Source organism: Arthrobacter sp. 2MCAF14 (assembly GCF_052115645.1).
GTDB lineage: Bacteria > Actinomycetota > Actinomycetes > Actinomycetales > Micrococcaceae > Arthrobacter.
Genome location: NZ_JBFRHB010000044.1, coordinates 1 through 46,702, shown reverse-complemented (window position 1 = coordinate 46,702; position 46,702 = coordinate 1). Strand labels below are relative to the sequence as shown.

The window sequence follows — 46,702 nt, the reverse complement described above, 5'->3', positions numbered from 1 at the left end:
ACATCCTCGTGGTCCCCGAACTGCCCAAGACCCGCTCGGGCAAGATCATGCGCCGCCTCCTCAAAGACGTCGCCGAAGGCCGCGAACCCGGCGACGCCACCACCCTCTCCGATCCCACCATCATGGCCCAGATCGCGCAGTCGCTGAAGAAGTAGGCTCACGCCCAAACCACGCGGCGCCACGCCACCACGCAAGGGCGGCGGTTCTCTGCAAAGAGGACCGCCGCTTTTGTCTTAAAACCCGCCGTCGCAAGAATGTTATATTTAGTTCTTTCATGTTCTCTTTTGAGCGGTTATAGTCGAGTTCTACGTGAGAAAACTCACAAGCACCACGCTTTCAAGGGAGAGAACATGGCAGCGAATCTTGACCCGTTCCAGTCGGCCTACAATGCTGGCCCTGGACGCCGCACCATCCTGAAAACGCTCGGTATCGGCGCCGCCGGACTCGCCGGTATCCCGCTGCTGGCTGCCTGCACCGGTGGCTCCGGGCCCGCTCCCGGAGCCTCGTCGAACAGCCTGACCTTCGGCTCGGGCTCCTCGGACGATGTTCCCAAGGCAGCCTACAAAGCCGTCACCGATGCCTTCACCAAGAAGTCCGGCGTCACGGTGGCCACCAACGTCGTCCCGCACAACGACTTCCAGAACAAGATCAACTCCTACCTCCAGGGCAGCCCGGACGATGCCTTCACGTGGTTCGCCGGCTACCGCATGCAGTACTACGCGGGCAAGGGCCTCCTGGCTCCCGTAGACGACGTGTGGGCAACGATCGGCAGCAACTTCTCCGATGCCATGAAGAAGGCCTCCACCGGGCCGGACGGCAAGATGTACCTGGTCCCCAACTACAACTACCCTTGGGGCTTCTTCTACCGGAAGAGCTTCTGGGCGGAAAAGGGCTACGCAGTCCCCAAGACGTTCGATGAGCTGAAGACCTTGGCCACCAAGATGAAGTCCGACGGCATCATCCCCATCGGCTTCGCGGACAAGGACGGCTGGCCCGCGATGGGAACCTTCGACTACATCAACATGCGCCTCAACGGCTACCAATTCCACGTGGACCTGACCGCCCACAAGGAAAGCTGGGACCAGAAGAAGGTCAGCGATGTCTTCGACACCTGGAAGGCCCTCCTGCCGTTCCAAGACCCCAATGCCCTCGGCCAGACCTGGCAGGACGCGGCCAAGGCCCTCGAAGCCAAGAAGACCGGTATGTACCTGCTGGGTTCGTTCGTGACCCAGCAATTCACGGATCCCGCCGTGCTGGCGGACATCGACTTCTTCCCGTTCCCGGAAATCGCTGTGGAAGGCACCGACGCCGTCGAAGCCCCTATCGACGGACTGCTCCTGTCCAAGAAAGGCGGCGACAACAAGGCGGCGCACGACTTCCTGGCGTTCATGGGATCAGCCGAAGGCCAGAATGCCTACTCAGCCGTGGATGGCTCCAACATCGCTACCGTCAAGGGCGCCGACACCTCGAAGTTCACCCCGCTGAACAAGAAGTGCGCGGACACCATCGCCAATGCCAAGTACATCAGCCAGTTCCTGGACCGGGACGCCCTCCCGGCCATGGCCAACAACGTAATGATCCCCGCACTCCAGTCCTTCATCAAGGACGGCACCGTGGACGTCAAGAACCTTGAAGCGCAGGCCAAGACCCTTTACGCAGCCCAGTAGCTGAAGGAATCCCCATGAGTACTACCGCCGAGAAACCGGCAGCACCGGACAGCGAGCCCGGTGCTGTTGGGCGAACCATTGCCGGCAAGAGCCGGCCCGGCACCGGCAGGCGGAGCGGCAAAGCAGGCAGGGTCCGCCGCCTCACCCGCCGCGACAAATTCATCCTCGCGATCATGGTGGGCGTGCCCACCCTGATCCAGCTCCTGCTGGTCTGGCTGCCCACGCTCTTCTCCATTGCGCTGAGCTTCACCCGCTGGAACGGCCTGGACCTGAAGGACATCAAGGCCGCCGGGACGGACAACTACCGCTATGTGGTCCAGGACTACCCCCCGTTCTGGCCCGCCATCCAACACAACGTCCTGTGGCTCGTCTTCCTGGCCCTCATCGCGACACCCCTCGGACTGCTGCTGGCCGTGCTCCTGGACCAGAAGATCCGCGGCAGCAAGATCTACCAGAGCATCTTCTTCACGCCCGTCATGTTGTCGCTGGCCCTCATCGGCATCATCTGGCAGCTGTTCTACAACCGGGACAGCGGGCTGCTGAACTATCTCCTGGGCACGGCGGGCACACCTCAAGCCGTGGACTGGTTCGGGAATTCCAACGTCAACATCTGGGCGGCCATGGTCGCAGCTACCTGGCGTCACGCGGGCTACGTCATGATCCTGTACTTGGCCGGGCTCAAGGGAGTGGACCCCTCGCTGAAGGAAGCGGCGTCGATCGACGGCGCCAATGCGGCGCAGACGTTCTTCCGCATCGTTTTCCCGGCAATGCGCCCCGTGAACATCGTGATCGTGGTGATCACCATCATCGAGTCGCTGCGTGCCTTTGACATCGTGTACGTCATTAACCGAGGGACCAACGGCCTTGAATTGATCAGCGCCCTGGTGATCCAGAACCTGATCGGCGAAGGCCAGGTGATCGGAGTGGGCTCGTCCCTCGCGGTGATTCTCCTGGTCATCTCGCTGATTCCCATCGTCTTCTACCTCATCCGCACCTTCGGCAAGGAGAGCAAGGCATGAGCACCCTCGCCAACCCCATCCCGCGCACGGCAGCCGCAGGCGGAACCCGGACCTCCGGGAAGCGCCACTACGGGACCCATATTTTCCTGACCGTCATGGCAATCATGTGGCTGATTCCGCTCGGTTGGTCCTTGTTCACGGCTTTGCGTCCCAAGGCGGATACGGACAAATTCGGCTACTTCAGCCTTGGCGGCACTTTCAATCTCGACAACTTCATCACGGCCTGGACCCAAGGCGGATTCTCGAAGTATCTGTTGAACTCGGTGATCATCACCGTCCCCTCGGTGCTTTTGACCCTGTTCTTTGCCTCGATGATGGCATTTGCCGTCTCCAGGGTGAGCTGGAAGTTCAACATCACGCTGCTGATCATGTTCACGGCCGGCAACCTCCTGCCCCCGCAGGTCCTGGCAGCCCCGTTGTTCGAGATGTTCAAACACGTCACGCTGCCCTACTCGTTCAGCGATTCCGGCAACCTGCTCAACACCTATATCTCGGTGATCGCCGTGGACACGGCATTCCAGATCGGTTTCTGCACCTTCGTGCTCTCCAACTACATGAAGGCCCTCTCGTCCGACTTGACAGAGGCCGCGCTGGTGGACGGTGCCGGGATCTGGCGGCAGTACTGGAACATCATCCTGCCGCTGTGCAGGCCCGCCCTCGCGGCGCTCGGAACCCTGGAAGTCATCTTCATCTACAACGACTTCTTCTGGCCGCTGCTCTTCATCCAAAGCGGTAACCGGCTGCCGATCACTACAGCAATCAATAACCTGCAGGGCGAGTTCCTCAGCAATTACAACCTGCTCGCAGCGGGCGCCACCATCACTGTGATACCCACCCTGATCATCTACCTCGTGCTGCAGCGCCAATTCGTGGCCGGTCTCACGCTCGGTTCCAGCAAAGGATAAAACGCATGGCAATGGATTACATCGTGGACAAGCTGGGCGGCCGGATCGCGTTCGGCGGCGACTACAACCCAGAACAATGGCCCGAAGAGGTCTGGAAACACGACGTCGCCCTGATGAAGGAAGCCGGGGTGAACCTGGTCAGTGTCGGCATCTTCAGTTGGGCCCTTCTGGAGCCCGAAGAAGGCCGGTACGAATTCGGTTGGCTCGACAGGATCCTCGACCTGCTCCACAGCAACGGCATCAGCGTGGATCTGGCGAACGCGAGTGCTTCTCCCCCGCCGTGGTTCAGCCGCAAGTACCCCGATTCACTCCCGGTGGATGCCGACGGCGTCCGGCAAAGTTACGGTTCGCGGCAGGCCTTCGCGGCGTGCTCGCCCGACTATCGCCGGGCGGCAGCAGCCCTGACGACGGCGATCGTGCAGCGCTACGCGGGGCACCCCGCCGTCGTGATGTGGCATGTCCACAACGAGTATGGCTGCCACAACCAGCCGGACTTCGGCCCCCACGCGGAGCGTGGCTTCCAGGAATGGCTCCAGGCCAGGTACGGGAGCCTGGACGCGCTCAACGAGGCTTGGGGCACGGCCTTCTGGTCCCAGCATTACTACGACTGGGCCGAGATCCTGCCGCCGCGCCGCTCGGGAACGTGGGTGAACCCCACGCAGCAACTGGATTTCGCGAGGTTCTCCTCCGATGCCCTTCTTGAGTGCTTCAACGCAGAGGCAGACATCATCAAGGCACATTCGAAGCACCCGGTGACCACCAATTTCATGGGCTTCAACATGGGCCTGAACGCCCCTGTTGACTATTGGCGCTGGTCAGGACACATGGATGTCGTGTCCAACGACCACTATCTGATCGCCTCCGACGAACGGAACTTCCAGGATCTGGCCATGACGGCGGACCTCACCCGCGGCTGGGCACAGGGCAAACCATGGCTCCTGATGGAACACTCCACCTCGGCAGTCAACTGGCAACCCCGCAATGTGGCGAAAGCGCCGGGCGAAATGCTGCGCAACTCCCTGCAACACGTGGCCCGCGGAACCGACGGAGTGTTGTTCTTCCAATGGCGCGCCTCCCGCGCCGGGGCCGAAAAGTACCACTCCGGACTGGTCCCTCACACCGGCCGCGAGAGCAAAGTGTGGCGCGAAGTGGTGGAGCTCGGCCGTGCGCTCGAGAGCATTTCGGAGGTGGCCGGCTCCACGGTCCAAGCCGAAGCCTGCATCATCCACGACACCGACGCCCGCTGGGGCACCGAACTGGACTCGCACCCCAGTGAGGACGCACGGAACCTCCCGGAAACGCGGCGTTGGCACGATGCCCTCTACCGGGCCGGCGTCACCACGGACATCCGGCAAAGCACCGATGACCTTTCCGGCTACAAATTAGTGATTGCGCCCATGCTGTACCTGGTCACGGATGAAGGCGCGGCAAAACTCCACGAGTATGTCGAAGCCGGCGGAACCCTGGTGATCACCTATTTCTCCGGAATCGTCGACCAGAACGACCACATCCGCATGGACCCGGTCAACGGCGGCGGCTATCCAGGGGCGTTCTCCGAACTGCTCGGCGTGAGCATGGAGGAATTCTTCCCCCTGCGATCCGGGGATGCCGTCGGTTTGAGCCGCTTCGGCTCCGGGACGGTCTGGAGCGAGCTGGGTAAGGCAACCGCGGCGGAGGTTCTTGCCACGTTCGACGGCGGTGCAGCCACGGGCGGGTCCGGCGTCGACGGCTCGCCGGCAGTGACCCGTAGGGCCGGGTCCGCCGGACGCGGCTCCGCCTACTACGTGGCCACGAGCCTGGGCCGCGAGGGGCTTGCCGAACTGGTGCAGCTCCTCTGCTCGGACGCCGGGGTGGAGCCGGTCCTGGGTGTCCAGCCTCCGGAAGATGTGGAAATCGTCCGCAGGAGCAACGGCACCAAGGCCTGGACCTTCGTCATCAACCACAGCGCGCAGGACGTGGAGGTGCCGCTCGACGGCGTCGAGCTCCTGAGCGGGTCACCCACCGGAGGTACGCTAAACCTTACTGCCGGAGGCGTCGCCGTCGTCGCCACTCCCGCTTAGCCACCCCCCCGTCGTCCAGAAAGGCTCCGATGCTTCAGGCAGCCCGCCACACCGCCATTGTCGACGCCGTCCAGCGTGAACGGGTTGTCCGTGTCTCGGACCTCGCGCAACTGCTGGGCGTCTCAGCGATGACCGTTCGGCGCGACATCGAGTCGCTTGAGGAGTCCGGACTCGTCGAACGTATCCATGGCGGGGCCAAGATACCCGGCGATGCCCGGACCCACGAACCCGGCTTCGAACTCAAGTCCACCCAGCTGATCGATGAAAAGCACGCGATCGCCGTCGAAGCCGCCACCCTGGTCCATGAGGGCATGGCCGTGGGACTGAGCGCCGGAACCACCACCTACGAGCTCGCCAAGGTACTCCTGGAAGGCCCGCGGATCACCGTAGTGACGAACTCCATCAGGATCGCGGATCTGTTCCACAATGCCTCGGGTTCCCGGCAGGGTTTCCCGGTCATCGTGACGGGCGGCGAGCGCACGCCGTCGGACGCCTTGGTGGGTCCCATCGCCACGGCCGCGCTGAAGCAACTGCACCTGGACACCCTTTTCCTGGGCGTCCACGGCATGGATGCCGACGCGGGATTCACCACGCCGAACCTGCAGGAAGCCGAGACCAACCGGGCCTTCATCAGTGCGGCCCGCAACGTGGTGGTCTTGGCGGATCACAGCAAGTGGGGAACGGTGGGCATCGCCTCGATTGCCCAGCTGGAGGAAGCCGACGTACTCGTGACGGACTCGCATCTCGGCGAGGATGCCCGGCGCATCCTCGCCGACGGCGTCGGGAAGCTCAAGATCGCCGCACCTTAGCGTGGGGAGGGGGAACGCGCTACGGGCACCCGCACGATTGCCGGATGCGGAGCTGCGTGGGGAAGACCCTGTGCTGCGGGGGTTCGTTCCGGTTCTCGCCTACCAGTGCGGACACTGCGGCCTCTGCCATCTCCCACACGGGCTGCTCCACCGTGGTCAGGGCCGGCCAGCTGTATTCGGCCTCGATCGAACCGTCGAAGGACGCCACGGCGATATCGTCCGGAACGGACAAGCCAGCCTCGCGGATTGCCCGGAGGAGTCCGATTGCCTGCATATCGGAGCTGGCGAAGATCGCCGTCGGGCGGTTGTCCGCGGCCAGGAGGCGCTGTCCGGCAGCATAGCCCCCGGGGCGGTCGAACCCACCGCGAGCGAGCGGCCCAACCGGGAGTCCGGCAGCTTCCAGCGCCCGCCGCCAACCCTCCTCGCGCCCGTCAGCCTCGTTATCGGCCGTGATGCCCATGGCGAGTCCGATGTTGGTGTGTCCGTGGCCGATCAAATGTTGCACGGCCAGGCGGGCTCCGGCTTCAAGGTCCACGCCCACGCTGTTGAAACCAGGGGCGACCGAGGCATGGTTCAGCAGGACCGATCGGATTTCCGTGCCGAAAAGCTCCAGTAGATCGGGTTCGAACATGACGCTGGCCAGGACCACTCCATCAACCTGCCGGTCAGCGAGGTTGCGTATGTGGCGGCGTTCGGAGTCCAGGTTGTTGTCGGAATTCGTCAACAGCAGGGCATATCCGCGCTCGGCGGCAGCCACTTCCACCGCGTGTCCCAGCAGCGCCCAGAACGGGTTGCTGGAGTCGGGAATCACGAGGCCGAGGGTTTGGTTGGACCCCATTTTGAGCGCACGCGCGGCGGCATTCGGCCGGTACCCCAGGATCCGGATGGCCTCCTGGACCTTCGCTTCCGTTGCCGGCGCCACCTTCTTAGGGCCGCCGTTCACCACATAGCTCACGACGGCGGTGCTCACCCCGGCGTACCGGGCCACGTCTTTGCGCGTCACCGGTCCGCGCGGGGTGTGCACTGCCGAAGTTGTCATTGGATCATGCTAGCTACAAAGCCTCGGGAGCATCGCCAAAATCGCGGATGGGAAGCCGCTCGCCGCCGCGGAGGGCGGACTCGTGCGCCACGACGCCGGGAAGCGTGAAGCGCGCCGCCACCCAGGCGTTGACCGGGGGAAGGCTTCCTTTGTTCACGGCCGTGACGAAGTCGTCCACCAGGAACTGGTGGCTGCCTTCGTGCCCGGTGGGGGCTCCCTCGAATTCAACGGGGAGCCGGCCGGCGTCGTGCACCGGAGCGAGGCCGGAGATGAACGCACCGCGAAGTTCGGGTGCGACGTCCGCCAACGAGGGGTCATCGGCCGACATGCTGGGCTTGGTCTCCACCTGGTCCGAGACGTCGAGTACTCCCTTTTTGTCCTGCCACAGCGTGGTGGTGGCCAGCTGTTCAAAGCTTGCCTCCGTGCCGAAGAAGCGGAAGCGCGATTCCCGGATGTGCGAGGGGTAGCCGACGCGGCGCATCTCGTTGGTGCGCATCACGCCGCCGTCGTTCATTTCGAACAGCGCAGTGGCGTTGGAGAAGTCATTGTCGAACATGCTGACTTCCTTGTCGAAGACGCCGTCGCCGCGGTCATCCTTGACGCCGATGCAGCTGACGCTCACGGCGTGCCCCGGTATGGCGCCCAGCACGCCTCCGATGGCGTGGGTCGGGTACAGCATGGGCGGGTAGCTTGCAGTTGCTTTCCAGTTTTCGCCGCCGCTGTACTGGTAGGCCTCGTAGAATCCGAGGTCCATGTCGTGGACATAGTCGCCTTCGGTGTAGAAGATGCGGCCGAACTTGCCGGCGGCGTGCTGCTTGCGGGCATAGACGGTGGCGGGGTTGTAGAAGCTGGTCTCTCCCATGGCATAGACAAGCTTGGTTTCACGCACGGCGTCGATGATTCCGGAGATCTGTTCCTCGGAGATTGCCATCGGAACAGCCGAATAGACGTGCTTCCCGGCGCGCAGCGCCTTGATCACCAACGGCCCGTGCGTCCAGCGCTGCGTGAAGATGGCGACGGCGTCGACGTCGGAGGCCAGCAACTCGTCGAAGCTGCCCATGGTGCCGTCGAGCCCCAGCTGTTCAACAGCTTTGGACGCGCGTTCAGGGAACTCGTCCACTGCGTAGACCGAGGAAACTCCGGGGTGGAGCTTGAAGAGGTGGGCAAATTGGCCGCCGAACTGGCCGAGGCCTACTACTCCCATTGAAAACGTCATTGTTAGCCCTTCGATTCATGTGGGTGGCTTCAGAATGTCCCCGCCGCGCCGGGAGGGGCTCGACGAGTGACTCAGGCCAGTGAATCACCGGGATCTACTCGAGTCAACAAAAAGCAATAAATCTAAAATAATCGAACAAAAGTTCACAAGATCACTTGACCCCTTCAGATCTACTCGTGTAGATTTCCATCAGTTGTAACCCATATCACAGTCAGGGAAGGGTCGAAGATGACCACGCTCACCAAACATCCTGATCCGGAGCTCTCCGCTGCCGGCCGGTCGCGGAAGTCACGGAAATCGCAAAAAAGGGGAAAGCCCGGTGCAGGTTTCCGCGGCATCGGCGATCTTAAGATCGCGCTCCTCTTCATCGCCCCGGCGATGGTCGGCTTCGTGCTCTTCTACCTGGTGCCGACCATCCGCGGCATCTACCTGAGCTTCACCGAGTACAGCATCCTCGGAGACCCGGAATGGATAGGCGTCAAGAATTACCAACAGATCGCCAAGGACCCGCTCTTCTGGAACGCCCTTGGGGTCACGTCGGAATACGTCGTCATCAATATCGTGCTTCAGACGCTCCTTGCCCTGGGCCTCGCAATCCTCATGCACCGGGTGGCCAAGTCAACCCTCATCCGCGGGGCGCTCCTGCTTCCGTACCTCATGGCGAACGTCATTGCCGCGCTGCTGTGGTTCTGGATGCTCGACTACCAGATCGGCATCGTCAACCAGTTCATTGAGTGGTTCGGGCTGCCCCGCGTGGCCTTCTTCGGCAGTGAGCAATGGGCTATCCCCACGCAGGCGCTCATCAACACCTGGCGGCATATGGGCTACACCGCGCTGCTGATCTTCGCAGGCCTGCAGGCCATCCCCAACACGGTGTACGAAGCAGCCAGCATTGACGGGTCCAAGGCGGTCAGCACCTTCTGGCGGATCACCCTCCCGCTGCTGCGTCCCGTTCTCGCCCTGGTGCTCGTGGTGACCGTTATCGGTTCGTTCCAGGTCTTTGACACCGTTGCCGTCACCACCCAGGGCGGCCCCGTCAACGCAACCCGCGTGTTGCAGTACTACATCTACCAGCGCGCCTTCAACGAGCAAGACTTCGGCTACGGCTCGGCCCTCGCCGTGATCCTCTTCCTCATCCTCGCGATCGTGGCCTTCATCCAGATGAAGTTCCTGCGCGGCAACCAGTCGGACCTGGACTAAGGACACAACATGACCACCGTTTCCTCCCTCAAGGCAGGCACCCGCCGTCGTCCGTTCAACTGGCGCCGCGCAAGCGCCTGGGTGCTGCTTGCCATCGCCATTGCAGTGAGCGTGCTGCCGTTCTATTGGGTTCTGCGCACGGCCTTCTCCACCAACGGATCGCTTGCCGCAAACTCGGCAAGCCTCCTCCCTGCCGATTTCAACCTTGGTGCCTTCAAGCGCGTCTTCGGCCTCCAGACCGCCTCCGAAGCCATCGCCGAGGGCGGCTCCGGTGCCTCCATCAACTTTTGGCAATACCTGTTGAACTCCCTGCTCTTCTCGAGCATCACCACCGCGGGCGCCGTGTTCTTCAGTTCAATGGCGGCCTACGCCTTCGCCCGGCTGCGTTGGAAGGGCCGCGACGGCGTCTTCACGCTTTTCCTCGGCACCATGCTGGTCCCACCGATCTTCACGGCCCTGCCGAACTTCCTCCTCGTGAAAAACCTGGGCCTGCTCAACTCGATGCTCGGATTGGTCCTGCCCTACCTGTTCATGACCCCGTTCGCGATCTTCTTCATGCGCCAGTTCTTCCTCAACATGTCCCGCGAGGTGGAGGAAGCCGCAATGCTCGACGGCGCGAAACACTGGCGGATCTTCTTCCAGATCGTCATGCCCAACGCGGCCGCCCCCATCGCGACCCTCGCCCTGCTCACCTTCATGGGCCAGTGGAACGAATACTTCTGGCCGCTCCTGGTCGGGACCTCCGAGGAATCGCGCGTGCTCACGGTGGGACTGGGCGTCTTCAAATCCCAGTCCCCGCAGGGCGCCCCGGACTGGTCCGGCCTTATGGCCGCAACCCTGATCTCCGCCCTTCCCGTCCTCATCCTGTTCGCGATCTTCGGCAAGAAGATCGTCAACTCGATCGGCTTCAGCGGCACGAAGTAGTCCTTCCTCCATCACGTCCCCAACGGGCCGGCTCATGCCGTGTGCCCAACCCTCCCCACCCGAAAGGTCCCACCATGAAAAAGAAACTACTCGGCGCCGTCGCCGCTGCCGCTGTGGCCACCCTCGCCCTCTCCGCCTGCGGGAGCGGAGGAGGCAGCAGCGCCGACTCTGCCAAGGGCGAGGTCAGCTATTGGCTCTGGGACGCGAACCAGCTTCCCGCCTACCAGCAGTGCGCGGATGACTTCCACAAGGCCAACCCGGACATCACGGTCAAGATCACCCAGACGGGCTGGGATGACTACTGGGGCAAGATCACCAACGGGATGGCCTCTGGAACCGCCCCCGATGTCTTCACCGACCACCTTTCCAAGTACCCGGAATTCATCAAGACCAAACAGCTCGTCGCACTCGACGACGCGGTGTCCAAGGACAAGGTGGACCTCGCCCAGTACAACGCTGGCCTCGCGGACCTCTGGGTGGGCCAAGACGGCAAGCGCTACGGCCTTCCGAAGGACTGGGACACCGTTGGCCTCTTCTACAACAAGAAGATGGCAGCCGACGCCGGCCTCTCGCCTGAGCAGATGGCCTCGCTGAGCTGGAACCCGCAGGACGGCGGAAGCTACGAGAAGGCGATCGCGCACCTCACCGTTGACAAGAACGGCAAGCGAGGCGACGAGCCCGGTTTCGACAAGAACAACGTCGCGGTGTTCGGACTTGGGCTCCCCGGTTCCGACGCCGAAAACGCCGGACAGACCCAGTGGAGCTTCCTCTCAGCCACCACGGGCTGGAGCGCCACGGACAAGACCCCCTGGGGCTCGCACTTCAACTACGATGACAAGCGCGTCCAGGACACCATCGCCTGGTGGGCTTCACTGGCCCAGAAGGGCTACATGCCCAAGCTTGAGACCACAGTTGGGGCCAACGCACCTGACGCCTTCGGCGCCGGCAAGGCCGCCATCAACGCTAACGGCGACTGGATGATCGGCCAGTACAGCGGCTATAAGGGCATCGACCTGGGCATCGCCCCCACCCCGAAGGGCGTTGACGGCAAGAACGCCTCAATGTTCAACGGCTTGGCCGACTCCATCTGGGCCGGGACCAAGAAGAAGGACGCCTCCATCAAGTGGGTAGAGTACCTCGGCTCCTCGGCCTGCCAGGACGTCGTAGCATCCAAGGCCGTTGTCTTCCCGGCAATCAAGACCTCCACCGACAAGGCCGCCGCCGCCTTCACGGCAAAGGGCATTGACGTCTCCGCCTTCACCCAGCACGTGAAGGACAAGTCCACCTTCCTGCTCCCTATTACCGACAACGCCGCCAAGGTATCGGGCATCATGAAGCCGGCCATGGACGCCGTTATCGCGGGCAAGGCACCGGCGAGCTCCCTCACGGCTGCCAACGACCAGGTCAACGCCCTCTTCTCGAAATAGTCCCTCGGCGAGAGCCCTTCAACGGCAGGGCTCCCGCTATCCTGATCAGCAACGCCGCAGCCCCGCCAAACCGGTCCGGGCGCCGCCGCTTCACTCCTTTGACGGCGGCGCCCGGACTCTCCACTCCCTCTTAACGCACTCCCCCGACTCTCTGAAAGGGAACCAGCACATGGACCCGCTCCACCTCCGTTCCGCCGGCACAAGCCTGGTGGTCAGTTTCGATAACGGAGAGGCCGAGGTCATCCACTGGGGTGCCGATCTTGGCAGCGCCCTCCCGGACCTCGCCATCCTGGGCGAACCCATCCCGCACTCCGCCGTCGACGCGAACGTACCGGCGGCGCTCCTCCCCCAAGGCTCCTCCGCCTGGCAGGGCCGCCCGGGCCTCCGCGGCCAGCGAATCGCCGACGGCGTCCCTGGACTGGACTTTTCGCTCCGGCTTCGCGTAGTGGATGTGCAGGCTGACGGCAGTTCCGCCGTCGCCTCTGCAGCGATTGTCCAGAAGGATCCCGACGCCGGAATCACCGTGACGTCCACGCTCACCCTTCACCCCGGCGGCCTCCTCGAGCTGCGCCACACTGCCGTCAACGACGGCACGTCCCCCTTCCAGCTCGACGAACTGGCCACCGTCCTCCCGGTGGGGCCGGACGCCGTCGAACTCCTCGACCTCACCGGGCGCTGGTGCCGCGAACGGCACCCACAGCGCCGGGCCGTCCAGCAAGGGACCTGGGTGCGGACGGGACGCCACGGGCGCACGGGGCACGATTCCTCGCTGCTTTTCGCGGCGGGTACCGCCGGATTCGGCAATCGCCACGGGAAGGTCTGGGCCACCCACCTGGCCTGGAGCGGCAACCACGAACAATTCGCCGACACCGTGGCCGATGGCCGTACCATGATCGGCGGCTCCGAGCTCCTGGGCCCGGCCGAAGTGGTGCTCCAGCCCGGCGAGGGCTACACCACGCCCGCACTGTTTGCCGCCTACTCGGACCGCGGCCTGGACGGCATCAGCGAAGCCTTCTACAGCTGGTTCCGGTCCCGCCCGCACCACGTCCTGCCCGCGGCTTCCACGGGGCTCCCCGCCGGCAAGGCCCGCCCGGTGGTCCTGAACACCTGGGAGGCCGTGTACTTCGACCACAAGCTGGACACCCTGATCGAGCTCGCGGAGTCCGCTGCGGAACTGGGCGTTGAGCGCTTCGTGCTCGACGACGGCTGGTTCCGCGGGCGCCGTGACGACCACGCCGGCCTGGGTGATTGGTACGTCGACGAAACCCTTTGGCCCGACGGCCTGACACCGCTCATCGAGGCCGTGAACTCCCACGGCATGGAATTCGGGCTCTGGGTGGAACCGGAAATGGTCAACCTGGATTCCGATGTTGCCCGGGGGCACCCCGACTGGATCGTGGGCCCCGCGGCGCTCTCCCACAAGAACGGCGGCCGCCTCCCCCTGGAATGGCGCCACCAGCACATCATCGACCTCGTCAACCCCGTGGCCTGGCAGTACGTGTTCGAACGGATCGACGCCCTGCTTGGGGAAAACAACATCAAGTATCTCAAATGGGACCAGAACCGGGACCTCAGCGAGCATGGCCATGCAGGCCGGGCATCCGTGCATGCGCAGACCCTTGCGGCCTACCGGCTCTTCGACGAGCTCCGCAAGGCACACCCCGGTGTCGAGATCGAAAGCTGCTCTTCGGGCGGGGCCCGGGTGGACCTCGGCATCCTCGAGCGGACCGATCGTATCTGGGGATCGGACTGCAACGACGCCCTCGAGAGGCAGACCATCCAGCGCTGGACCGGCGTCGTGGTTCCACCGGAACTGGTGGGCGGGCACATCGGACCCACCACCTCGCACACCACGGCCCGCACGCACGATCTCTCCTTCCGCGCCATCACTGCGATGTTCGGGCATTTCGGCATGGAATGGGATGTCCGCCAGGTGCACGGTGCCGAACGCGAGGAACTCAAGCGCTTCATCGAGCTCTACAAGGAGCACCGCGGGCTCATCCACAGCGGACGGATGGTCCGTGCGGACGTCCCGGACGACTCGCTGATGCTGCACGGCGTTGTGTCCGACGACGGCGACTCTGGCTTGTTCGCCGTCGTCAGCACCCGGACGTCGTTCGCGGAACAACCCGGACGGCTGGCTGTTCCGGGCCTCGACCCCGAGCGTTCCTACAGGGTGCAAGCCATTTTCCCGGCCCCCGGCGATGCCGACTATGCCCGCACGTTCACCCAGGTGCAGCCGCCGGTATGGTTGCCATCCGGGGCCCAGGCGAGCGGCCGATTCCTTGCGGAGGTGGGGCTTCCGATGCCGGTCCTGAACCCGGAGCACGCGCTGCTGCTCAGCTGCACCGCGGTGTAGCTGCTGTTTGGCGTTTCTTACGCTGTTGGGTGTTTCTTACGCTGTCCAGCGCCGCGGCGCAGCGGGCAGCGTAAGAAACGCCGGACCGGCTCGGCGCACCGATAGATTGGGAGTCATGACTGAAGCTCCCACCGCCACCGAAGCCGGTCGCGGCACCATCCTCGTCCTCAATGGCCCCAACCTGAACCTGCTGGGCACGCGCGAGCCGGAAAAGTACGGCACTTCCACGTTGGCCGACGTCGAACAGCTCGCCATGGCAGCCGCCGAGGCCAACGGCTTCACAGTGGACTGCGTCCAGTCCAACCATGAGGGCGACCTCCTGGACGCCATACACGGAGCCCGCGGAACCGCCGTCGGGATCGTCATCAACGCTGGTGCCTACACACATACTTCCGTGGCACTGCGGGACGCCCTTGCGGCAGTGCAGCTTCCCGCCGTCGAGGTCCACATCACCAATGTGCACCAGCGCGAGGAATTCCGGCACCACTCCTACCTGTCTCCGGTGTGCTCCGCAGTGATCGTCGGCGCAGGAGTCCAGGGCTACAAGCTGGCCATCGACTACCTCGCCACCGCGGTCTAGATCCTCGGACGGAGCAGGGTTCCCTCGGCACTCCCCTGGGGACATGCCCATTCTTAGAGGCCAGGGTTGGACATGTGCGCCCCACTTCTGGGGACATGCTCATTCTTAGAGGCCAGCGATGGACATATGGGCATTATGTCCAGTGCTTAGATCAAACGCTGAGCATGTCCCTTGGTCGGCAGGGCTATTTCTTGGTGCACTGGCCCGACGACACCGCGTCGCTCAGGGATGGCGCTTGCTGGGCCACTGGCGACAGCTCGTCCATGGTGAGGGCGTAGCCCACTGCCACATCCGAAGTGGTCTTGGCGAAGACCACGCCGGCAACCTGCCCCTGGGTCGTCAGCAGCGGACCGCCCGAATTGCCCGGCTGCACGTCTCCGGCCAGCTTGTAGACCTGCTCCGGGGACGGGTTGTTGCCATAAATGTCCGGGACCAGCAGGGTCGAGATGCCCTCCACCGCGGCCGGCTTGGACTGGAACGGACCACCGTGGGGGTAGCCTGCGAAGGCCGCCGGCGAACCAGCCGGAAGGTCGGCGCTCAATTGGAGCGCCGCCGTCGGGAGACCGTCGACGGCGACCACGGCCAGGTCGCGTTGGCTGTCGAAGTAGACCACTCGACCAGGCAACGCACCTCCGTCGGGGATTTCCACTACAGGCTGCGACACGCCCGCCACGACGTGCGCGTTGGTCACCACGCGGCCGGGGGAAACCACGAAGCCGGAACCCGTCTGGTTTTGGCCGCATTGGTAAGCGGTACCGGCGATCTTCAGCACGGATTGGGCCGCATTGTTGAGTGCGGGGGTGTCCGTGCTGGTGTTCGGAACGGGCACAGGAGCCACGGGGCCGATGCCCTCGATGAGCTGCGGAATGCCGTTGCCCATGACCGTGGAACGCAGTTGCGCCACGCTGGCCTTGACGGGCGTGGGCGTCATGGTGTCGATGAAGCGGATCACCTTGGAATCGGCGAGCTGCTGCGAAACGAAGGGCACACCCAGAGAGCCGATGCTGAACGCCAACATGGACATGACCAGTGCGGCGACTACCAAGCTAACGAAACCACCCAGCACGCGGTCAAGGGCGTGCAAGGGCTGGATGCGCACCGCTTTGCGGACCCTCTGGCCGATCCAGGTACCGAGCCCGTGCCCCAGGACAATGAGCACCACGGCCGAGCCGATAATGGCGGTCAGCCTCCAGCCACTGTCCTTCACCCAGTCGCCGACGAGCGGGACCGCAATAAAAGCAGCCGCTGCGCCTACTGCGAAGCCTGCGATTCCTCCGAGCGTCACGAAGAAGCCGTTGCGCAGTCCGTAGATCAGGTAGGAAAGAAGCGTCAAAATCAACGCCAGGTCCAAGATGGTCAAGCCGAACACCAAAGCTCCTCACAGCCGAGTAAGCCCCAATTGTAGTTGCACAGACTGACAGCTTCCCTTCAGGAGCAAGCTGTCGTCCAGATCGCGAAGCCGCCGCCCGGCAGGGCATTCCCGGCCGATTGGGGCGCGATTTTGGGCCTCTTCCGCGTGATTTAGGGCGTTTCAGCTGCCAACTACGTCACAGACGCGACAAAATTCTGAAACAATGGCTGAAGCGCCCCAGCCGAACTTTTACTCAGGAGATTTCATGGATATCGAGGTATTGCGCCGCGCACCCCTCTTCGCCACCCTTGACGACGACGCTTTCCGTCTGCTGACGGACGAACTCACAGAGGTGGACCTTTCACGCGGAGCGTCCGTTTTCCGCGAGGGCGATCAGGGTGACCAGCTCTACTTCATCGTGTCCGGCAAGGTTAAGCTCGGCCGCACCTCTCCGGACGGCCGCGAATCCCTGCTGGCCATCCTCGGCCCGGGCGAGCTCTTCGGCGAGATGGCCCTGTTCGACCCCAGCCCGCGCACCGCGACAGCCACGGCCGTTTCCGAGACCCGCTTGGCAGGCCTGAAGAACGAAAGCCTCAACGCCCTGCTGCGCACTCGGCCCGAGGTGTCGGCACAGTTGCTGCAGGCCCTCGCCCGCCGCCTGCGCCGCACCAACGATTCCCTGTCCGACCTCGTGTTCTCGGACGTCCCGGGCCGTGTCGCCAAGGCCCTGCTGGACCTCGCGGACCGCTTCGGCCGGCCCGCGACCGACGGCGTCCTGGTGGCCCACGAACTCACGCAGGAAGAACTGGCCCAGCTGGTCGGAGCCTCCCGCGAGACGGTCAACAAGGCCCTTGCCGAGTTCGTCCAGCGCGGTTGGCTCCGCCTGGAGGCCCGCGCAGTAGTCATCCTGGACATGCAGCGCCTCCGCCAGCGCTCCCGGTAACTATCCACCAAGACACACATGCACGAAGGTCGCCCCGGTTGAACCAGGGCGACCTTTTGCATGAGCGGGATGGGGACAATCTGGGGAAGGACAGAAGCCCGGCATCCGGCAGCGTGCGTCTAAGCGAGGCACGAGCGAGCACGCCGAGGATGTCGGGCTTCCGTCCGGGATTGTGGCAGCTCAGCGCTCCCGCTGCGGCTCCCCTGAAACCGTCCGGGCGGCCTCGACTTCGAGCATGAGTGCGCCATCCTCTTCGACGAGCCGCGGCTGGTACATGTGTGGCTTCCGTTTGTAACTGAGGTACGCAATGCAGCCCTGGGCAGCGGCCATCTTCTCGAGGATGATCTCCGAGCCCGGCACCAGCAATTGGCCCAGTGGCAAGCCACGCGTGTTTTCCTGGCCGATTTCGTCCCCAAGCGCAGTGGTTTCGCGATCGGCCATAAGTTTGGAAACGCACACCCAACGCCCCCAGACACCCTTGCTGGCCAGCAGCGAGGGCTGTTGGTTAACCGGAAGGGTTGCCGCGAAGTAGCGGGTGTTGAAGCGACGGTGCGCGAAGTCCGGGCTGAGCCAGTTGACGAGCGGCTTGAGCAGGTCCGTCCGCAGCGACAGGCCACGCTTGGCCAGGACATCCGTGAAGGACTTGTCCTGCGCTGCTACGGCCTCGCGGGCCTTCATCCACTCGGGAGTGGATGTCGCCTCCACTGTGGAGGACAGGTCAGGGCCGGCCAGAAGCACGCCGGTTTCCTCGAACAGTTCGCGGATGGCGCCCACCACGTGGCGGCGGGCAAGTCCGACGTCGGCGGTCCCTAGCGTCTCAGCCCAATGCTGAGGTGAGGGGCCCAGCCAGCCGAGGGCGTCCTCGTCGGTGGGTTCCAGCGATCCGCCGGGAAACGCGACAACGCCCAGCGGCGAGGAACCGGGACGGTAACCCATCCACGTTTCCAGGCCGGTAGGCGAATCGCGGAGCAGGACAACAGATGATGCAAAACGCGCGGCGCGGGGGGCCCGTTCGCCGAGCTCAAGCCAATTCCGTGCAGCCCCTTCTAGTTCAGGGGGTAACGCAAACAGGCGTCGGGCTAGTTGTGGCAATTGAGTGAACCGGTTCCTTAGCTGAATTCAGCGATCAACTCGACCTCGACGGGAGAGTCAAGCGGAAGGACTGCAACGCCGACGGCGGAACGCGCGTGCTGCCCTTTGTCGCCGAAGACACGCCCGAGGAGCTCGGATGCACCATTAATTACACCGGGCTGGCCGGTGAAGGAGGCATCGGAAGCCACGAAGCCGACGACCTTTACGATGCGCGTGATGCGATCGAGGTCCCCGATGACGCTCTTGACGGCAGCCAAGGCATTGACTGCACAGACGGCTGCATACATCTGCGCGTCTTCCGGAGACACCGTGGGCTCTTCCGAAAGACCCTCTTCACCGCTGGAGACTTTGCCCGTAGCTTCGAGTTTGCCGTTAATGAAGGGCAGCTGTCCGGAGGTGTAGACGTGGTTGCCGGAGACGATGGCCGGAACGTAGGCGGCCACCGGAGCGGCAACAGCCGGCAGGGTCAGTCCCAGTTCGGCAAGGCGCTGCTCGACGGCGGATGCCGGAGCTGTGGAATCCGCGCCAACGCTGGCTTCTGCGGGGGTTGTCATTGTTACTGCTTCTCCCTCTTCAAGTATGCAACAAGTCCGTTTCCATCGGGTCCGGGAACAACCTGGACGAGCTCCCAGCCGTCCTCTCCCCACTGGTCCAGAATCTGCTTTGTGGCGTGAATGATGAGCGGAATCGTCGCGTACTCCCATTTGGTCATGAAAGAAAGACTAGCCCTTGCCGGTAAAGTGGTGAACATGGTGACTCGTAGGAACCCGCTATTCGACACTGCCACCACTCTTGGAAAGATCCTCGGATTCCTCGGTGTGAGCGCTATTTGTGGTGTCCTGGTGGCGGGCTTGCTCGTCCCCGCGGCTGCCGTTTCAGGCAGTGCGGCGAGTGGGTCCATTCAGTTCTTTGACACGCTGCCGGCGGAGCTTCAGGTGAACCCGCCCAGCCAGGCGACCACTATCCTGGCCGCGGATGGCAGCCAGATCGCCTCCATCTACTCTGAGAACCGCACGCGGGTCTCGCTCGACCAGATGAGCCCTTTCATCAAGGACGCGATCGTCTCGGTTGAGGACAGCCGCTTCTATGAGCACGGCGGCATCGACGCCACCGGCATCATGCGCGCCATCGTCAGCACAGCGCGCGGAAAACAGCAGGGTGCGTCCACCATCACCCAGCAGTATGTGAACAACGTCATCAATGAGTCCCTCGTTTCCCAGAACAAGGCTTCCGACGTCAAGCTCAACGGCGTCAACAAAGGCGTCGGCGACAAACTCCGGGAAATGAAGCTGGCCATCGCACTGGAGAAGAAGTTCTCCAAGCAGCAGATCCTTGAGGGTTACCTCAACATCGTCTTCTTCAACAAGGACGCCTACGGCATCGAGGCCGCATCGAGGCTCTTCTTCAGCGCCAGCGCCAAGGACCTCACATTGCCGCAGGCCGCCTTGCTGGCCGGCGTCGTCAACAGCCCGTCCTACTACGATCCGGTGACAAATCCGGACCACGCTAAGCAGCGTCGCGACCTTGTACTCGGCCTCATGCTGGACCAGGGAAAGATCAAGAAGGCTGACTACGACGCCGCCATCGCGACGCCGGTGACCACCAAGGTCACGCAGCCTCGCCAAGGCTGCCCCTACTCCGCCACTGCTGCGTATTTCTGCGACTACGTGCTGCACCTGCTCTACAACAACCCGGCCTACGGCGCCACGCCGGACGAGCGCGTCAACCGCGTCTCACGGGGTGGCCTGACCATCCAAACCACACTGGACCCCAAGGCGCAGGCCGTGGCCCAAACCCAGGTTGACACTTCCGCCGGCGCCAATCCGGACAAATGGGGCGCTTCCTTGGTGTCGGTCCAACCGGGCACCGGCAAGATCATCTCGATGGCCCAAAATACCGTCTGGTTGCCAGCCGACGGGAAGTTCCAGGCCGAGCAGAACTTCAACGTAGACAAGCTGGATGCCAACGGCAATGACCTCAACGGTTTGGGCGGCTTCCAGCCCGGTTCCACCATGAAGCCCTTCACTTTTGCCGAATGGTTGAACGAGGGCAAGTCGATGAATACTGTGCTGGATGGTACCGTCCGGCGGTATCCCCAGAATTTCCCGTGGAAGAATACTTGCCCGACTCCGACGGTCGGCTGGTATGACAGCACCAATGGCACCCATGACCTCCAGAACGCCGAGGGTGGATATTACAAACCCATGACAGTGGTGGATGGTTTGGCCAACTCCATCAACACCATGACATTTGCCACGGCTGCAAGGGTTGACCTGTGTGGCATCCAGAAGGTCGTCGATGCTGTTGGCATCCACGGCGGCCTGCCGGACGCCAGCAATCCCAACCCTAAGGTTCCCATGACAACGTTGGGCAACCTGATTGGTTCCACCCAGACCGCGCCACTGACTATGGCCAGCGCCTTCGCCACCTTTGCCAACAATGGCACGTACTGCGAGCCGATCGCCATCACCTCAGTAACCGACCAGACGGGCGCCAAGCTGCCGGCCCAGTCCACGAGCTGCAGGAGCGCGGTCACCCCCGAGGTCGCTCACGGTGTTGCTTACGCCATGCAAGAGGTTCTGAACAAGGGTTCCGGCTCGCTGATCCAGCCTCGAATCTCCACCAAGACCAACTTCCCCATCGCGGGCAAGACCGGAACCAACGACTCAAACGGTTCCACCTGGGTTGCCGGCTACACTTCCGGCCTTGCAACGGCCACGTGGTTCGGCGATCCGCTGGGCAGCCAGAGCCGAGCGGGACAGAACGTCACCATCAATGGAAAGTTTTACCAAGGCATTGACGGTTACATGATCGCCGGTCCGCAGTTCTCCAACTACATGCTCCAGGTTGCTCCCGCCTATGGAACCAACCCGTTCCCGGCCCCGCCGTCGAACCTTCTGGATCCTCCGGGGTACAAGCCGTCGACGCCGAGCACCACCACTCCGGGCAACACCTCTCCGAGCACCCAGCCGAGCAGCAACGGGAACGGCAATGGAAATGGCAACGGAAACAAGAATGGCTAGCGGCTCCAAGCCCGTCATTGAATCGCTGGCAAGCCGCGTCCGAAGCATCGGACGCGGCTTTGCCGTCACCGCAGCGGCGGGCGCAACCGCCGGCGTTGCGGGCTTTGCTTATGGCCTCTGGGAAAAGAACCAGTTCGTGCTCCGGGAGGAGACCGTTCCCATCCTGCCCGAAGGCTCGGCTCCCCTCCGGGTGCTGCACATAAGCGACATCCATTTCGTACCTAGCCAACGCAGGAAGGCCGAATGGCTGCGTTCGCTCGCGGCGCTTGAGCCTGACCTCGTGGTGAACACTGGTGACAATCTCAGCCACCCCCACGCCGTCGTTCCGCTGCTGGATGCATTGCGGCCACTGTTGAAGTTCCCGGGCGTCTTCGTCCCGGGCTCCAACGACTACTACGCCCCGCGGTTCAAGAATCCGGCAGCGTATCTGCGCGGCCCGTCGCGCGTCAAGAACAATCCGGTCGAGCTCGATTGGCCTCGGCTGCGTTCCGGTTTCGGGATGTCGGGCTGGATCGACCTCACCAACAGGCACCAGTCCCTGCCCATCAACGGGATCCGTTTCGATTTCTCCGGAGTGGACGACCCCCATCTGAATCGGGAGCGCTACGCTGGCTGGCCACGCGGCACGCTCGGACAGGACTCCCGCCCGCACCTGCGCGTAGCCGTCATCCACGCCCCCTATCAACGGGTCCTGGACCATTTCACGAACGACTCCGCAGACCTCATCCTCGCCGGACACACCCATGGCGGCCAGATCTGCATACCTGGCTACGGCGCCTTGGTTGCCAACTGCGATCTCCCCACGTGGCGCGCAAAGGGCTTGCATGACTGGGAAAACAACGGACGTGCGACGCCGGTCAACGTCTCTGGCGGCATCGGCACCTCACGCTTCGCGCCAGTGCGGATCGCGTGCAAGCCGGAAGCGGTGCTGCTGACGCTGACAGCCCGCCAATAGCCAGCGCCACCACTGAGCATGTCCGTCCCGCCGCACCAAGGATGGACATGTCCACCCGCCCCAATGAGCATGCGCATCCCGCCAGACCAAGGCTGGACATAACAGCAATATGTCCATCCTTCCCTTCCAAAGCTGAGCATGTCCGGGGAGGGGCAGTACCGAATACCTCGTATCACGCAACGCAATGGTGCTGTGAATCCTGTTACGCGATGGCATAGGGTAGTTGCTACAGGAAACTACCTCCGCCCGCCGTACGAAAAGACTCGGAACGCCGGGACAAAGCTGTTGAGAAGCGGGCATGGCCAAACAGACTTCATTCTTCACCTCCGTCAAACGTCTCTATCCGCACGTTAAACCGATCCTCCCCCGGCTTTTCATGGGGCTGCTCAGCGCTTTGCTGGCCAGCATCATGGCGCTTGCCATTCCGCAGGTGCTGCGGGTTTTGATCAACGGTTCCCTCCACCCTGGCGGCCCGAGCAACGCCGTCTGGATTGCCGCCGTCGTGGTTCTGGGACTCGGCATCGCAGAAGCCGGGCTGGTGGCGCTGCGGCGCCAGTTCGTCATTAATCCCGCGACCACCGTGGAATCGAGGATGCGGGTGTCCCTCTACGGGCATCTGCAGGACCTCACCGTTTCCTTCCATGACCGTTGGGGTTCAGGACAGCTCTTGTCCCGCGCGATGACGGACTTGAACTTCCTGCGGCGTTGGATGGCCTTCGGCGCGATCATGCTGGTGGTGACCACGTTGACCGTGGTGATCGGCGTGGCGGTGATGTTCGCGATGAGCTGGCAGCTGGCGTTGATCTTCCTGGCCGCCGCGGTGCCCATCATGGTCTATTCCTTCCGTTTCCGCCGCCGCTTCAGCCTGGTGACCCGGCTGAGCCAGGACCAGGCCGGCGATCTCGCCACCACGGTGGAGGAGTCCGTTCACGGCATCCGCGTGCTCAAGGCCTTCGGTCGCAGCCGCGAAGCGCTGGAGAACTTCAACGAGCAGGCCGAGGAGCTGAGGCAGACCGAGATCGCCAAGGCCAAGCACCAAGCCACCTTCACTCTCGTTGTGACGCTGCTGCCCGAGCTGGCACTGGGCGTCGGGCTCGTGGCGGGCGTCCTGCTCGTCTCCACGGGCCAACTCAGCATCGGTTCCCTGGTTGCGTTCTTCGGCACCGCGGCTGTTGTGGCAGCACCAGTGGAGTTCTCGGGGACCCTCCTGGCCATGGCATTGACCGCCAAGACCGCGCTCGACCGCCACTTCGAGGTCATGGACACGCCCAACACCATCGCCAGTCCCGCGAACCCCAGAACACCCAAGGAACTGCGCGGGGCTTTGAGCTTCAAGGGCGTCGCCTTCGGTTTCGACGACGGCGCCCGGCTCCTGGACGACATCACCCTGGACATCAGGCCCGGCGAAACCATGGCCCTCGTGGGCATTACGGGCAGCGGAAAGAGCGCCTTGCTCCAGCTGGTCCCCCGGCTCTACGACGTGACCGAAGGATCCGTAACCATCGACGGCGTGGATGTCCGCGACTTCAGCGTCGAGCAGCTGAGGACCGTCGTAGCGGTCGCCTTCGAGGACACCACCCTCTTTTCCAGCTCGGTCCGGGACAACGTGCTGCTCGGCGCGCCGGACACGTCCGAGGAGGCCCTCGAGGAAGCGCTCGACGTCGCGCAGGCTCACTTCGCGTTTTCGCTGCCCGACGGCGTCGGGACCCTCATTGGAGAGGAAGGGCTGAGTCTTTCCGGCGGCCAGCGGCAGCGGATCGCGCTCGCCCGGGCCATCGCAGCCAAGCCCAGGGTCCTCGTGTTGGATGATCCGCTATCGGCCCTGGACGTGAACACGGAGGAACTCGTCGAAGCCAGGCTCCGCGAAGTCCTCCGGGACACCACCACGCTCATCGTCGCGCACAGACCCTCGACCGTTGCCCTGGCCGACCGGGTGGCGCTGCTCGAAAACGGAACCATCACCGCCGTCGGGACCCATACGGAACTGTTGGCCAACAACGCCCACTACCGCTACGTGATCGCAAGCCTCGACTCCGGTCCGAAGGACCTCGACCTCGAACTCGACGAGCTGGAACACGAGCTGGATTCGGAACAGCACATGGACCAAGCCGGGGAGGGCCGCCGATGAGCACGTTCGGAACCGCCAATGAAGACAACGCCCACCTGAGCCGCAGCGACAGCAAAGCACTACGACGGCGGTCGGTCGCCTTGCTGGGATCGCTCATCCGCCCGGTGCGGTTGCGGTTCTGGCTGACGCTGGGCATGGTGGTGCTCTCGCAGGCCACCCGGGTAGCCGGGCCGGCGATCATCGCTTTCGGCATCGACCACGCACTGCCCTCGCTGCTCGCAGGGAACAACATGCCGGTGGTCCAGGCCGGCGTCCTGTACCTGGCCGCGGCCCTCGCCACGGCGATTTTGACGGCCCTTTACGTCACTTCCACGGCGAAGCTGAGCCAGTCCATGCTTCTGGACCTGCGGCTGCGGGTCTTCCGGCACACCCAACGTCTCAGCTTGGAGTTCCACGAGAAGTACACCTCGGGCAGGATCATCGCGCGCCAGACCTCGGACCTTGAGGCGCTGCGTGAACTCCTCGATTCCGGCGTCAGCTCGTTGGCATCCGGGATCCTGTTCATGCTTTTCACGGCATTTACGGTATTTGCGCTCGACTGGCGCAGCGGGCTACTCATGCTGGCCACGGGCGTGCCCGCGTACTTCCTGGCCCGCTGGTATCAGAAGCACTCGCAGATCGCCTTCCGCGAATCGCGGGTGGTGTCCGCGAGACTGATTGTGCACTTCGTGGAGACCATGACCGGCATCCGGGCCATCAAGGCCTTCCGCAAGGAGCCGGAGAACGCCCAGCGCTATGCCGAACTCTCCGAGGACTACCGCAAAGTCACGGTCCGTTCCATCAACCTCAACGGCGTCTTCCAACCAGGCCTGGTCTTGATCGGCAACGTGTGCGCGGCAGTGGTCCTGCTGTTCGGCGGCTTCCGGGTGCTCTCTGGAGATCTGGCGGTGGGCGTGCTCCTGGCCCTGATTCTTTCAACGAAGCGCTTCTTCCAGCCCGTGGACCAGATGGCCATGTTCTACAACTCATTCCAGAGCGCCCAGGCCGCGCTCGAGAAGGTGTCCGGACTGCTCGAAGAAGTCCCGACGGTCCGGCCGCCCAAGAACCCGGTGCCCTTGCCCCATGCCCGCGGCGAAATCGACTTCCGTGGCGTGGAGTTCGGTTACGGCAACGGCAAGGTAGTAGTCCCCAGGCTGGACCTTCACATTCCCGCCGGACAGACCATAGCGCTCGTCGGACAAACCGGTGCCGGCAAATCGACCTTCGCCAAGCTCATCGCCCGCTTCTACGACGTCACCGAAGGATCCTTGACCCTCGACGGCGTCGACCTCCGGGAGCTCTCGACGGCGGACCTGCGCCGCGCCGTCGTGATGGTCACCCAGGAAGCCTTCCTCTTCAGCGGTTCCGTGGCGGACAACATCGCCTTGGGGCGGCCCGAGGCCACGCGTGCGGAGATCGAAGAAGCTGCGAAGGCCGTCGGTGCGCACGACTTCATCTCCGCCTTGCCTGACGGCTACGACACGGACGTCAACAAGCGCGGCGGCCGGGTCTCCGCCGGGCAACGGCAGCTGATTGGCTTTGCCCGGGCGTTCATTGCGGCCCCGGCGGTACTCATCCTGGACGAAGCGACATCTTCGCTTGATATCCCTTCGGAACGGCTGGTGCAGGCCGGCCTGAGCAGTCTGCTGTCCGGAACGGACTCCGAGCGCACCGCGATCATCATCGCCCACCGGCTCTCTACTGTGGAGACCGCAGACCGGGTGCTGGTGGTGCACGAGGGACGCATCGTCGAAGACGGCACACCGGCCGAACTCATCGGTGGAGGAGGACGGTTCGCCCGGTTACACGGCGCCTGGAAGGACTCGCTTGTCTGAGGTTGTTGTTCCCGGGCGCGGCTTCCTTCGATTTCGCATCCGGAGAGGGATCGGCTATTCTTGAACAGTTGCTTTCGCAGCGGATCGGGATGTAGCGCAGCTTGGTAGCGCGCTTCGTTCGGGACGAAGAGGTCGCAGGTTCAAATCCTGTCATCCCGACCAATTGGTAGAAGACCTTCCACCCGGAAGGTCTTCTACTTTATTTAACGAGCTTTTCGGGAGCCCGGGAAAACCGGAAAAACATTCCCCTGACCGGTTTTCCTCACCCGCCCAAGGTTTAGAGACAAGTGTTGTTAACAACCCCGGCACAATGACCCGGGGTATATCACGGTCCACGCCGAACTTGGTGCAAAAGAAATCCCCGGTGTGTCGATTTCCGACTACCGGGGATTTCTTCACTTCATTTGAATTATCCAGCGCCTGCCGGGATCTCCGGGAGCCGCCGTCGAGCTACACGGGGTCGGGCCAGTTACCGATTGCCTGCGAGACCCTCATCGGATCAGGCCAGTTACCGATAGCCTGCGCAACCACGCTCATCGGGTCGGGCCAGTTACCGATTGCCTGCGAGACCCTCATCGGGTCAGGCCAGTTACCAATGCTGAGCACCGTGCCGACGGTGTCTGCCACAGGGGCTGCGGAAACGACGGCTGGCGCCGCGGCGGAGAATGCAAGCGCGCCGGCCAAGGCCACTGCTGCAGCAATCTTCTTCAACATAATTTTTCCTCAATGCGAGTCGGATTCGTTACGGAAATTACGCGGTCCCTGTTGACATTCATTGTAAAATGTTTTCCACAGCGGCTGTCAAGCTATACGCGTAAAGACAGCGCAAAGACAAGCCTCTAGGAGGAACCTGTGGGGAACGGATTCGGAGAAAAGCTCCGTGCCGAACGGCTCGAACGTGGGCTGACCCAAGCTGAATTGGGCAGGGACCTGTACTCACCCAGCTACATTTCGCTTCTTGAGACCGGCCGGCGGGAGCCCACGGCCGACGTCATTGAAGAACTCGCCCGCCGTCTGGAGCTGGCACCAAAAGCCTTGGAAGCCTGGAGTCAGCCCGTATCCGTCAGTGACGCCGAATACGTGCTCGCGGGGCTGTACGCCAGGCAAGCTTGGGACCTCAGGGACTACCCGCTTGCCGCAAGCCACGCATCAACCGCCGCCCAAATCGCGCTCGAGGCAAAGAACACCAGCGCGTGGTGGAACATGACCTACATGCAGGCCGAATGCCTCATGAAGCAGGGGCAGTTGAAGGAATGCCAGCAGATCATCCAGCATCTCCTGGAACATCCCATGGCTACCGAATCCGCAGGCCTCGGAGTCCGTGCCCGGCAGATGCTTGCCGCCGTCTGCCACGGACAAGGGCAGCTGGCCACCGCCGTCGAGCATGCCAAGGAAGCGGTAAGGCTATCCGAGCAGCTGCCCAAAGGCTCAACGTTGATCATCGGGGCGCACCGCGCCCTGATCGGTGCATTGGCCGAGAGTGGCAGGTTGGACGAAGCCTGGACATATTGTCAGGCCATGAACAACCAGATGGACGACCATTCGATGTCGCAGCTTGCAGGCGAAGTGGCTTGGGTGGTGGGAAACGTGGCCTTCATGCGCCACGACTATGTTGAAGGCATCAAGCATCACGAGCGCGCCGCAAAGCTGCTCTCCCCCGCCAATGACATTGAGCTGTGGGCCCGTTTCAACAAGGCATCGGCGGCCGTCCGGCTGTCCTCGGGAATCGTAGAGCCGGAGACGCTCTCAGCTATCGAACGCGCTGAACTCGCTCTGTCGATTGTGGGCGGAAACAAGACGGATCAGCTCGAAGTTGCCTTTATCCGCGCCCGCTGGCTGTACCTGACGGGCGACATCCCGGCCGCCATCACCAAGCTGCGCGAAATCCACGCGGACCGCGATGTACTCGCCCGGCACACTGCAGGCGAAGTCGCTTTCCTCCTTGGCAAGGCACTCAAAGCGGCCGGTGAAAACACGGACGCATTGGTCCATCTCGAAGAAGCCCAGCGCGATTTCACCGCCGCCGGCGCAGCCGACCGCGTCCAGCAGGCCATGGACTCCGTACTGGAGATCAGGCTGGCGGAACGTCGGGCGGCGTCGGGCGGCTAAACGACAACAACTGCGAGTCAGACGAAGGTCCGGCCGGTCAGCTTCTCGTAGGCCTCCACGTAGCGGGCACGCGTCTTCTCCACGACGTCGGCCGGCAGCGCGGGCGGCGGGGTGTCACTCGAGCGGTCCCAGCCCGATTCCGCGGAAGTCAGCCAGTCACGCACAAACTGCTTGTCGAACGATGGCTGCGCCTTGCCCGGCTCGTAAGTGGAAGCATCCCAGAACCGTGAGGAATCCGGCGTCAGGACCTCATCGCCCAAGGTGATGACGCCCGTGTTGACGTCGATGCCGAACTCAACCTTCGTGTCGGCCAGGATGATTCCGCGGCCCCGGGCGATCTCTTCCGCGCTGGTGTAGATCTTCAACGTGAGTTCGCTCAAGCGTGCGGCGATATCGTCGCCCACCATCGCGACGACGTCGTCGTAGGTGATGTTCTCGTCGTGCTCGCCGACTTCAGCCTTGGCAGAAGGCGTGAAGATGGCGTGACCGAGGCGCGAACCGTCAACCAGGCCCTCGGGCAGGGGGATGTCGCAGACGGTGCCCGATTGGCGGTACTCAGCCAGCCCGGAGCCCGTGAGGTACCCGCGGGCGATGCATTCCACTGGGAACATCTCCAGCCGCTTGCAGATCATCGCCCGGCCTTCAACTTCCGCGGGCACTCCCTCGGCGGCCGTGGACGCAAGGACGTGGTGTTCCACGCCCAGCTGCTCGAACCACCACAGGCTCAGTTGGGTGAGGACCCGGCCCTTGTCCGGGATCTCGCTGCTCAAGACATGGTCGTAGGCGCTGATGCGGTCGCTGGCCACTACCAGGACGCGGTCTTGGCTGGATTCGGCCCCGCCGAGATCATCTGCGGGAACGTAGAGGTCGCGGACTTTGCCCGAGTAGAAGTGCTTCCATCCCGGGAGGTCGAGGGTTTCGGTCTGCAGGCCGTTTGCGTTGTTTTCAGGCATGGTTCAGGCCTTCACGTTAGGGATGGAGCCGGTGGCCGGGGAGACCACATGGATCTCGCCGCGGGCTGCCTTGCCGGCGATATCGGTACGGAACTGTCCGCCGTCGAGCTGGACCAGCTCCACGCCGTCGTAAGCCCTCTCGCGGGCCTCCACGAGGTCCGTTCCCAGCGCGACAACCGCCAGCACGCGTCCGCCGGCGGAAACAAGCCGGCCTTCTTCGTCCTGCTTGGTGCCGGCGTGGATGACGTGGACGCCTTCAAGCGCGTCCACCTTGTTCAGGCCGCGGATGCGGTCCCCCGTGCGGGGGGTGTCCGGGTAGTTTTCGGCGGCGACGACGACGGCGACGGCCGACTCCTTCGACCAGCGCAGCTCTTCAGCCTGGTCCAGTTCGCCCTTGGCGGCTGCAAGCATAAGGGCGCCGAGCGGGGTCTTGAGCCGGGCAAGGACCGCTTGGGTTTCGGGATCGCCGAAACGGACGTTGAATTCGATGACGCGCGTGCCGCGGGAAGTCAGGGCCAGGCCGCAATAGAGGACGCCGACGAACGGAGTTCCACGGCTGGCCATCTCGTCCACGGTGGGCTGGGCCACCCGGTCGATGACTTCCTGGACCAGGCCAACAGGCGCCCAGTCGAGCGGGGTGTAGGCGCCCATGCCACCGGTGTTGGGGCCTTCGTCATTGTCGAAAATCCGCTTGAAGTCCTGGGCCGGGGACAGTGGCACCGTGGTGCGGCCGTCACACAGCACGAACAGGGAGACCTCGGGCCCGTCCAGGAACTCCTCGATCACCACGGTTCCACCGGCGTCGAAACAAGCTTGGGCGTGGGCGAGTGCTTCCTCGCGGTCATTGGTGACCACAACGCCCTTGCCGGCGGCCAGTCCGTCATCCTTGACGACATGCGGAGCGCCGAAAGTGTCCAGCGCGTCAGCTGCCTCTGCAGCGTTTGTTGCCACGCGGGCCATGGCGGTGGGCACACCGGCCTCGGCCATGACTTCCTTGGCGAACGCTTTGGAGGCTTCGAGCTGTGCCGCGGCCTTGCTAGGGCCAAAGACCGGAATGCCGGTTTCGCGGACGGCATCGGATACGCCCGCCGCGAGTGGAGCTTCAGGGCCGACCACAACCAGGTCAACCGCCAGCTTTGTCGCAAGCGCTGCGACGGCGCCGGGGTTGTTCCCATCGATCGCGTACGTGGGGACCAGCTTGGCGATGCCCGCGTTTCCGGGAGCCGCATGGACCTCGGAAACGTTGGGATCCTTGAGCAAGGAGCGGACAATTGCGTGTTCGCGGCCCCCGGGGCCAATGACGAGTACCTTCACAGTCTTCAAGGATACTTTGTGCGGGGGCAGGACTCCTAAGCTGTCTCCACCACTGAGCATGTCCACCCAAGACCGAGGGCACCAAGAAGGCGCATGTCCGACCCATCTCGGAGGCCTCCGGCTACGAACAACCTGCATGAAGAAGCTCAGGAACTGGCTCAGGGGACCGACCGCATTGGCTGCACTGGCCGGGGTGGCCGCTGCCGCCGTCGTACTTTCCGTTGCGGAACTGATCGGCGCCTTCTTTACGGCCCGGGCTACTCCGGTGATCGCGCTGGGGTCCACGTTCATCGACTTCACGCCGCCGTGGATGAAGGACTTTGCCGTGACCACGTTCGGCACCAATGACAAGGCCGCTCTGTTTGTGGGCATGGGCCTGACCATCTTCGTGCTGGCTTGCGTGCTGGGCGTCGTGGCCTTCCGCAATTGGGCGCTCGGCGTGTTGGGCGTTCTCGGCATGGGTGCGGTGATTGTGGCTGCCGTGGTGACCCGGGCCAGCGTGAAGCCCGTGGATTCAATACCGAGCCTGATCGGCACGGTGGCTGGGCTCGTGGTTCTCCGCCTCTTGGTGGCCCGGCTCTGGCGGCTGAAGTCGTTCCCTGACGCCCCTGCCGACACCGCGGCCAAAGGCACCGAGCGTCCCGCCACGACGCGCCGAACCTTCTTCGCCGCCACCGGTATCACCGTTGCCGCAGCCGCCATCGCAGCCGGCGGCGGTCGGTTCCTGAGCGCCGCGCGCAGCAATGTGGCCAAGGCCAGGGATTCTTTGAAACTCCCCGCTCCGGCCCGGGCTGCTGCCCCCGTTCCCGCGGGCGTCCAGTCCCCGACGCCGGGAGTCACCCCCTGGCTCACCCCGGCCAAGGACTTCTACAGGATCGACACCGCCTTGAGCGTGCCTGAGATCAACGCCCAGGATTGGGAGCTCCGGATCCACGGACTGGTGGAGCAGGAGGTCCGGCTGAACTTTCAGGATCTGCTCGATGCCCAACTGATCGAAACCCACGTTTCGCTCACGTGTGTGTCCAACCCCGTAGGCGGAAACCTGGCCGGCAACGCCAAATGGCTGGGCATGCCCATCCGTGACGCGCTCAAACAAGCCCGACCCAAACCCGGAGCGGACATGGTCCTCTCCACCTCGATCGACGGCTTCAGCGCCTCCACCCCCCTGGAAGTGCTCCAGGACGGCAGGGATGCCATCCTGGCCATCGGTATGAACGGCGAACCCCTACCGCTCGAACACGGCTACCCCGTGCGCATGGTGGTTCCCGGTCTCTACGGCTTCGTCTCCGCCACCAAATGGGTGGTGGACCTGGAAGTCACCCGTTTCGCCGACAACAAAGCCTATTGGACCACCCGCGGCTGGTCCGAGCGGGGTCCCATCAAGACGATGGCCCGGCTTGAAGTTCCCAAGTCCTTCGCCAAAGTGCCTCCCGGCAGGGTCGCCTTGGGTGGCACGGCCTGGGCACAGACCCGCGGCATCAAGAAGGTGGAGGTCCAGATAGACAACGGCCCCTGGGCCGAAGCCACCCTCGCCGCGGAGGCATCTGTTGTCACGTGGCGGCAGTGGTCCTTCACTTGGGACGCCACTCCGGGACCCCACTACATCAAGGTCCGGGCCACGGACGGAACCGGCGAACTGCAGACTGAAAAGCGGTCGGATCCTGTGCCTGACGGCGCCGCGGGATGGCAGTCCGTTATGGTGACCGTGGAGTAGCCCGGGAAGACGGTGCCCTCACCCTAGACTTGCATCATGCCCTTGAGTTCGCATGAAACCTTTAGCGTTGAGTCCGCCGTCGAGCTGGCAGTGATCGAACGCAGCGGCTTCATCGAATCGCGCCATATTGGTTCCGCCGTGGTTCTTTCCGGTGACGGGTCCGTGGTGACCCAGCTCGGCGACATCACGACGCCCATCTACGCCCGCTCCGCGCTCAAGCCTTTCCAGGCCCTAGCGTCGATGCAGTCGGGGGTGCCCCTGCGCGGCGCCCAGGTGGCTTTGGCGTGTGCCAGCCATGTGGGCTCGCTGGATCACATGGACGTAGTGGAAGGCATGCTGAAAGCCGCAGGCGTACGGGAAGAACAGCTGCAATGCCCCTCGGTGTGGCCACAGGACGAAGTCGCCCGCAATTGGTTGATCCGTTCCGAGCACGGCAAGTCCAAATTGGCTTCCAATTGTTCAGGCAAGCACGCTGCGTTCCTGTGGGCCTGCACCGAGAACGGCTGGGACACGCACAGTTACCTGGAGCCCAACCATCCCTTGCAACACCGCGTGCGGACCGTCATCGAGGAATACAGCGGCGAGAAAATCGCCCACCTTGGGATTGATGGCTGCGGGGCACCGGTCGCCGCGCTTTCCCTGACCGGGCTGGCGCGGGCCTACTCGCGCCTTGCCCAGGCCCCGCGGGACTCGAGCTCCAACGCCCGCGCGGCGACCATTGCCACGTCCATGCTGGACTACCCCTGGGCAGTGCAAGGCCGCGGCGAGGCGAACACCATCGTCATGGACGAACTCGAAGTGCTTGCCAAGGGCGGAGCGGAAGGCGTCCTGGTCTTGGCAACCCCCACAGGCGCCTCCGTCGCAGTGAAGATCCTCGACGGGAATCCCCGCGCAGCCACCCTGGTTGGACTCACGCTTCTCGCGGTTGCCGGCGCCGTGGATATCCCTGGTGTCTCGAGCGTGCTGGAAAAGGTCGTGGAGCCCGTCCTCGGCGGCGGCCACTCGGTCGGCAGGATCCGCCTGGGCCACGCCGTCTCGGCGCTGCTGGACTGATTGGAACCAGCGAACTATGGCAATTGCACGACGCCGGATCGACCGTGAAGAAGGCCGCGCGGCACTGGCCGCATGGCAGGCCGCCGTCGGGCAGGACACCGTCGGGCAAGAATCCGGGCACGAACCCGGGCCGGTGACGCCGCCGTCGCGCACTGTGCTGGCGACCGCCGTGCGTTACTCGCTGGAGGAACTCACCGCCCGCGCCCCCGGCAACTCGGTGGAAGTCAGGGTGCCGCCGTTCGGCGTCACCCAGTGCGTGGAGGGCCCCCGGCACACGCGCGGCACCCCGCCTAACGTCATTGAGTGCGACGCCGCCACCTGGCTGGCGATGGTGACCGGCCGCTTGGCCTGGTCCGACGCCGTCGACGCCGGCCGGGTAGCCGCGTCGGGCCTGCGCGCGGATTTGTCGGAGCTGCTGCCGCTTTTCGCAACCCCTTAAATGGGTGATCGCCCCACGGTGCCGTGGGGCGATCAACCGGAATGGTGCGTGGTGCCTTAGTCCGGACTGACGGAGGGGCTCCGGTGTTGGCCCGGTTTGGTCATTTCGAACTGCGGAATCGCATCGGGGTTCGGGCCGCCGCGGAACTTCGGTGAAGGCTCGCGTCCTTCGCTGAGGCGCTCGATTTCCTGTTCCTCGAAGACGTCTTCGGCTCCGAGCATGATGGCGGAATCCTCGTTGGTGATCTCGCCCCTGAAGGCACGGAGCATGACCGAACGGTCGAACTGGCCTTCCCATTTCGCGACGACGAACGTCGCCACGCAGTTGCCCAGGAGGTTGACGACGACGCGCATGGAGTCCATGAGGCGGTCTGCACCGAGGAGCAGCGCGACGCCGGCGACCGGGAAGATGCCCAGTGCCGCGGCGGTGGCCGAGAGTGCCAGGAACGACGAGCCGGGGACGCCCGCCATGCCTTTGGACGTGAGGAGCAGGACGCCAAGGGCTGCCAGCTGCTGGCCGAGGTCGAGGTGGTGACCGAAGGCCTGGGCCAAGAACAGCAGCGAGATCGAAAGGTAGATCGCGGCGCCGTCGAGGTTGAAGGAGTAGCCAGTCGGGACAACCAGGCCGGTGGTAGCCCGGGAGCAACCAGCGTTGGTCAGCTTAGTCATGATCCGGGGCATGACCGCCTCGGTGGATGCGGTGCCGAGCGCGAGGAGGAATTCCTCACGGGTGTACTTCAGGAACTGCCACAGGGGCACCCGGGCGAAGCTCCAGGCGACGAGGAACAGCAGGCCGATGAAGACTATGGCCGCCCCGTAACAGGAGGCGATCAGGAGCGCATACGTCCCGAGGGTGTCGAGTCCGTACTGGCCGATGATGAACGCCATGGCGCCAAAGGCACCGATGGGCGCCACTTTCATGATCCAGGACATGATCTTGAAGATCAGTTCCAGGACGGTTTCCATGAGGCTGATGACCGGTAGGCAGCGCTCGCGGCCGATGACGACGATCGCCGCGCCGAAGAACACCGAGAAGAACAGGACCTGGAGCAGGCTGTTGCTGGCGAAAGCGCCGATCACAGACGTGGGAATGATGTCCAGGAGGAAGGAAGCCGCATCCTTGGGCGGCGCAGTCCCGGTCTTTGCATTCAGCGCATCATGGGAAAGGGTGCTCGGATCGATGTGGAGTCCGGCGCCGGGCTGGACCAGGTTTCCCACAATCAGGCCGAAGACCAGGGCAAAAAGCGTGGCGCCGGTGAAGTACAGGAGTGCCTTGACCCCGACCCTCCCGACCGCCTTGACGTCGCCGACCGCCGAGATTCCCGTGACGATCACGAGGAAGATCAGCGGAGCGATGATCATCTTGATGAGTTGAATGAAACCATCGCCCAGTGGCCGGAGGGCGGACCCGATGTTCGGCCAGAAATGGCCGATGAGTACACCTGCGACGACGGCGATCAGAATTTGGAAGAAGAGCGACTTATACAGTGGCTTCTTCTTCCGCGGGGCCGAACTCGCCTTCAGCGCCGCAGAGTCTGGGAACTTCATTGATCTGAACCAATCAGTTTGGGAACAGCCCCGATTTTCGGGGATGAATTCAATGTAATCCCGATCACATCATTCCACAAGGGGGAATTCAAATTTCACAATGTGGAATCCATCGATTCAGTGCTACGCGTCCTTGACCGCCTTGTCCGCCTTGTCCGCGAAGATCCGGAACCCGCGCCCTGAGTCGAAGCCGTGGATTTCACGCGTATCCAATGCAGCCATGAACGCCAACGTCTGGCTGGTGATGACCTGACCCGGGACGAGGATAGGGAACCCCGGAGGGTAGGGCGTGACGAATCCGGCCGACACAACTTCGTCGCCCGCCGCGATCCTGGCCTTGAGCTCGTCGGCCGCCAGGTACGCGGTTGATCCATCCTTGTAGCTCTCGAAATAGGCGGCCCGGATGTCCCCATCGGGACTGAGCGGATCGCCCCGGTAGCGGTCCGCGAACCTGCTGAAGTCCGGCAAGGGCGGAGTGGCTCCCGTGAGGCCCGCGGCGAGGCCGGCGTCTGCCGTTTTCCGCGCCGCCCGCTCCTCCTCGAACGACTCGGCCAGCTTGACCAGGACTTCGATCAGGTAGGCGACGGCGCTGCGGGACGTGCCGATGTTGGTCATGAAGAGCACGGTGTTACGTGATGTCTTGTTGACTTGGATCCCGTGTTTGTCGGCGAGATAGCGGTGCCGGAACGTGTCGCCGTCGATCCCTGTCCGGCTGATATCCAGCGTGATGCGGCTGGGGTCGACGACGAACTCGTCGTGCCGCCAGGCGTCCGCCAGGGCTGCCAGCCCGTCCCGGAGCGGCATGGCGCTGCCCGTTTCCCGATAGGGCGCCGCAATGAGGTCCCTCGACGTGAGGACCCGGAAGTACTTCTTCAACAAGGTGTGGCGGGCCACAGCCTGGGCAACGCTGGTTGCCAGATCCGCCTGTTTCTGGACCAGGCCGAAACCCTCAAGTTCTATCTGGCGGCGCCCGATGTCGAGAGAAGCGAGGATCTGGTAATTGGGCGATGTCGAAGTATGGGTCATATACGCTTCGCGGAACGCCTCTTGGTTATGCTCGCTGAAGTCCTGATCGAAGATATGGATCATGGATCCCTGGCGCAACGAAGTGAGGGTCTTGTGGGTGGACTGCGTGGCGTAGACGCGCAGTCGCGCTTTCGCTGGATCCGGGATCAGCCGGGTCTTCAGCCAGAGTTCATCATCGGCGGGCGCGCCCGTCACCGCGTCGTGGAGCGATGCCGCTTGTTCAGCATGCCTGCCGGCGTAGTGGGGATCACCGAAAGAAACCTCAAGCGTCCTCGCCGCTGCCATGGCCGTCCTGCGTCGGAAGACGGGGTGGGACCGGGCGAAGGCGAACCACGCTTCGTCCCAAAGGAAGACCAGGTCGGGTTTGATGGCCAGGCATTCTTCCATGACCCGTTCGACGTCATAGACGATGCCGTCGAAGGTGCAGTTGGTCAGCGTGATCATTTTGACTGCGTCCAGGCGCCCGGCACGTCGGTAGGCCAGCAACCGGGCCTTGATGCTGGCGAGGGGTACGGCGCCGTAGAACGCATACTGGTCCAGCGGGTAGGCATCCAAGTAGGAAACCTGGGCCCCGGCGAGGACGAAAGCGTAATGGTGGGATTTGTGGCAGTTGCGGTCGACGAGGACCACATCCCCTGGAGCAAGGATGGACTGATGAACGATCTTGTTGGCGGTGGATGTTCCATTCGTGACGAAGAAGGTCTTTTGGGCGCCGAAAGCCCGCGCCGCCAAGTCCTGGGCCTCCTTGATCGATCCGTGCGGATCCAACAGCGAATCGAGGCCCCCCGAAGTCGCAGACGTCTCGGCCAAGAGAAGATTCATCCCGTAGAAATCAACCATGTCGCGGATCCAGGGCGAATTGCCCACCGAGCCGCCGCGAGAGATCGGCAAGGCGTGGAAGACGCTGGCCGGCCGCCGGCTGTATTCCTGCAGCGCAGTGAAAAACGGGGTCCTGTACCGCTCAGCGACGCCCGACAACAGGGATAGGTGCAGGTCGAGATTGTCCTGCCTGCGGAAAATCCTCCGGAACCGCTTCGTCAGTGAACCCGCGAGGCTCTCCATAGCGACTCCGGCTACCAGGTACACATCCAGTTCGGGGCGTAACTCGGAGATCTGCTCTGCCAGGCTAAGGAACCTGCCCAGCGGTGGCATTCCGGCAAGTTCAGGGCCAGCCAGGCCGGCAACGTATTTCCTCAGGTCGCGGCCAAGCGGCTGGCTGCTGCCGATGGTGAATCCCGGGCGGAGAATGCAGGCCTGGATGGCAGGGTTCAGGACCAAAGCAACCAGCGCGTCCTCGTAGCTGGGAACCACGATGAGTTCATAGGTGAAGGCATCCGACGGCCTCCGCTGGGCCAGCATGTCCGCTTTCAGCGCTTCGGCTTCTTGTTCGGTGATGTCGTCGACAAAAAGGACCTCGAACCGTGGCCGCTCCCTCGCTGGCCGTTGCTCCCCGGAGCCCTCGTCCTGAACACCCGAAATTGAGCGCTCCGCCCCGGAATGACTTGGTTCCGGACTGACTGGTCCCGGACCGACGGAAGGCATCAGGTGGGACATTCCGCGGATCATCTCCAGTCCGGCGTCGTAATCACCCGAATCCACGCAGTCGAGTAGCGGCACCAACGCGGCCAGCCCCGGCGCCGCCCAATACAGTTCCACGGCCTGCAGCAGGCGCAGGGCCTGGATGGCCTGGTCCTGGAGACCGGAATGCGACCGCGTTCCCGGGCCGCCCTTTGCCAGCTGTTTGAACGCGTACCCGAGAAACTCCCACGCGTCGGCGCGCGAACGCCACGCGCTGCTGGGCGTGCCGATGTCCCGCAGGCTTCGCTTACCCAGGGTGGTTTGCTGGGTCAGGGTGGCGCTGTTGTTTCGCGACGTCATGCCGGGCAAGGTAATTCCGCTTTCCATCAATTCGTTGTGCATCAGGAGCGTTGGCCGGCCTGGGAGAAGGAGCCGGCGACGACGGGCAAGCCGCCCGTGTGGCCGCGTCGGGCCTCGGCTGCCTCCAGGATCCGTTTGCGGCAAGCGAACCAGCCGGCAATGAGCAGGGGTATCAGCAGCAGCAGGGAAGCGAGCACCCAGCGCCCGGTCTCCGAGAAGCCCATCGTGACGAGAACGAAGGCAAGGAAGGCGAGCGTGAGGTATGAGGTGAAGGGGGCTCCGAAGAGTCGGAATGACGGACGAACGGCCTTGCCGAGCCTGACCCAGGTCTGAAGCTTGATGTGGCACAGGATGATGGTTGCCCAGCCGCCGATGATCCCGATCGCAGACACCTCGAGAACGATCTCGAAAACTTGGGACGGCACCAGGGCATTCAGGCCGACGCCAAGAAGAGTGATCACCGCTGTCAGCAGGATGCCGCCATACGGCACCCCCGATTTGCTCATCCTGGCGGTGAACTGTGGCGCGGAGCCATTGACCGCCATGGACCTCAGGATCCGGCCCGTGGAATAGAGGCCGGCGTTGAGACTCGACAATGCCGCTGTCAGGACAACGAAGTTCATCACCGATGCCGAAACAGCCGCGGCATGGGGATCTCCGAGATGGGAGAAGAAGGTGACGAAGGGCGATTCGCCGGTTTTGTACGCCGTGAACGGCAAGAGCAGCGAGAGGAGCACCACGGAACCGACATAGAAGAGTGCGATCCGGAAGACCACCGTGTTGACGGCCTTGGGCATCACCTTTTCCGGGTTGGCAGTTTCGCCTGCAGCCGTACCAACAAGTTCAATCGCGGCATACGCGAACACGACGCCGCTGATCGCGAGCAGGGGCGCTACGGCACCGGTCGGGAAAGCTCCGCCGTGGTCCAGGATCACGCCCAGCCCGGGAACGCCGATGTCGGTCTTCCCACCAAAGACGATGAAGCAGACCCCGACGACGAGGAAAGCTACCAGCGCAGTCACCTTGATCATGGCGAACCAGAATTCCATCTCGCCGAAGATTTTCACGGAGACGAGGTTGAGGGCCAGGACAATGACGAGGGCGCAAAGCGCGATAAGCCATTGTGGGATTGTTTGCAGCGGCACCCAGAATTGCCCCCAGAATTTGACGTAAAGCGCCACGGCGGTGACATCGACAATCGAGGTCATGGCCCAGTTGAGGAAGTACAACCAGCCGGCCGCGTAGGCAAGCTTCTCGCCATAGAACTCCCTGGCATAGGACACGAACGAACCCGAGGATGGCCTGTGGAGAACCAGTTCGCCGAGGGCGCGCAGAATCAGGAACGCAAAGAACCCGCAGAGCGCGTAGACGAAGATCAAGGCCGGACCGGAACTATTCAATCGGCCACCCGCCCCCATGAAGAGGCCCGTTCCGATCGCGCCCCCGATCGCTATCATTTGGATCTGCCGGGGTTTGAGGGTCTTGTGGTAACCGGCGTCCTCGCTCGAAAAATCCTGCGCGGCGGTCGAACGGTCGCCAAGAAGCTCCCGGTTGTTTTCCAGCGAATCAGCCGGATCAAGCCCGGCAATCTGAGCCCCGGCGATCGGGCTCGGCGCAGGCGGGTTCAGTGTGCGTTTCATTCCAGGGGTCTCCTTTGACTCCGGTTCCGCGGGTGCGGCTGCATGCTCCAGAACTTGTCCCCCTGCTGACGCGTGGAATCACAGCTACACTGCTGGATCGTCAGAGGAGGGGACGGAAACAACTCTAGGTTCCTGCGGAAGGGAAGGAACTGTCTGGCCAGCTAAATTCGCCCGACCCCCGTTGTGCGCGAATGACAACTTCGTTCCGCCAGAGTGCGAGTAGTGTTCATGGCTGTGAGCGCGGCTAAGCCGCTTAGAGGAAGTGAATACGGGTGGCACCCCATGAATCTGCCGAGCATGTCATTGGCGCCATGCTCAGCGACATACTTGAAGACATCGGCGTCGACAACGGGCAACTGCTGGTTCCTCCCGGAACGGACAACGGCATGGTTCGTGAAACGGTGATCGTGGACGCCGAGGACGAGGCGCCGGTCCAACGCGGGAGCTTGGTCCTGCTGATCGGAGTCCGGGGTCGCGCGGCATTGCCCGGCATCCGGAAGCTGATTCCGGACTACCCCGCCGCCGTCGCGGTGAAAGGGAACGAGGAGGACCTGGACGCCGTCCAGGAAGTGCTGTTTCCCACCGGAATCGGCCTGATCTCAGTGTCTCCGGCAATGAACTGGGGAACGCTGGAAAGCATCGCCAAGAACCGCATCCAGGAGCCTGCACTTTCCACCGACGCGTCCACGATCATTCACCGGGATCTTTTTGCGATCGCCCAGACCACCGCGACCCTGACCAACGGCCACGTGGTCATTGAGGATCCGGCAAACCGCGTCCTGGCGTACTCGCCGGCCTCCAACGACGTCGATGAACTCCGCAGGCTCTCCATCCTGGCCCGGCGTGGACCGGAGCGTTACCAAAAACTGTTGAAGGAGTCAGGGGTCTACAAGCACCTGCAAGCGGCCGAGGCTCCCATCCACATGGAAGCCAACCCGACGGAAGGCCTCCGGGAACGGGTGGCGATCGGTATCCACGCAGGCAACAGGATCCTGGGGTACATCTGGCTTCAGGAAGGGAAGGAACCGCTCGCTCCCAACACCGACAAGCTCATGGTTGGAGCGGCACGGCACGCGGCCATAGAACTGGTCCGGCACCGCAACGAGCAGTCCCAGGCACTGCGGCGGGACAGGATCTCCAGCCTGCTGAGCGGCACTCCCCAGATCCACTCCCAGGCGCAGTCCGCGGGCATCGATCCATCCAAGCCGGCAGCCCTCGTCCTGATCTCCGCCCAAGGCGACGACGAGACCGCAGCCGGCTTGCAACTGCGGCGAGGGGAGCTGGCCAATGTGGCATCGATCCATGCGGCCGCCTACCGTCCCGGTGCCGTGGTGGGAGCCATCGGCCTGGAAATAGCCATGATTCTTCCTGACCTTGACCCCATAAAGTCCCCGCCGGCCATCAACCGCCTCATCAACGTCATTGTCCGGGATGCAAGAGTCCACCTGCACTGCCAGGTGCAGGCCGCCGTCGGGCCCGTCGTCGAACGCCTCGACGCATTGCATGGAACGCTGGAACACGTCCGCAGCGTATTGAAGGTTCTGGAAAGCACTCCCTCGATCCATGTGGCGTCCTACGCAGACGTCGAAACGACTGTTTTGACGAAGGAATTGCTGGAGCTTCTGGCTTCGAGGACCGACCTTCGGCATGGTGGCATCTCCGTGCTGTGCGACATGTACCCGGAGTTCGCCACTACGCTGTTGACGTACCTCGAATTCTTCGGTGATGTGAACCGGTGCGCGGAAGAACTGGCAGTCCACCGGAATACGGTCCATTACCGGCTGCGGCGAGCCTGTGAAGTGGCCGGCATCGACCTCCACTCCGCAGAGCAACGGCTGCTCGCGCATCTTCAGCTCAGGCTGTGGACCCACTCCGAAGGACGGCACTAAGAAACATGGACCTCCAGAATCTCCTTGACGACATTGTCGGCACGGTTCAGCCCTTGCTCGGCCAAGGAGCGCCTGCAGACTACATCCCGAGCCTGGCCGCGGTAGATACCAAGCAATTCGGCATTTCCGTGGCAACCTCCAACGGCGACGTGTTCTCCTCCGGAGACGCCGATGTGCCCTTCTCCATCCAAAGCATTTCGAAGGTCTATGCCCTCGCGCTGGTGCTGGCCGGGGATGGCGACCGGATCTGGAAGCGCGTGTTCCGGGAGCCCTCCGGCAATCCGTTCAATTCCCTGGTGCAGCTCGAACACGAAGACGGAATTCCGCGGAATCCGTTCATCAATGCCGGCGCCCTGGTTGTCACCGACAGGCTGCTCAGCATCGTGGGCAACTCGGCGTCTCCCGTCCGGGAATTGCTCCGGCAAGAAAGCGGCAACAACTCTATCGATGCCGACCCCGAGGTGGCCGCTTCAGAGGCCGCGAACAGTCACCGCAACGCCTCGCTGGCACACTTCCTGGCAAGCTACGGAAACCTCGAAAACCCCGTGGACTCGGTCCTCGAGGCATACATCAACCAGTGCGCGCTTGAAATGAGCTGCACTGATTTGGCCCTCGCGAGCAGGTTCCTGGCCAACAACGGGCTGCGCGGGAACGGCATGGCTCTTCTGTCGCCCTCGCAGACAAAGAGAATCAACGCCGTGATGCTCACGTGCGGCACCTACGACGCCGCCGGCGAATTCGCCTACCGCGTGGGGCTCCCTGGAAAGAGCGGGGTGGGTGGCGGAATTGTGGCCGTGGTACCCAACAAATGCACCATCTGCGTCTGGAGCCCCGGCCTGGGACGATCCGGGAATTCACTCGCGGGCGTTGCCGCCCTCGATGAGTTCACCACCCGCACTGGCTGGTCGATTTTCTAGGTAGCCGGGCTTCCAGCAGCTGCCAGCTAGCCCCGGCCCACGAACGGCATCCCGGCGGCGGTCACCACCACGGAACCAACATTGGCCGACGCGGGCATGTTGGCCATCATGAGCACAGCGCGTGCAGCATCCTCCACAGGAAACATGGGCTCCACGCGCCTGCTGCCATCGGCCTGGAGCGCCCCCGAGCCCACGCCGATGGTGTCCATGATTTCGGTGCGGGTGTTGCCGATATCGATCTGCCCGCACGTAATGCCATACGGACGCCCGTCCAGCTCGATACTCTTGGTCAGGCCGCTCATGGCATGCTTGCTCACGGTGTACGCGACGGACAATGGCCGCGGTGAATGGGCTGAGATGGAGCCGTTGTTGATGATGCGTCCGCCCTGTGGCTCCTGCGACTTCATGGTCCGCACAGCCTCGGCCGCGCAGAGCATGGAGCCGGTGACATTCACGGCCAGAGTCGAATCCCAATCGGCCACGCTGATCTCGTCCACGCCGCCGGAAGGACCGAAGATGCCCGCATTGTTGAACAGGACATCAACCCTCCCCCAGCGTTGGCGGGCCGCCGCGAAAAGGCGCGCGACGTCGTCGGGCACTGTCACATCGCACGGCACCACGAGCGCCTCGGGGTGCCGTGCTGCAGTCTCGAGAAGCTGCGCTTCCCGCCGTCCGGCGAGGGCAACGCGGTAACCTTCGGCCAGCAGAAGGCGGGCAACCGCCCGCCCGATCCCGGAGCCGGCTCCGGTGACGACGGCGACCCGGGGCCGGGTAGGGATGGTTTCGCTCACGCGGTTCTCCTGTTTGTTGAGCTAGCGCGCGGCGGGAGCATCCGCCGTCGTCGTGTCCGTTGTGGTCAGGGGCCAGCCTATGACGGTCTTGGGGCGCGGGGTGGCGTAGGTCCGGACCTTGGACGTGGACAGTCCCAGACGGACGAGGGACTCGGCGATAGTCACGGCTGCGGCGACTCCATCCACCACGGGAACGCCGCAGCGTTGGCGGATCTGCTCGTCGAGGCCGGCCATGCCGCCGCAGCCGAGGACGATGACCTCGGCTTTGTCATCACGCACGGCTCGTTCGGCCTGTTCCACGATGGCTTCGACTGCGCGGTCCGGGTATTCCTCGAGCTCCAGGACGGCCATACCGCTCGCGCGGACGGATGCACAGCGGTCGTCGAGGCCGGCGAGCTTGAGGCGGTCTTCGATGAGCGGGACCGCGCGGTCCAGAGTGGTGACCACTGAGTATTTGTGGCCGAGGAACATCGCGGTGCTGGCCGCGGCCTCGGTGATGTCCACCACCGGAACGTCGAGGAGCTCCTGGAGCCCCTCGCGGCCGTGCTCGCCGTAACCGGCCTGGATGACGGCGTCGAACGGTTCGGGGTAGTTGACCACGCGGTCCATCACGGCGATGGCGGCGAGGTAGCTTTCAAAGTTCCCTTCGCAGGAATCGGCGCCGAACCGCGGGGTGATGCCGATGATCTCGGTGCCGGGAGCCGCGACGCTTCGCGCCTGCGCTGCGATGGAGTCGGTCATGGATTGGGTGGTGTTGACGTTTGCGACGAGGATGCGCATGTGTTCCTCCTAGATTGGGGGGAAGCCCAACTGGCTCGCAGTTGTTGTCGTTTTGATGGGCGAAAACGGCGTTTTCTGCGAGCCAGTTGAGTATTAGTGGTTGCTGACGACGGCGATCGGCTCGCCGGAGACGTCGGTGTGCTGCTGCTTCTTGTCCGCGAACACGTAGTAGCACAACGCTCCGATGCCTGCTCCGAAGAACCAAGCGAACGGCGCCACGGCCTCAAGAGCCGGAACGAACGCAATGAGGACGGCGACGACGGCGGCCGGAACCATTGCGGCGATCGCCCGGGGGTTGACGCCGCGCTTGTAGAAGTAGGTGCCTGAAGGGTGGTCTGTGTAGAGGTCAAGGATGTTGACCTTGCCGCGGCGCAGGAGCCAGTAGTCGGCCATGACGACGCCGAACAGCGGGCCGAGCAGCGCGCCGAGTCCGCCCAGGAAGTACACGATCACCAAAGGGTTGTTGTAGAGGTTCCACGGCAGGATGATCAGGCCGATGGTACCGCTGACCCAGGCTGCCTTACGGAAGTTCAGGTGCTTGGGGAAGAGATTGGTGAGCGCGTAGACAGGTGCCACGAAGTTCGCCATGAGGTTCACTGCGATGGTCAGGATCAGCAAGGCAAGGCAGGCCAGGACAAGGAAGAGCGTGTTGGGGATGCTCTGCACGATGTCCGAGGGGCTTTCAATGATCTTGCCGTTGATCTTGTACTGGCCGCCGGCCATGATGACCACGATTGCACCGAACAGGAGCATGTTGATGGGGATGCCCCAGAAGTTGCCGCGGACAATCGACTTCTTGGACACCGAGGAACGGGTGAAGTCGCAGAAGTTCAGCACGAAGGTGCCGTAGATGGAGACCCAGAGCGCGCCGCCGGCGAAGATCGTGCGCCACATCTCGCCGCCTTCGAGGCCCCTGATGCCGGACCACTGGATGGCGCCCCCGGCCTCCGTGAAGACCCAGATGGCGATGGCCAGCATGGTGGCAAGAATGATGGGGCCGGCGAAGGCCTCGTATTTGCGGATCATTTCCATGCCGAAGCTGACGATAACCAACTGGACAATCCAGAGGGATACGAAGGCGATCCAGCCAAGGGTGGACAGGCCGAGGATCGAGTTGGCGTCCATGTCCTTGAGTCCAGGGAACATGGCGACAAGCATGACGCGGAGCACCACGGAGGCAAGGTAGGTCTGAATGCCGAACCAGGCGATGGCCACTGCGCCACGGACCAGGCTGGCCAACTGGGCCCCCCGGATACCGAAGCTGATCCGGCTCATCACAGGGAAGGGAACACCGGTCTTCTGGCCCATGAAACCGGAGAAGGTCAAGAGTGTGAACAGCAAAACCGCGCCAATGCCCAGGGCCACGAGGATTTGCCACCCGCCCAGGCCAAGCGAAAAGAGGCCAATCGCGAAAGCGTAGTTTCCGAGGCTATGGACGTCGTTGGCCCAGAGGGTGAAGATGCTGTAGCTGGTCCAACGCCTACCCTCCTTCTTGGTGGGGGCGAGGTCGAGGTTATAGAGGCTGGGGCTGATGGTGCGGCCTGCTGCGACGGACGCTACATCGCACAGGGTTTCATTTCCTACTGACGGATGGACCGAACTGCCTGGCAGTACGGTCTGCTCCGGAGCCGCTGTGACGCCGACTGGGGGAGTCGATTGCATCGTGGATCTCCACTTCTTTGTGGTGCTGCAACTAGGCTTCCGAGACGCTGTGAGAGGAGTTTAAACTTTTTCGCATCGTGGAATCTAGTTATTGAATAGTGAAATAACTGTATGAGCTAGGTCACCTTTGGTCAAGGGCCGAGGTCCCGACGGCGGTCACAAACGGCAGCGTGGGGCCGCGAGGCCTTGCGAGCGCTAGCCTCCGCCCCGCTGGATTGACGCTTGGCGAAGGCGTCGCTAATCTCGAATTACAGAATTTTATTCTCACAATACGAAATTTCTATGCACGTTTCAGCGCGCACCACAGTGCAAGCGCCCAGACATTCAATGAAGAGAGGTTGGACGTGGCTGCAGGAGAAGAGACCTCACACATCCTTAGCGGGTTGACTTCCCAGCTGCCTGATCGTGATCCGGAAGAGACTGCCGAGTGGGTTGAGTCTTTGGATGCGTTGATCAGGGAGCAGGGCACGGAGCGGGCG

The 46,702-nt window shown here is 63.3% G+C and carries 37 protein-coding genes and 1 tRNA gene; 23 read left to right on the top strand and 15 right to left on the bottom strand.

Translation table 11 applies throughout. The annotated features are described in order from the left end of the window. The first annotated feature begins 350 nt into the window (after positions 1–350). Genes AB4074_RS21590 through AB4074_RS21570 form a run of 5 tightly spaced genes read left to right on the top strand, consistent with a single transcriptional unit; the run spans position 351 to position 6,460 of the window. Positions 351–1,667: an ABC transporter substrate-binding protein gene (locus AB4074_RS21590; protein ID WP_441415225.1), complete on the top strand. Its 1,317-nt coding sequence runs from the start codon at positions 351–353 to the stop codon at positions 1,665–1,667. 14 nt (positions 1,668–1,681) lie between these two features. Beyond that, complete coding sequence (locus AB4074_RS21585; RefSeq protein ID WP_441415224.1) at positions 1,682–2,686, top strand: carbohydrate ABC transporter permease; 1,005 nt, start codon at positions 1,682–1,684, stop codon at positions 2,684–2,686. After that, positions 2,683–3,591 carry a carbohydrate ABC transporter permease gene (locus tag AB4074_RS21580; protein ID WP_441415223.1) on the top strand — a complete coding sequence of 303 codons (909 nt, stop codon included), beginning with the start codon at positions 2,683–2,685 and terminating at the stop codon, positions 3,589–3,591. Before AB4074_RS21585 ends, AB4074_RS21580 begins: the two co-directional genes overlap by 4 nt. A 5-nt stretch (positions 3,592–3,596) precedes the next feature. Beyond that, positions 3,597–5,651, top strand: coding sequence for a beta-galactosidase (locus AB4074_RS21575; protein WP_441415222.1), 2,055 nt, complete (start codon positions 3,597–3,599; stop codon positions 5,649–5,651). 29 nt (positions 5,652–5,680) lie between these two features. Further along, on the top strand, positions 5,681–6,460 hold the full coding sequence (locus tag AB4074_RS21570) for a DeoR/GlpR family DNA-binding transcription regulator (protein ID WP_441415221.1): 780 nt from the start codon (positions 5,681–5,683) through the stop codon (positions 6,458–6,460). A 19-nt stretch (positions 6,461–6,479) separates the two neighbouring features. Here AB4074_RS21570 and AB4074_RS21565 read toward each other — a convergent pair whose 3' ends face one another. Continuing rightward, positions 6,480–7,499: a LacI family DNA-binding transcriptional regulator gene (locus AB4074_RS21565; RefSeq protein WP_441415220.1), complete on the bottom strand. Its 1,020-nt coding sequence runs from the start codon at positions 7,497–7,499 to the stop codon at positions 6,480–6,482. Positions 7,500–7,512: 13 nt separating this feature from the next. Continuing rightward, positions 7,513–8,715, bottom strand: coding sequence for a Gfo/Idh/MocA family protein (locus AB4074_RS21560; RefSeq protein ID WP_441415219.1), 1,203 nt, complete (start codon positions 8,713–8,715; stop codon positions 7,513–7,515). A 228-nt stretch (positions 8,716–8,943) separates the two neighbouring features. Between AB4074_RS21560 and AB4074_RS21555 the strand changes: the two genes are divergently transcribed. From AB4074_RS21555 to aroQ, 5 genes are all read left to right on the top strand, one after another. Beyond that, a complete protein-coding gene (locus AB4074_RS21555) occupies positions 8,944–9,915 on the top strand; it encodes a carbohydrate ABC transporter permease (protein ID WP_441415218.1) in 972 nt (323 codons plus the stop codon). A 9-nt stretch (positions 9,916–9,924) separates the two neighbouring features. Beyond that, complete coding sequence (locus AB4074_RS21550) at positions 9,925–10,839, top strand: carbohydrate ABC transporter permease (protein WP_441415217.1); 915 nt, start codon at positions 9,925–9,927, stop codon at positions 10,837–10,839. A 74-nt stretch (positions 10,840–10,913) separates the two neighbouring features. Continuing rightward, entirely contained in the window at positions 10,914–12,266 is a 1,353-nt protein-coding gene (locus tag AB4074_RS21545) for an ABC transporter substrate-binding protein (protein WP_345449046.1), read from the top strand. Between the two features lie 169 nt (positions 12,267–12,435). Continuing rightward, positions 12,436–14,625 carry an alpha-galactosidase gene (locus AB4074_RS21540; RefSeq protein ID WP_441415216.1) on the top strand — a complete coding sequence of 730 codons (2,190 nt, stop codon included), beginning with the start codon at positions 12,436–12,438 and terminating at the stop codon, positions 14,623–14,625. A 115-nt stretch (positions 14,626–14,740) separates the two neighbouring features. Beyond that, positions 14,741–15,205 (top strand): type II 3-dehydroquinate dehydratase, encoded by a 465-nt coding sequence (aroQ, locus tag AB4074_RS21535; RefSeq protein WP_059389485.1) that lies wholly within the window; start codon positions 14,741–14,743, stop codon positions 15,203–15,205. Positions 15,206–15,389: 184 nt separating this feature from the next. On the opposite strand, the gene AB4074_RS21530 is transcribed toward aroQ, so the two are convergent. Beyond that, positions 15,390–16,574, bottom strand: a complete 1,185-nt coding sequence (locus AB4074_RS21530; RefSeq protein WP_441415215.1) for a MarP family serine protease — start codon at positions 16,572–16,574, stop codon at positions 15,390–15,392. A 247-nt stretch (positions 16,575–16,821) separates the two neighbouring features. On the opposite strand from AB4074_RS21530, the gene AB4074_RS21525 reads away from it, so the two are divergent. Then, positions 16,822–17,499 (top strand): Crp/Fnr family transcriptional regulator, encoded by a 678-nt coding sequence (locus tag AB4074_RS21525; RefSeq protein WP_011775987.1) that lies wholly within the window; start codon positions 16,822–16,824, stop codon positions 17,497–17,499. Positions 17,500–17,679: 180 nt separating this feature from the next. Here AB4074_RS21525 and AB4074_RS21520 read toward each other — a convergent pair whose 3' ends face one another. The 3 genes from AB4074_RS21520 to AB4074_RS21510 are packed head-to-tail and all read right to left on the bottom strand — an operon-like array spanning position 17,680 to position 19,303. Further along, positions 17,680–18,591: an NUDIX hydrolase gene (locus AB4074_RS21520; protein WP_441415214.1), complete on the bottom strand. Its 912-nt coding sequence runs from the start codon at positions 18,589–18,591 to the stop codon at positions 17,680–17,682. A gap of 17 nt (positions 18,592–18,608) precedes the next feature. Next, the gene (locus AB4074_RS21515) at positions 18,609–19,145 is read right to left on the bottom strand and encodes a RidA family protein (RefSeq protein WP_441415213.1); all 537 of its coding nucleotides are present in this window, start codon (positions 19,143–19,145) and stop codon (positions 18,609–18,611) included. 2 nt (positions 19,146–19,147) lie between these two features. Beyond that, the gene (locus AB4074_RS21510; protein ID WP_009359196.1) at positions 19,148–19,303 is read right to left on the bottom strand and encodes a DUF4177 domain-containing protein; all 156 of its coding nucleotides are present in this window, start codon (positions 19,301–19,303) and stop codon (positions 19,148–19,150) included. A gap of 37 nt (positions 19,304–19,340) precedes the next feature. On the opposite strand from AB4074_RS21510, the gene AB4074_RS21505 reads away from it, so the two are divergent. The 5 genes from AB4074_RS21505 to AB4074_RS21485 all read left to right on the top strand — a co-directional run bounded on the left by AB4074_RS21505 (position 19,341) and on the right by AB4074_RS21485 (position 26,673). Further along, the gene (locus AB4074_RS21505; protein WP_441415212.1) at positions 19,341–21,614 is read left to right on the top strand and encodes a transglycosylase domain-containing protein; all 2,274 of its coding nucleotides are present in this window, start codon (positions 19,341–19,343) and stop codon (positions 21,612–21,614) included. Next, complete coding sequence (locus tag AB4074_RS21500) at positions 21,607–22,569, top strand: metallophosphoesterase (RefSeq protein ID WP_441415211.1); 963 nt, start codon at positions 21,607–21,609, stop codon at positions 22,567–22,569. Before AB4074_RS21505 ends, AB4074_RS21500 begins: the two co-directional genes overlap by 8 nt. Before the next feature lie 298 nt (positions 22,570–22,867). Beyond that, positions 22,868–24,697 carry an ABC transporter ATP-binding protein gene (locus tag AB4074_RS21495; RefSeq protein ID WP_441415210.1) on the top strand — a complete coding sequence of 610 codons (1,830 nt, stop codon included), beginning with the start codon at positions 22,868–22,870 and terminating at the stop codon, positions 24,695–24,697. Continuing rightward, on the top strand, positions 24,694–26,511 hold the full coding sequence (locus AB4074_RS21490) for an ABC transporter ATP-binding protein (RefSeq protein WP_441415209.1): 1,818 nt from the start codon (positions 24,694–24,696) through the stop codon (positions 26,509–26,511). Before AB4074_RS21495 ends, AB4074_RS21490 begins: the two co-directional genes overlap by 4 nt. An 85-nt stretch (positions 26,512–26,596) precedes the next feature. Continuing rightward, positions 26,597–26,673, top strand: a tRNA-Pro gene (locus AB4074_RS21485). A 288-nt stretch (positions 26,674–26,961) separates the two neighbouring features. On the opposite strand, the gene AB4074_RS21480 is transcribed toward AB4074_RS21485, so the two are convergent. Next, positions 26,962–27,225 (bottom strand): hypothetical protein, encoded by a 264-nt coding sequence (locus tag AB4074_RS21480; protein WP_441415208.1) that lies wholly within the window; start codon positions 27,223–27,225, stop codon positions 26,962–26,964. A 138-nt stretch (positions 27,226–27,363) separates the two neighbouring features. Between AB4074_RS21480 and AB4074_RS21475 the strand changes: the two genes are divergently transcribed. Continuing rightward, positions 27,364–28,620, top strand: a complete 1,257-nt coding sequence (locus tag AB4074_RS21475) for a helix-turn-helix domain-containing protein (RefSeq protein WP_441415207.1) — start codon at positions 27,364–27,366, stop codon at positions 28,618–28,620. 17 nt (positions 28,621–28,637) lie between these two features. Here AB4074_RS21475 and AB4074_RS21470 read toward each other — a convergent pair whose 3' ends face one another. Together AB4074_RS21470 and purD are read right to left on the bottom strand one after the other, a co-directional pair. Further along, positions 28,638–29,573, bottom strand: a complete 936-nt coding sequence (locus tag AB4074_RS21470) for a phosphoribosylaminoimidazolesuccinocarboxamide synthase (RefSeq protein WP_441415206.1) — start codon at positions 29,571–29,573, stop codon at positions 28,638–28,640. Between the two features lie 3 nt (positions 29,574–29,576). Beyond that, positions 29,577–30,887 (bottom strand): phosphoribosylamine--glycine ligase, encoded by a 1,311-nt coding sequence (gene purD / locus AB4074_RS21465; RefSeq protein ID WP_441415226.1) that lies wholly within the window; start codon positions 30,885–30,887, stop codon positions 29,577–29,579. Between the two features lie 136 nt (positions 30,888–31,023). On the opposite strand from purD, the gene AB4074_RS21460 reads away from it, so the two are divergent. Genes AB4074_RS21460 through AB4074_RS21450 form a run of 3 tightly spaced genes read left to right on the top strand, consistent with a single transcriptional unit; the run spans position 31,024 to position 34,093 of the window. Further along, positions 31,024–32,601, top strand: coding sequence for a molybdopterin-dependent oxidoreductase (locus tag AB4074_RS21460; protein WP_441415205.1), 1,578 nt, complete (start codon positions 31,024–31,026; stop codon positions 32,599–32,601). A gap of 36 nt (positions 32,602–32,637) precedes the next feature. Further along, positions 32,638–33,654, top strand: a complete 1,017-nt coding sequence (locus AB4074_RS21455) for an asparaginase (protein ID WP_441415204.1) — start codon at positions 32,638–32,640, stop codon at positions 33,652–33,654. 16 nt (positions 33,655–33,670) lie between these two features. Beyond that, entirely contained in the window at positions 33,671–34,093 is a 423-nt protein-coding gene (locus AB4074_RS21450) for a sterol carrier family protein (RefSeq protein WP_441415203.1), read from the top strand. A gap of 56 nt (positions 34,094–34,149) precedes the next feature. Here the strand turns inward: AB4074_RS21450 and AB4074_RS21445 are convergent, their stop codons facing one another. From AB4074_RS21445 to AB4074_RS21435, 3 genes are all read right to left on the bottom strand, one after another. After that, entirely contained in the window at positions 34,150–35,640 is a 1,491-nt protein-coding gene (locus AB4074_RS21445; RefSeq protein ID WP_441415202.1) for a cation:dicarboxylate symporter family transporter, read from the bottom strand. A 123-nt stretch (positions 35,641–35,763) separates the two neighbouring features. Continuing rightward, positions 35,764–38,571 (bottom strand): aminotransferase class I/II-fold pyridoxal phosphate-dependent enzyme, encoded by a 2,808-nt coding sequence (locus AB4074_RS21440; RefSeq protein WP_441415201.1) that lies wholly within the window; start codon positions 38,569–38,571, stop codon positions 35,764–35,766. Between the two features lie 14 nt (positions 38,572–38,585). Then, positions 38,586–40,184, bottom strand: coding sequence for an amino acid permease (locus AB4074_RS21435; RefSeq protein WP_441415200.1), 1,599 nt, complete (start codon positions 40,182–40,184; stop codon positions 38,586–38,588). Positions 40,185–40,456: 272 nt separating this feature from the next. On the opposite strand from AB4074_RS21435, the gene AB4074_RS21430 reads away from it, so the two are divergent. Further along, on the top strand, positions 40,457–42,073 hold the full coding sequence (locus AB4074_RS21430; RefSeq protein ID WP_441415199.1) for a PucR family transcriptional regulator: 1,617 nt from the start codon (positions 40,457–40,459) through the stop codon (positions 42,071–42,073). A gap of 5 nt (positions 42,074–42,078) precedes the next feature. Beyond that, complete coding sequence (locus AB4074_RS21425; RefSeq protein ID WP_441415198.1) at positions 42,079–42,990, top strand: glutaminase; 912 nt, start codon at positions 42,079–42,081, stop codon at positions 42,988–42,990. 26 nt (positions 42,991–43,016) lie between these two features. Here AB4074_RS21425 and AB4074_RS21420 read toward each other — a convergent pair whose 3' ends face one another. The 3 genes from AB4074_RS21420 to AB4074_RS21410 all read right to left on the bottom strand — a co-directional run bounded on the left by AB4074_RS21420 (position 43,017) and on the right by AB4074_RS21410 (position 46,223). Then, positions 43,017–43,781, bottom strand: a complete 765-nt coding sequence (locus AB4074_RS21420) for an SDR family oxidoreductase (RefSeq protein ID WP_441415197.1) — start codon at positions 43,779–43,781, stop codon at positions 43,017–43,019. 21 nt (positions 43,782–43,802) lie between these two features. Further along, entirely contained in the window at positions 43,803–44,561 is a 759-nt protein-coding gene (locus AB4074_RS21415) for an aspartate/glutamate racemase family protein (protein WP_241710377.1), read from the bottom strand. Positions 44,562–44,654: 93 nt separating this feature from the next. Next, positions 44,655–46,223 carry an NCS1 family nucleobase:cation symporter-1 gene (locus AB4074_RS21410; protein ID WP_441415196.1) on the bottom strand — a complete coding sequence of 523 codons (1,569 nt, stop codon included), beginning with the start codon at positions 46,221–46,223 and terminating at the stop codon, positions 44,655–44,657. Between the two features lie 215 nt (positions 46,224–46,438). On the opposite strand from AB4074_RS21410, the gene AB4074_RS21405 reads away from it, so the two are divergent. Continuing rightward, positions 46,439–46,702 (top strand): hypothetical protein (locus AB4074_RS21405; protein WP_441415195.1); only part of this gene is annotated, 264 nt, incomplete at its 3' end.

Excerpts from the sequence above, each read along its gene's own strand:
- aroQ (WP_059389485.1), top strand. The coding sequence starts at position 14,741 with ATGACTGAAGCTCCCACCGCCACCGAAGCCGGTCGCGGCACCATCCTC.
- AB4074_RS21560 (WP_441415219.1), bottom strand. The coding sequence starts at position 8,715 with ATGACGTTTTCAATGGGAGTAGTAGGCCTCGGCCAGTTCGGCGGCCAA.
- AB4074_RS21425 (WP_441415198.1), top strand. The coding sequence starts at position 42,079 with ATGGACCTCCAGAATCTCCTTGACGACATTGTCGGCACGGTTCAGCCC.
- AB4074_RS21505 (WP_441415212.1), top strand. The coding sequence starts at position 19,341 with ATGGTGACTCGTAGGAACCCGCTATTCGACACTGCCACCACTCTTGGA.
- AB4074_RS21575 (WP_441415222.1), top strand. The coding sequence starts at position 3,597 with ATGGCAATGGATTACATCGTGGACAAGCTGGGCGGCCGGATCGCGTTC.
- AB4074_RS21565 (WP_441415220.1), bottom strand. The coding sequence starts at position 7,499 with ATGACAACTTCGGCAGTGCACACCCCGCGCGGACCGGTGACGCGCAAA.
- AB4074_RS21500 (WP_441415211.1), top strand. The coding sequence starts at position 21,607 with ATGGCTAGCGGCTCCAAGCCCGTCATTGAATCGCTGGCAAGCCGCGTC.
- AB4074_RS21445 (WP_441415202.1), bottom strand. The coding sequence starts at position 35,640 with ATGAAGTTCCCAGACTCTGCGGCGCTGAAGGCGAGTTCGGCCCCGCGG.
- AB4074_RS21440 (WP_441415201.1), bottom strand. The coding sequence starts at position 38,571 with ATGGAAAGCGGAATTACCTTGCCCGGCATGACGTCGCGAAACAACAGC.
- AB4074_RS21410 (WP_441415196.1), bottom strand. The coding sequence starts at position 46,223 with ATGCAATCGACTCCCCCAGTCGGCGTCACAGCGGCTCCGGAGCAGACC.
- AB4074_RS21450 (WP_441415203.1), top strand. The coding sequence starts at position 33,671 with ATGGCAATTGCACGACGCCGGATCGACCGTGAAGAAGGCCGCGCGGCA.
- AB4074_RS21415 (WP_241710377.1), bottom strand. The coding sequence starts at position 44,561 with ATGCGCATCCTCGTCGCAAACGTCAACACCACCCAATCCATGACCGAC.
- AB4074_RS21585 (WP_441415224.1), top strand. The coding sequence starts at position 1,682 with ATGAGTACTACCGCCGAGAAACCGGCAGCACCGGACAGCGAGCCCGGT.
- AB4074_RS21555 (WP_441415218.1), top strand. The coding sequence starts at position 8,944 with ATGACCACGCTCACCAAACATCCTGATCCGGAGCTCTCCGCTGCCGGC.
- AB4074_RS21480 (WP_441415208.1), bottom strand. The coding sequence starts at position 27,225 with ATGTTGAAGAAGATTGCTGCAGCAGTGGCCTTGGCCGGCGCGCTTGCA.
- AB4074_RS21510 (WP_009359196.1), bottom strand. The coding sequence starts at position 19,303 with ATGACCAAATGGGAGTACGCGACGATTCCGCTCATCATTCACGCCACA.
- AB4074_RS21580 (WP_441415223.1), top strand. The coding sequence starts at position 2,683 with ATGAGCACCCTCGCCAACCCCATCCCGCGCACGGCAGCCGCAGGCGGA.
- AB4074_RS21470 (WP_441415206.1), bottom strand. The coding sequence starts at position 29,573 with ATGCCTGAAAACAACGCAAACGGCCTGCAGACCGAAACCCTCGACCTC.
- AB4074_RS21545 (WP_345449046.1), top strand. The coding sequence starts at position 10,914 with ATGAAAAAGAAACTACTCGGCGCCGTCGCCGCTGCCGCTGTGGCCACC.
- AB4074_RS21490 (WP_441415209.1), top strand. The coding sequence starts at position 24,694 with ATGAGCACGTTCGGAACCGCCAATGAAGACAACGCCCACCTGAGCCGC.
- AB4074_RS21455 (WP_441415204.1), top strand. The coding sequence starts at position 32,638 with ATGCCCTTGAGTTCGCATGAAACCTTTAGCGTTGAGTCCGCCGTCGAG.
- AB4074_RS21570 (WP_441415221.1), top strand. The coding sequence starts at position 5,681 with ATGCTTCAGGCAGCCCGCCACACCGCCATTGTCGACGCCGTCCAGCGT.
- AB4074_RS21515 (WP_441415213.1), bottom strand. The coding sequence starts at position 19,145 with ATGACAACCCCCGCAGAAGCCAGCGTTGGCGCGGATTCCACAGCTCCG.
- AB4074_RS21435 (WP_441415200.1), bottom strand. The coding sequence starts at position 40,184 with ATGAAACGCACACTGAACCCGCCTGCGCCGAGCCCGATCGCCGGGGCT.
- AB4074_RS21525 (WP_011775987.1), top strand. The coding sequence starts at position 16,822 with ATGGATATCGAGGTATTGCGCCGCGCACCCCTCTTCGCCACCCTTGAC.
- AB4074_RS21540 (WP_441415216.1), top strand. The coding sequence starts at position 12,436 with ATGGACCCGCTCCACCTCCGTTCCGCCGGCACAAGCCTGGTGGTCAGT.
- AB4074_RS21495 (WP_441415210.1), top strand. The coding sequence starts at position 22,868 with ATGGCCAAACAGACTTCATTCTTCACCTCCGTCAAACGTCTCTATCCG.
- AB4074_RS21460 (WP_441415205.1), top strand. The coding sequence starts at position 31,024 with ATGAAGAAGCTCAGGAACTGGCTCAGGGGACCGACCGCATTGGCTGCA.
- AB4074_RS21590 (WP_441415225.1), top strand. The coding sequence starts at position 351 with ATGGCAGCGAATCTTGACCCGTTCCAGTCGGCCTACAATGCTGGCCCT.
- AB4074_RS21550 (WP_441415217.1), top strand. The coding sequence starts at position 9,925 with ATGACCACCGTTTCCTCCCTCAAGGCAGGCACCCGCCGTCGTCCGTTC.